Origin of the sequence: Streptomyces sp. NPDC006430 (assembly GCF_040612395.1) — a bacterium.
GTDB lineage: Bacteria > Actinomycetota > Actinomycetes > Streptomycetales > Streptomycetaceae > Streptomyces.
The window spans coordinates 278,128-335,798 of the sequence record NZ_JBEXQA010000002.1; the positions used below are offsets into that span (position 1 = coordinate 278,128).

49 protein-coding genes (2 of these 49 only partly in view) are annotated in these 57,671 nt (G+C 71.1%); 35 read left to right on the top strand and 14 right to left on the bottom strand.

The window, feature by feature from the left end; all coding sequences use genetic code 11:
- Nucleotides 1-1,950, top strand: the 3' portion of a protein-coding gene (locus ABZZ20_RS04435; RefSeq protein WP_356866607.1) for a DEAD/DEAH box helicase. Its footprint begins 225 nt before the window's first position; only the last 1,950 of its 2,175 coding nucleotides appear in the window; its start codon lies off the left edge, out of view; its stop codon occupies nt 1,948-1,950.
- Between the two features lie 106 nt (nt 1,951-2,056).
- Here ABZZ20_RS04435 and ABZZ20_RS04440 read toward each other — a convergent pair whose 3' ends face one another.
- A complete protein-coding gene (locus tag ABZZ20_RS04440; protein WP_356866609.1) occupies nt 2,057-3,043 on the bottom strand; it encodes an SMP-30/gluconolactonase/LRE family protein in 987 nt (328 codons plus the stop codon).
- A gap of 79 nt (nt 3,044-3,122) precedes the next feature.
- Between ABZZ20_RS04440 and ABZZ20_RS04445 the strand changes: the two genes are divergently transcribed.
- The 4 genes from ABZZ20_RS04445 (at nt 3,123) to ABZZ20_RS04460 (ending at nt 6,955) form a co-directional block, all read left to right on the top strand.
- Nucleotides 3,123-3,560 carry a MarR family transcriptional regulator gene (locus ABZZ20_RS04445; RefSeq protein ID WP_356866611.1) on the top strand — a complete coding sequence of 146 codons (438 nt, stop codon included), beginning with the start codon at nt 3,123-3,125 and terminating at the stop codon, nt 3,558-3,560.
- Nucleotides 3,561-3,709: 149 nt separating this feature from the next.
- Nucleotides 3,710-4,894, top strand: a complete 1,185-nt coding sequence (locus ABZZ20_RS04450) for an alpha/beta hydrolase-fold protein (RefSeq protein ID WP_356866613.1) — start codon at nt 3,710-3,712, stop codon at nt 4,892-4,894.
- A 199-nt stretch (nt 4,895-5,093) separates the two neighbouring features.
- The gene (locus ABZZ20_RS04455; RefSeq protein ID WP_356866615.1) at nt 5,094-6,161 is read left to right on the top strand and encodes an alpha/beta hydrolase-fold protein; all 1,068 of its coding nucleotides are present in this window, start codon (nt 5,094-5,096) and stop codon (nt 6,159-6,161) included.
- A complete protein-coding gene (locus ABZZ20_RS04460; RefSeq protein ID WP_356866617.1) occupies nt 6,158-6,955 on the top strand; it encodes a serine protease in 798 nt (265 codons plus the stop codon). The genes ABZZ20_RS04455 and ABZZ20_RS04460 overlap by 4 nt, the downstream gene beginning before the upstream one ends.
- Nucleotides 6,956-7,068: 113 nt before the next feature.
- Here ABZZ20_RS04460 and ABZZ20_RS04465 read toward each other — a convergent pair whose 3' ends face one another.
- Together ABZZ20_RS04465 and ABZZ20_RS04470 are read right to left on the bottom strand one after the other, a co-directional pair.
- Nucleotides 7,069-7,878, bottom strand: a complete 810-nt coding sequence (locus tag ABZZ20_RS04465) for an isocitrate lyase/phosphoenolpyruvate mutase family protein (protein ID WP_356866619.1) — start codon at nt 7,876-7,878, stop codon at nt 7,069-7,071.
- Between the two features lie 80 nt (nt 7,879-7,958).
- Nucleotides 7,959-9,071 carry a threonine synthase gene (locus ABZZ20_RS04470; RefSeq protein ID WP_356866621.1) on the bottom strand — a complete coding sequence of 371 codons (1,113 nt, stop codon included), beginning with the start codon at nt 9,069-9,071 and terminating at the stop codon, nt 7,959-7,961.
- Between the two features lie 194 nt (nt 9,072-9,265).
- Here ABZZ20_RS04470 and ABZZ20_RS04475 point away from each other — a divergent pair, with 194 nt between their 5' ends.
- The 8 genes from ABZZ20_RS04475 (at nt 9,266) to ABZZ20_RS04510 (ending at nt 18,081) form a co-directional block, all read left to right on the top strand.
- Nucleotides 9,266-10,849 carry a S8 family peptidase gene (locus tag ABZZ20_RS04475; protein ID WP_356866623.1) on the top strand — a complete coding sequence of 528 codons (1,584 nt, stop codon included), beginning with the start codon at nt 9,266-9,268 and terminating at the stop codon, nt 10,847-10,849.
- Nucleotides 10,850-10,994: 145 nt separating this feature from the next.
- Entirely contained in the window at nt 10,995-12,104 is a 1,110-nt protein-coding gene (locus ABZZ20_RS04480; protein ID WP_356866625.1) for a DUF4190 domain-containing protein, read from the top strand.
- A gap of 151 nt (nt 12,105-12,255) precedes the next feature.
- Nucleotides 12,256-13,008, top strand: a complete 753-nt coding sequence (locus tag ABZZ20_RS04485) for a GntR family transcriptional regulator (protein WP_356866627.1) — start codon at nt 12,256-12,258, stop codon at nt 13,006-13,008.
- Nucleotides 13,009-13,086: 78 nt separating this feature from the next.
- Nucleotides 13,087-13,431 carry a hypothetical protein gene (locus ABZZ20_RS04490; protein ID WP_356866629.1) on the top strand — a complete coding sequence of 115 codons (345 nt, stop codon included), beginning with the start codon at nt 13,087-13,089 and terminating at the stop codon, nt 13,429-13,431.
- Nucleotides 13,432-14,063: 632 nt separating this feature from the next.
- Nucleotides 14,064-14,249 carry an SPOR domain-containing protein gene (locus ABZZ20_RS04495; protein WP_356866631.1) on the top strand — a complete coding sequence of 62 codons (186 nt, stop codon included), beginning with the start codon at nt 14,064-14,066 and terminating at the stop codon, nt 14,247-14,249.
- Between the two features lie 30 nt (nt 14,250-14,279).
- Nucleotides 14,280-14,711 carry a (deoxy)nucleoside triphosphate pyrophosphohydrolase gene (locus ABZZ20_RS04500; RefSeq protein WP_356866633.1) on the top strand — a complete coding sequence of 144 codons (432 nt, stop codon included), beginning with the start codon at nt 14,280-14,282 and terminating at the stop codon, nt 14,709-14,711.
- 173 nt (nt 14,712-14,884) lie between these two features.
- Nucleotides 14,885-15,313 (top strand): ATP-binding protein, encoded by a 429-nt coding sequence (locus ABZZ20_RS04505; protein ID WP_356867215.1) that lies wholly within the window; start codon nt 14,885-14,887, stop codon nt 15,311-15,313.
- A gap of 185 nt (nt 15,314-15,498) precedes the next feature.
- The gene (locus ABZZ20_RS04510) at nt 15,499-18,081 is read left to right on the top strand and encodes a SpoIIE family protein phosphatase (protein WP_356867217.1); all 2,583 of its coding nucleotides are present in this window, start codon (nt 15,499-15,501) and stop codon (nt 18,079-18,081) included.
- A gap of 95 nt (nt 18,082-18,176) precedes the next feature.
- Here ABZZ20_RS04510 and ABZZ20_RS04515 read toward each other — a convergent pair whose 3' ends face one another.
- The 7 genes from ABZZ20_RS04515 to ABZZ20_RS04545 all read right to left on the bottom strand — a co-directional run bounded on the left by ABZZ20_RS04515 (nt 18,177) and on the right by ABZZ20_RS04545 (nt 28,520).
- A complete protein-coding gene (locus tag ABZZ20_RS04515; protein WP_356866635.1) occupies nt 18,177-18,887 on the bottom strand; it encodes a PspA/IM30 family protein in 711 nt (236 codons plus the stop codon).
- Between the two features lie 45 nt (nt 18,888-18,932).
- Nucleotides 18,933-21,053, bottom strand: coding sequence for a TPM domain-containing protein (locus ABZZ20_RS04520; protein WP_356866637.1), 2,121 nt, complete (start codon nt 21,051-21,053; stop codon nt 18,933-18,935).
- 63 nt (nt 21,054-21,116) lie between these two features.
- Nucleotides 21,117-24,605 (bottom strand): protein kinase, encoded by a 3,489-nt coding sequence (locus ABZZ20_RS04525; RefSeq protein WP_356866638.1) that lies wholly within the window; start codon nt 24,603-24,605, stop codon nt 21,117-21,119.
- Between the two features lie 78 nt (nt 24,606-24,683).
- Nucleotides 24,684-25,457: a succinate dehydrogenase/fumarate reductase iron-sulfur subunit gene (locus ABZZ20_RS04530; RefSeq protein ID WP_356866640.1), complete on the bottom strand. Its 774-nt coding sequence runs from the start codon at nt 25,455-25,457 to the stop codon at nt 24,684-24,686.
- On the bottom strand, nt 25,454-27,373 hold the full coding sequence (locus ABZZ20_RS04535) for a fumarate reductase/succinate dehydrogenase flavoprotein subunit (RefSeq protein WP_356866642.1): 1,920 nt from the start codon (nt 27,371-27,373) through the stop codon (nt 25,454-25,456). The genes ABZZ20_RS04530 and ABZZ20_RS04535 overlap by 4 nt, the downstream gene beginning before the upstream one ends.
- Before the next feature lies 1 nt (nt 27,374).
- The gene (locus tag ABZZ20_RS04540; protein WP_356866644.1) at nt 27,375-28,196 is read right to left on the bottom strand and encodes a hypothetical protein; all 822 of its coding nucleotides are present in this window, start codon (nt 28,194-28,196) and stop codon (nt 27,375-27,377) included.
- A gap of 102 nt (nt 28,197-28,298) precedes the next feature.
- Nucleotides 28,299-28,520, bottom strand: coding sequence for a hypothetical protein (locus ABZZ20_RS04545; protein ID WP_356866646.1), 222 nt, complete (start codon nt 28,518-28,520; stop codon nt 28,299-28,301).
- Nucleotides 28,521-28,869: 349 nt separating this feature from the next.
- Between ABZZ20_RS04545 and ABZZ20_RS04550 the strand changes: the two genes are divergently transcribed.
- The 20 genes from ABZZ20_RS04550 to ABZZ20_RS04645 all read left to right on the top strand — a co-directional run bounded on the left by ABZZ20_RS04550 (nt 28,870) and on the right by ABZZ20_RS04645 (nt 53,286).
- A complete protein-coding gene (locus tag ABZZ20_RS04550) occupies nt 28,870-31,224 on the top strand; it encodes an ABC transporter family substrate-binding protein (RefSeq protein WP_356866648.1) in 2,355 nt (784 codons plus the stop codon).
- 316 nt (nt 31,225-31,540) lie between these two features.
- A complete protein-coding gene (gene typA, locus ABZZ20_RS04555) occupies nt 31,541-33,445 on the top strand; it encodes a translational GTPase TypA (RefSeq protein WP_356866649.1) in 1,905 nt (634 codons plus the stop codon).
- A gap of 418 nt (nt 33,446-33,863) precedes the next feature.
- Complete coding sequence (locus tag ABZZ20_RS04560) at nt 33,864-35,501, top strand: ABC transporter substrate-binding protein (protein WP_356866651.1); 1,638 nt, start codon at nt 33,864-33,866, stop codon at nt 35,499-35,501.
- 173 nt (nt 35,502-35,674) lie between these two features.
- Entirely contained in the window at nt 35,675-36,607 is a 933-nt protein-coding gene (locus tag ABZZ20_RS04565; RefSeq protein ID WP_356866653.1) for an ABC transporter permease, read from the top strand.
- Nucleotides 36,600-37,547, top strand: coding sequence for an ABC transporter permease (locus tag ABZZ20_RS04570; protein WP_356866655.1), 948 nt, complete (start codon nt 36,600-36,602; stop codon nt 37,545-37,547). The genes ABZZ20_RS04565 and ABZZ20_RS04570 overlap by 8 nt, the downstream gene beginning before the upstream one ends.
- 11 nt (nt 37,548-37,558) lie before the next feature.
- On the top strand, nt 37,559-38,614 hold the full coding sequence (locus ABZZ20_RS04575) for an ABC transporter ATP-binding protein (protein ID WP_356866657.1): 1,056 nt from the start codon (nt 37,559-37,561) through the stop codon (nt 38,612-38,614).
- Nucleotides 38,607-39,659 (top strand): dipeptide ABC transporter ATP-binding protein, encoded by a 1,053-nt coding sequence (locus ABZZ20_RS04580; protein WP_356866659.1) that lies wholly within the window; start codon nt 38,607-38,609, stop codon nt 39,657-39,659. Before ABZZ20_RS04575 ends, ABZZ20_RS04580 begins: the two co-directional genes overlap by 8 nt.
- Before the next feature lie 229 nt (nt 39,660-39,888).
- Nucleotides 39,889-41,517, top strand: a complete 1,629-nt coding sequence (locus tag ABZZ20_RS04585; protein WP_356866661.1) for an ABC transporter substrate-binding protein — start codon at nt 39,889-39,891, stop codon at nt 41,515-41,517.
- Between the two features lie 30 nt (nt 41,518-41,547).
- On the top strand, nt 41,548-42,471 hold the full coding sequence (locus ABZZ20_RS04590) for an ABC transporter permease (protein WP_356866663.1): 924 nt from the start codon (nt 41,548-41,550) through the stop codon (nt 42,469-42,471).
- Nucleotides 42,472-42,565: 94 nt separating this feature from the next.
- Nucleotides 42,566-43,489: an ABC transporter permease gene (locus ABZZ20_RS04595; RefSeq protein WP_356867219.1), complete on the top strand. Its 924-nt coding sequence runs from the start codon at nt 42,566-42,568 to the stop codon at nt 43,487-43,489.
- A gap of 12 nt (nt 43,490-43,501) precedes the next feature.
- A complete protein-coding gene (locus tag ABZZ20_RS04600; RefSeq protein ID WP_356866665.1) occupies nt 43,502-44,476 on the top strand; it encodes an ABC transporter ATP-binding protein in 975 nt (324 codons plus the stop codon).
- Entirely contained in the window at nt 44,469-45,533 is a 1,065-nt protein-coding gene (locus tag ABZZ20_RS04605; RefSeq protein ID WP_356866667.1) for a dipeptide ABC transporter ATP-binding protein, read from the top strand. Before ABZZ20_RS04600 ends, ABZZ20_RS04605 begins: the two co-directional genes overlap by 8 nt.
- A gap of 324 nt (nt 45,534-45,857) precedes the next feature.
- Nucleotides 45,858-46,052 carry a hypothetical protein gene (locus tag ABZZ20_RS04610; protein ID WP_030153401.1) on the top strand — a complete coding sequence of 65 codons (195 nt, stop codon included), beginning with the start codon at nt 45,858-45,860 and terminating at the stop codon, nt 46,050-46,052.
- A 24-nt stretch (nt 46,053-46,076) separates the two neighbouring features.
- Complete coding sequence (gene mshB, locus ABZZ20_RS04615; protein WP_356866669.1) at nt 46,077-46,973, top strand: N-acetyl-1-D-myo-inositol-2-amino-2-deoxy-alpha-D-glucopyranoside deacetylase; 897 nt, start codon at nt 46,077-46,079, stop codon at nt 46,971-46,973.
- Nucleotides 46,970-47,353, top strand: coding sequence for a DUF6113 family protein (locus ABZZ20_RS04620; RefSeq protein WP_356866671.1), 384 nt, complete (start codon nt 46,970-46,972; stop codon nt 47,351-47,353). The genes mshB and ABZZ20_RS04620 overlap by 4 nt, the downstream gene beginning before the upstream one ends.
- Nucleotides 47,354-47,697: 344 nt before the next feature.
- Nucleotides 47,698-49,584 (top strand): hypothetical protein, encoded by a 1,887-nt coding sequence (locus ABZZ20_RS04625; RefSeq protein WP_356866673.1) that lies wholly within the window; start codon nt 47,698-47,700, stop codon nt 49,582-49,584.
- A gap of 165 nt (nt 49,585-49,749) precedes the next feature.
- Entirely contained in the window at nt 49,750-50,721 is a 972-nt protein-coding gene (locus ABZZ20_RS04630) for an ABC transporter ATP-binding protein (RefSeq protein ID WP_356866675.1), read from the top strand.
- Nucleotides 50,715-51,470, top strand: coding sequence for an ABC transporter permease (locus tag ABZZ20_RS04635; protein ID WP_356866677.1), 756 nt, complete (start codon nt 50,715-50,717; stop codon nt 51,468-51,470). Before ABZZ20_RS04630 ends, ABZZ20_RS04635 begins: the two co-directional genes overlap by 7 nt.
- A 50-nt stretch (nt 51,471-51,520) precedes the next feature.
- Nucleotides 51,521-52,672, top strand: a complete 1,152-nt coding sequence (locus ABZZ20_RS04640) for a sensor histidine kinase (protein WP_356867221.1) — start codon at nt 51,521-51,523, stop codon at nt 52,670-52,672.
- The gene (locus ABZZ20_RS04645; RefSeq protein ID WP_356866679.1) at nt 52,669-53,286 is read left to right on the top strand and encodes a response regulator transcription factor; all 618 of its coding nucleotides are present in this window, start codon (nt 52,669-52,671) and stop codon (nt 53,284-53,286) included. Before ABZZ20_RS04640 ends, ABZZ20_RS04645 begins: the two co-directional genes overlap by 4 nt.
- A 110-nt stretch (nt 53,287-53,396) precedes the next feature.
- Here the strand turns inward: ABZZ20_RS04645 and ABZZ20_RS04650 are convergent, their stop codons facing one another.
- Nucleotides 53,397-54,188, bottom strand: a complete 792-nt coding sequence (locus ABZZ20_RS04650; protein WP_356866681.1) for a transglutaminase-like domain-containing protein — start codon at nt 54,186-54,188, stop codon at nt 53,397-53,399.
- The gene (locus ABZZ20_RS04655; protein ID WP_356866682.1) at nt 54,185-55,168 is read right to left on the bottom strand and encodes a GNAT family N-acetyltransferase; all 984 of its coding nucleotides are present in this window, start codon (nt 55,166-55,168) and stop codon (nt 54,185-54,187) included. The genes ABZZ20_RS04650 and ABZZ20_RS04655 overlap by 4 nt, the downstream gene beginning before the upstream one ends.
- A 117-nt stretch (nt 55,169-55,285) precedes the next feature.
- Between ABZZ20_RS04655 and fdxA the strand changes: the two genes are divergently transcribed.
- Together fdxA and dapC are read left to right on the top strand one after the other, a co-directional pair.
- On the top strand, nt 55,286-55,612 hold the full coding sequence (gene fdxA, locus ABZZ20_RS04660; RefSeq protein ID WP_030291119.1) for a ferredoxin: 327 nt from the start codon (nt 55,286-55,288) through the stop codon (nt 55,610-55,612).
- Nucleotides 55,613-55,767: 155 nt separating this feature from the next.
- On the top strand, nt 55,768-56,886 hold the full coding sequence (dapC, locus tag ABZZ20_RS04665) for a succinyldiaminopimelate transaminase (RefSeq protein WP_356866684.1): 1,119 nt from the start codon (nt 55,768-55,770) through the stop codon (nt 56,884-56,886).
- A gap of 92 nt (nt 56,887-56,978) precedes the next feature.
- Here dapC and ABZZ20_RS04670 read toward each other — a convergent pair whose 3' ends face one another.
- Together ABZZ20_RS04670 and ABZZ20_RS04675 are read right to left on the bottom strand one after the other, a co-directional pair.
- Nucleotides 56,979-57,317: an ATP-binding protein gene (locus ABZZ20_RS04670; protein WP_356866686.1), complete on the bottom strand. Its 339-nt coding sequence runs from the start codon at nt 57,315-57,317 to the stop codon at nt 56,979-56,981.
- 239 nt (nt 57,318-57,556) lie between these two features.
- Nucleotides 57,557-57,671, bottom strand: the 3' portion of a protein-coding gene (locus tag ABZZ20_RS04675) for a hypothetical protein (RefSeq protein ID WP_356866688.1). The gene runs 854 nt beyond the window's last position; 115 of the gene's 969 nt are visible here — the last part of the coding sequence; its start codon lies off the right edge, out of view; its stop codon occupies nt 57,557-57,559.

Here is a 57,671-nt window from a genome sequence, read left to right on the forward strand (position 1 = left end):
GACACCGTGCAGAAGGTGTTGGACGCGGGCAGCTACCGCCTTCGGCAGATCCCCGGCGTCGGGCAGCAAACCGCCGACCAGGCGGTCGGCGCCGCGCGGCAGCTCGCCGAGGCCGTCGGGGAGACCGTCGCCGTGCACCTCGACGTGGACCGCCCGGAGCCCGCGACCACCGCGCTGGTGATCGCGCTGCACCTGCTCGTCGAGGCCGGGCCCGAAGCGCGCCGGGCCGCCGAGGCGGCCCAGCAGTTGGACACCGGTCTCGGACCGCTGCTGGCGGACGCCCGGCCGGCCCGCCGCCGGCTACGGATGTGGTTCTCGGGCCGGGAGCGGCGGGCACGGGCGCTCGCCGCCGTCGCGGAGATCGACCGGTTGACCGGGGAGGCCGCCGGGAAAGACGTCGCGCTGCTGCTCGGGCAGGCCTCGGTTGACCTGCTGCGGGGCCCGGCCGACGAGGCGGCGGCCTGGGTGGACTTCGAGCTGCGCTCCGCCGCGTACTACGGCCTGCTCGCGGAGACCGCCGAGCTCGCCGGCCGCGGCCCCGATCCGGCCGCGGCCGAGGGGTTCCTGCCCGACGCCCTGGCCGAACGGGTCCGCGCCCAGGCCCTCGACGGCACGCACCGTCGGGTCTCGTTGCGCGGCTACCAGTCCTTCGGTGCCCGTTTCGCCCTCGCCCAACGGCGGGTGATCCTCGGCGACGAGATGGGTCTGGGCAAGACGATCCAGGCGCTCGCCGCCCTCGCGCACCGCGCCGCGCAGGGGGAGAGCCACTTCCTGGTGGTCTGCCCGGCCAGCGTCCTGATCAACTGGACCCGCGAGATCGAGGCGCGCAGCACTCTGCGCGCGGTCGCCCTCCACGGCCCCGACCGGCACGACGCGTTCGCGGACTGGCGGGGGCAGGGCGGGGTGGCCGTGACGACCTTCCAGGCGCTGACCGGGTTCCCCGAACTCGCCGCCGAAGAACTGGGGATGCTCGTCGTGGACGAGGCGCACTACGTCAAGAACCCGCGGGCGCAGCGGTCCCTGGCGGTGGCTGCCTGGGCGGGCCGGTGCGCGTACGTGCTCTTCCTGACCGGCACCCCGATGGAGAACCGGGTGTCGGAGTTCCGCAGTCTCGTACGGGTGCTCCAGCCCGAGGCGGCCTCCGGCATCGGGGACGTCGACGGGGTCGCCGGGTCCAAGGCGTTCCGCAAGGCGGTTGCACCGGCGTACCTGCGGCGCAACCAGCGCGACGTACTCGCCGAACTGCCCGAGCTCCAGTGGACGGACGAGTGGGAGGAGCTGAGCGCGGGCGACCGGGACGCCTACCGGGCGGCGGTGCGGGCCGGCAACTTCATGGCCATGCGCAGGGCCGCGTACGCGAAGCCGGAGAAGTCGGCGAAGCTGCAGCGGCTGCGCGAACTGGTGGCGGAGGCCGCCGCCAACGGGCTGAAGGTGGTGGTGTTCTCCTCCTTCCGGGAGGTGCTGGGGGTGGTCGAGGACGCGCTCGGGCGGCAAACGCCCGGAGGGGACGGAGGGCGGCTCTTCGGGCCGATCTGCGGGGCCGTACCGGCCGCACGCAGACAGCGGCTCGTCGACGGTTTCGGCGCGGCGGCCGGGCACGCGGTGCTGCTCGCGCAGATCGAGGCGGGCGGCATCGGGCTCAATCTTCAGGCGGCGTCCGTGGTGATCCTGTGCGAGCCGCAGGTCAAGCCGACCATGGAGCAGCAGGCGGTGGCCCGCGCCCACCGGATGGGGCAGGTGCGGGCCGTGCGGGTGCACCGGTTGCTCGCCACCGACGGGGTGGACCAGCGGATGCTGGAGGTGCTGGGGCGCAAGGCGCGGCTGTTCGACGCGTACGCCCGGCGCAGCGTCCTGGCGGAGTCGACGCCCGAGGCGGTGGACGTGTCGGACACCTCGCTGGCCCGGCGCATCGTCGAACAGGAGCAGGCGCGGCTCGGCGCTGCCCCCTGACCGGGCGCGGGCCGGGTGAGCCCGTTCTGTGCCCGCCCGGTCCGTCCGTCCGCCCGCCCGGTCAGCACGCCCGCTCGCTCGCTCGGTGGCCGTGGTCCGCCGGCCGTCAGAACCCGCGGACCGAGGCGATCGTGAAGGTCGTCGGAGTGCCCGGGCTCATGGGGCCGCCCTTGTCGAACTGCGAGCGGACCACCAGCGTCCGGCCCGGGGCGTGGTTCAGCGTGGTGGGGATCTGAAGCGCCGGGTCCGTGAAGGTCCGGGTCAGCCGGGCTCGGGTGCCGTCCGGGCTGAGGTGCCACCGGGTCAGGGTGTTGGTGGTGTTGTGGGCCACCCTCAGGGTGCCGTCGGGGGCGAGGTCGAGGCCGTCGGCGTGGGTGAGGTCGCCGCCCTGGAGGGCGACGCGGGATACCGCGCCGGTGCGCAGGTCTATGCGGTGGAGGTCGCCCGCCGTCATATCCACGGTGAGGAGGAAGCGTCCCGCCGGGTCCGAGACGATGCCGTTGAGCGTGAAGCTGCCGGCCGGGGACGGGGTGAGGTGCTCGCGCAGGTCGTACGCCGGGAGCAGCGGGCCCGAGCCCGCGGCCAGCTGGGCCGGCGTGACGCGGTAGACGACCGCCCGGACACTGTCCGTCAGGTAGGCGGTGCCGTCCGGCGTGATGGTCAGGTCGTTGACGAAGTGCCCGCCGGTCCCGGCCACCTCGAAGTGGGCCAGGCGCGTGCCGGAGGCGGTGTCGTAGACGGAGACCCCGGACGTGGAGTCGGTCACCCAAAGGCGGCCACGGGCATCCACGCGCAGGCCGTTCGCCGTGTGGCGGCCGTCGGTTCCTGCGGGCAGGAAGACCTCGGCGGTGCGGTGGCCGGGGCGGGCCCGGTAGACGCTGCCGTCCGCGTACGAGCCGACGTAGACGGTGTGGTTCCGGGGGTCGGTGGCTATGCCTTCGGGATAGACCTTCTCGCCGGGGAGGGTGAAGGCCGTGGAGACGCGGCCCTCGACGGCCGGGGCGGCGGGGTCGGCCTGCGCGGCCGGGGCGGCACCGAGGGTGAGTGCCGTGGTCAGGGTCAGGAAGGTGGCGGGCAGGAGCTTCTTCAGCACAACGGACGTCCTCTTCTATGTAGGTGACCACGAAGATAGATTAGAGCTCTAATGTTCGCAACGGTCTTATGATGCGGGGATGACCTCCATGCCGCCCGAGGAGCGCATCGGCTCGCACGTCAAGCGCGCCGAACAGGCGCTTCTCGCGGCCAAGAACGCAGCCTGCAAGCCGGCCGCAGTGACGGTTCCGCAGTACGCCGCGCTGCTCTGGCTCGCCGAGAAGCCGGGCATCTCCGCGGCTGCGCTCGCCCGTCTGTGCGGGGTGACGCCGCCGACCATGAACACCGTGCTGAAGAACCTCCAGGAGCGCGGGCTCGTCGAACGCACCCCGCACGAATTGCACCGCAACGTGCTCGAAACCCGACTCACGGACGAGGGGCGCGCCGTGATGGAGCTGGCCGACGCCGGTGCCGTACGGGTTGAGCGGGCGCTCGCCGCCGCGTTCTCCGCGGAGGAACGGGAGCTGCTGATCAGCCTGCTGGGGCGGTGCGCGGAGGCCCTCGACGCCCAGAGGTGAGCTCTGCCGGCAGGGACGCGGGGTTCTGAGATCCAGGTCATGTCGTGCCGGAACGTGGAACTGACCAGAGGGATTCGCACATCAGAACCAGGGGATGTCCAGCCGTTCTGTTCCGCCAGGGGCAGTCATGACCGTTCGGAGCGAAGTTCGTGCACCAGTACCCGCAGCAGTTGCGGCCTGACGACCAGCCGCTCGTTTCCGAGTCGCTCGCCTCCGAGTCGCTCGCCCCGCAGCCGCAGCCGCAGCCGCAGCCGCAGCGCTCCCGTCGGACGCTGTGGATCAGCGCCGTCGTGGCCTTCGCGGTCCTGCTCGGTGGCGGCGGCTTCGCCGCGTGGAAGCTCGAATGGTTCTCCGGCAACGGCGACTCCGTGAGCTTCGGCAAGGGCCCGGCTCCTGCCCCGGCTTCCGCCGCCCCGGGCGCGGGCAGCTCGTCCCCAGCCGCAGTGCCGACCCCCGTCAAGCCCACCGGGGACCCGGACGTGCTCCTGCCCTCCGGCCCGAGGTCCGACTTCAAGCAGACCGCCAAGCTCGACGACGGCACGATCATCGCGAAGACCCGCCTCGCGGGCGCGAAGTCCGGCTTCGAGGGCGACGTCTGGGTCTGGACGCCGAAGGAGTACAACGAGGCGAAGTACGAGAAGAGCGCCTTCCCGGTGCTCATCGCCCTGCCCGGTGGCAACGGCTTCCCGAGCAACTACTGGGCCGACCGCAGCCTGGGGCTGCAGAAGGCCATCAGCGAGGGCGTCCAGGCCGGCACCAGCCTGCCGTTCATCGTGATCATGCCGGTGCTGAACCCGGACAACAAGTACTACTACGACGGCGCCGACATACCCGGCCAGCCCAAGATGGGCACCTGGATCGCCGAGGACGTGCCCGACTTCACCCGGGCCAACTTCCGCACGTACAAGTCCCGCGACGGCTGGGCCTTCATGGGCTCCTCCTCCGGCGCCTTCGTCGGCATGAAGACCGTCCTGCAGTACCCGGACCGTTTCAAGGCCGTGATCGCCAGCGGCGGCGAGATCGTTCCGGACTCCCCGCTCTGGAAGGGCCACCAGGCGGAGATGGACGCGAACAACCCCGAGAAGCTCGCGAAGAAGCTGATCGACGGCAACGGCCCCGAGGTCTACATCAACTTCCAGATAGGCACCAAGGAGAGCGGGAAGGAGCGGATGACCACCTTCCAGCAGCAGTTCGGCAAGGGGCCGATCACGATGACCATCCGCGACATCCACAACGGCGAGCACAACGGTTGGCACTACGTCCGGGGCATGAAGGAAGGCTCCCTGGAGTGGATCAGCAAGGTGCTCAAGGCGCCCCGGCCCGAAGCCGGCTGACCAGGCGGCACGCACGGAGCCCGCGACCGTGGTGGTGCAGAACGCGAAGCCCCGGTCCCAGGCAACCCATCCGATCGTTGACACCTCTGTAAGGGGTGTAAGGGGGACCGATCGGTCCGACCCGCGCTCTTCGGGAGCGCCGGAGAAGGAACGGGACAATTCCGTGCAGCATGACCAGCTTCAGGGCGACGGCAGCCTCATGACAGAGGAAGGCCCCCTGACCACGGGCCGCCGTCGTCCTCAGCGCCTGCGCAGGCTCTTGATCAGCGGTGGGCTCGCGTTCGCGCTCGCCGCCGGGGCCGGTGCGGCGGCGTACAAGTACGGGCTCTTCTCGGACATAGGGGATCCGGTCTCCTTCGAGAAGGTCCAGGAATCGGCCGCGGCCGAGGACATCCGGCCGGGCGTCAGCATGCCCACCGGGCCGAAGTCCGAGTTCGTCCGTACCCACCGGATGCCCGACGGCACCCAGATCGCGCGGACGACGTTGACCGGCGCGAAGTCCGGGTTCACCGGTGACGTGTGGGTGTGGGTCCCGAAGGAGTACAACGAGGCGAGGTACGCGAAGAGCGCGTTTCCGGTCCTGATCTCGCTGCCCGGAGGCCGCGGCTACCCCAAGAACTACTGGGGTACCGGGCCGGCTCTCGGCTTGCAGCAAGCCGTGATCGACGGGGCGAAGGCGGGTACGAGCCTGCCCTTCATCCTCGTCATGCCGGTGATCAACGCCGACACCAAGCACCACTTCGACGGCTCGGACATCCCCGGGGAGCCCAAGATGGGCACCTGGATGGCCGATGACGTTCCGGATTTCACGAGGGCCAATTTCCGCACCTTCACCTCCCGGGACGGGTGGGCCTTCATGGGCTCCTCCTCCGGCGGCTTCGGCGCGTTCAAGCACGTCCTGAAGTTCCCCGAGCGCTTCAAGGCGGCCATCGCGAGCGGGGTCGACATCGTCCCCGATTCCCCGCTGTGGAAGGGGAACAGGCAGGCCATGGACGAGAACAACCCGGAGAAGCTGGCCGCGCAGCTGATCACGGCCGGCGGCCCGGACGTCTACATCAACTTCCAGATCGGCACCGCGGAGGGCGGACGCGACCAGATCGAGAAGTTCATGAAGGAGTACGGGAGGGGCCCTGTGCACACCCGACTGCAGGTGATCCAGGATGGTGAGCACAACGGAAAGTCGTACGTACGCGGCATGAGGGAGGGCTCCCTGGAGTGGATCAGCAAGGTGATGTCGGCGCCGACCCCCGATCCCGGCGTGCGATGAACGCAGTGGTGAAGGGTGTGTCCGCGGCGGCTGCCGCCGGGGTCGCGGCGGTGTTGACCGTCGCCTTCCTCAAGGCGACGGACGAGGATGCGAACGCGGTGCACCCCTTCCCCGGAGTCGGCGTGCTCATGGCGAATGGGGAGCACTGGTGCACGGCGAGCGTCGTCGACAGCCCGAAGGGCACGGTCGTCGCGACCGCCGCGCACTGCGTGGCCCCGGCCGGAGAGAACGGCCGGCCCGGCGAGGTCGCGCCCGACGGCCGGGAGATCGGTGAGCTCTCCTTCGCCCCCGCCTTCTCCGGGGAGGGCGCAGGCCGCCAACCCCTCGGGCTCTGGAAGGTGCGCGCGGTCCACGTGGACGAGCGCTGGACGAAGTGGGGCGAGGACACCGCCGACTTCGCCTTCCTCAGCATCGAGCCGGACGGGGACGGCCGTACCGTCCAGCAGGCGGTCGGCGGGGCCGGGGAGGCCCCGAAGCCCGACTGGACCTCCGGGTACGAGCGCGAGGTGACGGTGGTGGGCTATCCGGAGTCCGACCGCAACCCGCAGAACAAGCCCGTCTCCTGCACCACCCAGACCGGCCACGACCAGGAGGACCCCGCGATGCTGTACATCAGCTGCGCGGGATTCTGGACGGGCACCAGCGGAAGCCCCTGGATCGCCGACCGGGGCGGGCCGGGGAACCCGGGGCGGCTGATCGGCGTGCTGAGCGGCGGGGACACGGACGTGGACTCCACGGCCGCGCTGTTCGACGAGCGGGCCAAGGCGCTGTACGAGCGGGCCGCGCAGGACTGAGCCCCGGGCCCGCCCCCGGCGCCCGACCCCGGACTCCGGCGCCCGACTCCGGCGCCGGCTCCCGCTCCGGTCCGGGCCCGTTCCTCCGCCCCGCGCGAGGACCGCGTCGAGGATCAGCCCTTGAACAGGGCGTTCACCGCACCGTACGGGAGGGAGCCGTCGAGCGCGGTGTACGTGCCGCCCGCGATCAGTTCCTCGGCGGCGCGGCGGACCACGTCGTACGCGGCCTCCGCGACCGAGGAGCCGAGGCTGACGCGGGCCACGCCGAGGGCGCCGAGCTCGGTGACGGAGGGGGCGCCGGGGCCGGCGAGGATGTTGAGGGGGGCGTCGATGCCCTTGACGAGCTCGGTGACCGTGGCCGGGTCGGTGACGCCGGGGACGAAGATGCCGGTGGCGCCGGCCCGCAGGTAGGAGGCGGCGCGGGCCAGGGTCTCGTCGAGGCGGTCCTCCGGCTCCCCGAGGCCGAACAGGTACGTGTCGATGCGGGCGTTGATGTACAGCGGGAGCCCGGCGGCATCGGCGGCGGCACGGGCCGCGGCCACGCGCTCCGCGTGGTCGGCGGGGGCCCGGGTGCCGTCCTCGATGTTGATGCCGACCGCGCCGGCGGCAATGACTCCGGTGACGGTTTCGCCGACCGCAGCGGCGTCGGCGCCGAAGCCGCCCTCGATGTCGGCCGTTACGGGGACGGAGACGGCTGCGGCCACGCGGGCCACGAGGTCGAGCGCGCGGTCGCGGGACAGGGCGTCCCCATCGGGTGCGCCGAGGGACCAGGCGACGCCGGCGCTGGTGGTGGCGACGGCGGGCGCGCCGGCGGCCTCGACGAGGCGGGCGCTGACGACGTCCCAGGCGTTGGCCAAGGCCAGCGGGGCGGCGGGGTCGTGGAGTGCGGTGAAGCGGCGAGCGAGATCAACGGTCTTGGTCATGGGGCCAGTTCACCAGACCGGCCCGGCCCGGGCTGGCGATTTTCCGACACGTAGGTGCTCGGCCGCGGCGGCGCCCGCGGTCAGCCGGCCGAGCCCGCCTTGAGGCCCGCACCACACAGGGGGAGGACCGCGGTGCGGCCGTGGAGGGGGTCCGCGGGGGAGAGCGGGCCCACCGCCGCCCAGCAGGCCGCAGCCGTCGGTTCCACGAACAGGCCCCGCTGCGCCAGGTCCCGCTGGGCCGCGCGCAGGGCCGGTTCGGAGACCGTCAGGAAGGTGCCGCCGGACGCGCGGACCGCCGCCAGGATCTGGCGGGCCCGTGGCGGGGCCGGGATCGCGATCCCCTCGGCCAGGGTGGGGCGCTCTTCCACCCGGTCCGCTTCCTCGGAGCCCGCGGCGAAGGCCGTCGCCAGCGGAGACACCGCCTCCGCCTGTACCGCGATCAGCGCCGGTGGCCGCACCCCGCGCCGGGCCAGTTCCTGCACCGCCAGGGCCGCCCCCAGCAGCAGCGTGCCATTGCCCACCGGGACGACGAGGGTCTCGGGGAGCCGGCCGCCGAGTTCCTCCCACACCTCGTACACGTACGTCTTCGTGCCGTGCAGGAAGTACGGGTTGAAGACGTGGCTCGCGTAGAAGACGCCCGGGAGGTCGGCGGCCTCCCGGGCCGCCTCGGCCGTGGCCTCCCGGCCGCCCGGCACGAAGCGGACCGATGCCCCGTGCGCCCGCATCTGCTCCGTCTTCTTCTCCGAAGTGCCCTCGGGCACGAAAACTTCACAAGGCAGCCCGGCCCTCGCGCAGTACGCGGCCACGGCGGTTCCGGCGTTCCCGCTGCTGTCCGCCACCACCCGCTGCGGGGCCAGTCTCCGGGCCAGCTCCGCGAGCATCACCGCACCGCGGTCCTTGAACGACAACGTCGGCATCAGGAAGTCGAGTTTGGCGTGAATCCGCTCCGCGAGCGGGACCAGCGGGGTGTTGCCCTCCGACATGGTCACGGAGAACGCCCCCGGCAGCGGAAGCGCGGCGCCGTACCGCCACAGGGAGTTGGGTCCGGCGTTCGGGGCGAGCGCACTGGCCGGATCCGGTGTGAAGTCGAGGTCCCACGGGCCGCCGCACACCGGGCAGCACCAGGGCGCCGTTCTGACGTCCGCTCGGGTGCGGTCGTCGGGACAGACGTAGCCGGGGAGTGCGTGCGTCATGTGCAGAGCGCCTTTGCTCATTCATGGCCGTTGTATGGCACCGATGTTACGCGTTCGCCTTCCCCTTGTGGGATGACGAACGCGTGGGTCAACCTTTCGGAGGCGGCAGCCCGGCGGACCGCGCAGGGTTTGTCATGGGCATGCTCATGCCGCCCACCCCCCGCAGCGCACCACCTATGAGGAGGACCCCTCACATGTCCGTGATGCGTCACACCCGCCGGAAGGTCGCCGCCACCACCGCGACCGCCGTCGTGGCCCTCGCGCTCGGCGCGGCCGCCGCATTGCCCGCCTCGGCGGCCGACGGAGCCCCCCGGGGCGTCATCGAGAACGCCGGAGCACCCGGCGCGGTCGCCGGCAGCTACATCGTGACCTTGAAGGACTCGGCCGCCCGCTCCACCGCCGACAGCGGCAGGGCCGTCGCCGAGCGCTACGGCGCGAAGATCGACCGGACCTACAGCGCCGCCCTCAACGGCTACTCCGTCGCCGTGTCGGAGGCGCAGGCCAAGAAGCTCGCCGCGGACCCGGCGGTCAGGTCCGTCGTGCAGAACCGGACGTTCACCATCGACGACGCCCAGGGAACCCAGCCGAGTCCGCCGTCCTGGGGCCTGGACCGCATCGACCAGCGGGCGCTGCCGCTCGACAGCAGCTACACCTACCCGGACACGGCCGGCGAGGGCGTCACCGCCTACATCATCGACACCGGTGTCCGCATCACCCACACCGAGTTCGGGGGCCGCGCCTCCTACGGCTACGACGCCATCGACAACGACAACACCGCGCAGGACGGCCACGGCCACGGCACGCACGTCGCCGGCACCGTCGCGGGCACCTCGTACGGCGTGGCCAAGAAGGCCAAGATCGTCGGTGTCCGCGTCCTCGACAACAACGGCTCCGGTACGACCGCCCAGGTCGTGGCCGGCATCGACTGGGTGACCCAGCACGCCGTCAAGCCGGCCGTGGCGAACATGTCGCTCGGCGGCGGAGCCGACTCCGCGCTCGACACCGCCGTACGCAACTCCATAGCCTCCGGCATCACGTACGGCGTCGCCGCGGGCAACGAGTCCACGGACGCGAGCACCAAGTCCCCGGCGCGCGTCGCCGAGGCCATCACGGTCGGCGCCACCACGAGCACGGACGCCAAGGCGAGCTACTCCAACTACGGTTCCCTGCTGGACGTCTTCGCCCCGGGCTCCTCCATCACCTCCTCGTGGGGCACCGGCGACAGCGCCACCAACACCATCTCGGGCACGTCGATGGCCACGCCGCACGTCGTCGGAGCGGCGGCCCTGTACCTCGCGCAGAACCCGTCGAGCACCCCGTCCCAGGTCGCCTCGGCCCTGGTGGCCGCGGCCACCCCGAACGTGGTGACCAGCCCCGGCTCCGGTTCCCCCAACCGCCTGCTGTACGTGGGCGGCGGCACCACCCCGCCGAACCCGGGCACCCGCTTCGAGAACACCGGCGACTACGCGATCAACGACAACGCGACCGTCGAGTCCCCGCTCACCGTCAGCGGCGTCTCCGGCAACGCCCCGGCGTCGCTGAGCGTTTCGGTCGACATCAAGCACACCTACATCGGTGACCTCAAGGTCGACCTGGTCGCCCCCGACGGGTCCGTCTACAACCTGCACAACCGCAGCGGCGGCAGCGCGGACAACCTGATCAAGACGTACACCGTCAACGCCTCTTCGGAGGTGGCCAACGGGGTGTGGAAGCTGCGCGTGAACGACAACGCCTACCTCGACACCGGCAAGATCGACGCATGGGCGCTCCAGTTCTGACCCGGCCCGACCTGCTCTGACCCGGCCGGACCGAGCGTGCCGCACGGGTCGGGTGAACTGCGGGGGCGACCGTCACGACGGTCGCCCCCGCTGCGTACTATTTCGCGCATTCGTTCGCGCCCCCTGTGATGGAGCCCCTCGCCCCGTGAGCAGCACCCCGCCGTACCCCTACTGGCCCGCTCCGCCCCCGCAGCAGACGGACCGGGAGCCCGCACTCAACGGTTTCGCGCTGGCGTCCCTGATGGTCGGCCTGTTGTGCGTGCCGCCGCTCGGCGTCGTCTTCGGGATCGTGGCGCTCGTCCAGATCGCGCGGAAGGGGGAGCGCGGCAGGGCGCTCGCGATCACGGGCCTGGCGGTGTCGCTCGCGATGACCGTCGCCCTCGTCCTCGTCACGGACCGGTTCGCCGGGCGGTTCTTCGACCGGCTGGACACGTTGCAGCAGTACGAGCGCGTCGAGGGCGAGTTGACCCACATCGATGACATGCGGGCGGGTGACTGCTTCAACGTCCCCGGCGGGGACCTGCTCGACGAGAGCCCGCTCATTTACCGGATCGCGTGTACCGAGGTGCACGAGGGGGAGGTCACCTCCTCGACCCGGTTGGACAACACCGCCTTCCCCGGGGTGATCGAACTGAAGAAGACCGCCACGGAGGCGTGTTGGAGGGCGCAGGACGCCTACGCGATGGACACGTGGGCGCTGCCCTCGTATGCGGAGATGTTCTACTTCGCGCCCTCGCGCGAGTCGTGGGGCGACGGCGACCGGCGGCTGCTCTGCGTCATCGGGACGACGGAGCAGGAGCACCGGGGCAGCCTGCGCAAGGACGCCGGGACGCTGAAGCCGGAACAGGTCTCCTTCCTGCGCGTGATGAACGAGGCCGATCTCGCGTTGGGCAGCGAGCCGGACGAGGACATCGACGAGGCACTGCCGGTCTACCGGGCGTGGGCGGGCGAGGTGGACCGGGCGCTGGGCGCGGAGGCGGAGCTGCTGACGCAGGTGCAGGAGCGGCCGGCGCTGGCCGGGCCCGCGCAGGCGCAGCTCAAGGAGATCGGGGCGGCGCGCGCCCAGTGGCAGCGGGCAGCGCGGGCGACGAGGCCGGCGGATTTCCAGGACGCCTGGGACCTGGCGTCGGACGCGCTGTCCGTGGACACGGAGAAGGTCCTGCGCGGCGCGTACGGCCTGTCGACGACGGTCCCGGAGTGGCTCGCGCGACAGTCGGACGGCGATGCGGACGGGTCCTCTTCGGCGCCGGTGTGAGCCGGCCGTCGAAGATAGTGCGTGGTAACGCGCGGTAACGGGTTTCGATGACCAGGCTTCATCACTTCGGGTGAAACTCTGGCCCTTGCTTGCGGCGTACAACCGTGGGTTGCCAGGGTGTTGCTGTCTGTCAACCTGATGGGAGTGGCTAGTGACTTTCGGTGAGCAGCCGGCCTATCTGCGCGTCGCCGGGGATCTGCGACGGAAGATCGTCGATGGGTCCCTGCCCCCGCACGCCAGGCTCCCCTCGCAGGCCCGGATCCGCGAGGAGTACGGGGTCTCCGACACCGTGGCGCTGGAGGCGCGCAAGGTCCTCATGGCGGAGGGGTTGGTCGAGGGCAGGTCCGGGTCGGGCACGTACGTACGGGAGCAGCCCGTACCCAGACGGGTCGCCCGCTCGGGATACCGCACGGGCGGGCCCTCGACGCCGTTCCGGCAGGAGCAGGCCGAGGCGGGGGCGCGGGGCACGTGGGAGTCCAGCAGCGAGCAGACGGCCGCTCCGGTGGAGATCGCCAAGCGGCTCGGCATCGACCCGGGCGAGCGGGTGATGCGGACGCGGTACGTGTTCCGCGACGCGGGGGAGACGATGATGCTGTCGACCTCCTGGGAGCCGCTCGCGGTCACCGGCCGGACCCCGATCATGCTGCCGGAGGAGGGGCCGCTCGGGGGTTCCGGAGTCGTCGACCGGATGGCCGCGATCGACGTGGTCGTGGACAACGTGGTGGAGGAGGTCGGGGCGAGGCCGGGACTGGCGGAGGAGCTGATGCTGCTCGGTGGTGTCCCGGGACACGTGGTCCTGGTCGTCGGGCGCACGTACTACGCCTCCGGACGGGCCGTCGAGACGGCCGACGTGGTGGTCCCGGCCGACCGCTACCGCCTGTCGTACCACCTGCCGGTCCGGTGAGCGGACCGGGCGGTTCCGGGGGGTTGGCCGGGCGCTGACGTGAAGGTGCGGGGCCCAACAACCGGGCGCTGCCCACGGGTGACGGGGGGCCACATCCCGGTCCTACCGTCCGACGGTAGGACCGCCACCACCACCGCCGCCACCGCCACGGCCGCCACCGCCACGGCCGCCACCGCCACGGCCGCCACGGCCGCCCGCGCGCACGCGCCCCGCCGGTGCTACGCCACACTCGCTGCCGACGAGAGCCGAGAGGGCCACTGGGCCACGCGCTCATCCGGGTGTTGGGAGGGCAGTCGTGAGCAATGCCCAACGCGTCGAGCCCGTGGGATCGCGTGGATCGTCGCCGTCGCCGCCCACCTCGTGCTCAACGAGCGGCACGGACTCGGCCCGCCCCACATCGAGTTCAAGCACGCGGACCCGTAGGCCGTGAACCCGGCAGGTTTCGGCGCGATGGTGATCGCCTCTACGGTCTCGATCCTCCGCCGTGTTCGGGGCTGCTCGGGGCCTCCCCGGAGCCGTGCTCCACCTTCATCACGGCCGGACTCGCCCTCGTCCTGTGCCCGTTGATCGCCCGGGTCACCCCGGGGAAGTCCTCCCTGGCCAGGCCGAGCACGGTGGCGGGCCCATCGGGCCGAAGGCGCTACCGCGGGCGCCGCAGCCGCGGGCGCGGCCGGCGGAGAGGGGCGCGGGCGGCGCCGAGAGGGCGTCATTGCCACCCGCACCCGCGCCGTCTGTGAGACGGCGTACGAACTCCCCGACATCGCGGACCGCCAGTCCGGGCGAGGCCGAGCCGCCCCTGGGCCGTTCCCTCGACCCCACCTGCGGGGACGTCTGCCGCAAGGCATCCGGAGGGGGCGCGGAGGTGCTGCCCGTGACCGCGATGCGCCGGGTCTGAACCGGCGTACACGGCCCACTCGTACGCGTGGCCGGATGCATACGCCCGTGAGGTGCCTCTTCGTGAAAAACCGTATCCGCTCTGTAAAGGTCGGGCGTAAGCTCGGGCATATGCGCAATGCGGTTTCCCGGGCAGGTACATCGGCGGAGGGTGAAACGCGATGAACGACAGCGGTGCCCTGCTCCCGTGGCTGGTCATACGGCAGGACGACAACGGCAACCGCTACCGGGTGGGCCGGTACCCCACCCGGTCCGAGGCCCAGAAGGTCGTCGACAGCCTCGAAGCCGGAGGGCACAAGCAGCTGTACTGGGTCGAGCGGGTCGGTCAGACCGCCACGACGAACTGAGCATCCCGGCATTGACATAGGCTCCGCCCCATGACGGTACGAGTGGTCGTGGGCGGAGCCCTTTGTCATGAGGGCCGCCTGCTGGCCGCCCGCCGCAGCGCACCCCCGGAGCTGGCCGGACGTTGGGAGTTGCCGGGCGGGAAGGTCGAGCCGGGGGAGTCCGTCCCCGAGGCGCTCGTACGCGAACTGCGCGAGGAGCTCGGCGTGGAGGCCGCGCCGCTGGAGCGGATCCCGGGGGAATGGCCGCTCAGGCCCGGGCTCGTCCTGCACGTGTGGAGCGCGCGGCTGCTGTCCGGCGAGCCCGCGCCGCTGGAGGACCACGACGAGCTGCGCTGGCTCGGCCCCGAAGAGCTGGACTCGGTGGACTGGCTCGACCAGGACCGCCCGGCGGTCGCCGAGGTCGGGCGCCGGCTGCGCACCCGGCGCGGTGAGCAGCACGCGAGGTCGCACGGGGGCGCGTGAAGTGCCTCTACTAGGCCGTCTGCGCCACAGTGCGCCGGTGCATGAGGATCGGGTGGTACGACGCCTCGAATATCGGGTATGTCGGTATTAGTCCTTATCGTGAACTGCGCGTGCACCGCCCCTCGTGGCTCTGTCCCTGCTGAATCGGACTGGGGTCGTTGCCGGCCCGGGAAGTGATCGGCGTGATCGACACAGACGGTGAATGCGCCGAGTGGGTCTTCCCCGCCGAGCCCGGCGCCGTCCGTACCGCCCGCCACGCCGTGCGCAGCAAACTGAGCTCCTGGGGCCTGGACTCCTACGGTGACGTGACCGTTCTGCTGGTCAGCGAGCTGGTCACCAATTCCCTGCGGTACGCCTCCGGTCCGATCGGGGTCCGGCTGGAACGGCGCGATTCGGCCAGTGGTAGTGGGACGGGGGGCGCCGCACTGCTCGTGGAGGTTTCCGATCCGCTTCCGGATCCGCCCCGTGAGAGGGCGGCGCAGCCGGATGACGAGGGGGGCCGTGGACTCCAACTGGTCGCCGTCTCCGCGCAGCGGTGGGGGACGCGGCACGGGAAGTCGGGCAAAACCGTGTGGTTCGAGTTGGCGCTTCCTGGTGAGTAACAAGGTGACGGATGGCCGACGATCACAGGGCATGGCTCGAAATAGTCGGGACCTTTTTGTGATCGTGAACGCCGTGCCGTGCGGGGCCGTGGTGCTGAATACTTCGGTCATGGCCGGTCCGGTTGCGGTGAGCTGGAGGGGACGGTCGCGTGAGCGAGATACCTGCGCAGGCACATCAGGCCCGTGTGCCCGGGGAGACATGGCACGACTCCCTGTGGCACAGCAGCCCGCCTGGCTCGATATATGACTACATAAAGGTCGCGTCGTTCTCCATCGGACCCGACGGGCTCATCGACCAGTGGAGCCTGCGCGCCGAGGACCTGTTCGGGCTGACCGCCGCACAGGCCGTGGGTCGCGATCCGGTGGACGCCTTCATGCCGTCGGAGCTGCGCGCCGACGGGCACCGCAGGGTGGCCGAGATCCTCGACGGCAAGGAATGGACCGGCCTCGTCCCCTTCCGCATCCCGGGCGGGGACGGCACCCACGGCGTGGCCGAGATCTATGTGATGCCCACCCAGACCGAAACCGCCGAGCGGGCCGCGCTGTGCGTCGTGGTCGACGTGCGCGCACTGCGCCGGATCGAGTCCGATCTCGCGGCCTCGCAGGCCATATTCGGTCAATCTCCTTTCGGTTTCCTGCTCTTCGGCACGGACCTCACCGTGCAGCGCGCCAACCGCCGTTTCGCCACCGTCTTCGGGGGCGCCGTCGAGGAACACCGAGGCCGCACCGTCCACGACTACCTCCCGCCCGAGGAGGCCGACCGGATGGCTGAGGCCCTGCGGCGGGTCCTGGAGACCGGAGACTCCGTCACCGACCTCCAGATCACCGGCGCCGCCCCCGGGAGCCGGGAGCGCCGCCACTGGTCCATCAACCTCTACCGCGTCCACGGCGGCACCGGCCGCCCCGTCGGTGTCGCGGGCATCGGCACCGACGTCACCCGCCGCCACCTCGCCGCCCGCGAGGCGGCCGGGGTCCGACGCAACCTCGCCCTGCTCAACGAAGCCGGGCACCGCATCGGGAACTCCCTCGACCTGGAGACCACGGCCCGCGAACTGCTGGACGTGACCGTTCCGGGTTTCTGCGACCTCGCCGCCGTCGACCTCTACCAAGGCCTGCTGCTCGGTGACGACGACCGCCCGGCTCGACCACAGGGCCCGGGGATGCCGACCCTGCCCGGGCAGGGGCCCGGACGGGCGCCCTCTGCACCGCTGCGGCGGGTCGCCTTCGCCTCGGCCGTGTCGGACGCCCCACTGTCCGGTCCGGGCTCGCTGGTCGCCGTAGGGGAGATCCACCGCTACCCGGCGGCGTCACCCGGAGCACTGGCCCTGCGGACGGCGCGGCCACGGCTGATCGAATCCGGCGGGCCGGAAGACCTCGTGCAGTCGACGCTGGTCGTGCCGATGGTCGCGCACGACACGGTGGTCGGGCTCGCCCAGTTCTCCCGTACGAAGGGCAGCGAGCCCTTCGGGGAACGGGACCGGGCCGTGGCCGTCGAGCTCGCCGCCCGGGCCGCCGTCTGCATCGACAACGCCCGGCTGTACCGCCGCGAGCACGAGCGGGCGCTGATACTCCAGCGCAGCCTGCTGCCGCCCGGGGACCCCGAGGCAGCCGGCCTGGACATCGCCTGCCGGTACCTGCCGGGGAACGCGGCCACCGAGGTCGGCGGGGACTGGTTCGACGTCATCGAGCTCCCCGGACACCGCACGGCGCTGGTCGTCGGCGACGTGATGGGCCGGGGCCTGCGGGCGGCCGTCGCGATGGGTGAACTACGGACCGCCGTACGGACCCTGGCGCTGCTGGACCTGGAACCCGCCGAGGTGCTGACCGCACTGGACGAGATCGCCCGGGGGCTGGGGGCGCCCGGCGGATCGCAGCAGGCGTCCCGGGCGGCCCTGCACTCGCGGGACGCGGACCGCTCGGAGGTGTACCTCGCGACGTGCGTGTACGCCGTCTACGACCCGGTGACGCGGCGGTGCACCATCGCCAACGCGGGGCACATGCCGCCGGTGCTGGTGGAACCCGCGGAACCGGGCGCCCCCCCGCGGCCCGGCCTGCTGCTGGAAGTGCCGCCGGGAATGCCGCTGGGAGTGGGCGGCGAGCCGTTCGAGGAGGTCGAGGTGGACCTCCCCGAGGGGGCACTGCTCGCCCTGTACACGGACGGGCTGGTGGAATCGCGCGACCACCCGCTGGAGGAAGGACTGCGCGGACTGCGGGACGCCCTGGCCGACCCGGTGCGACCGCTGGAGGACGTCTGCGACCACGTGCTGAACACGCTGGACACGCGGCACGGCGAGGACGACATCGCCCTGCTGATGGCCCGCGTGCAGGGGCTGCCCGTGGACGCGGTGGGCGACTGGCAGCTGCCGCGCGAGGCGCGCTCGGTGGGCCGGGCGCGGGAGCTGGCGCGGGCGAAGCTGCCCGCGTGGGGTCTGGAGGGGCTCCTGGACACCACGGAACTGCTGGTCAGCGAGCTGGTTACGAACGCCCTGCGGTACGGGGAGGGCGAGATCCGGCTGCGGCTGCTGCTGGACCGCACCCTGGTCTGCGAGGTCTGGGACGGGAACCTGGTGCAGCCGCGACGGCGGCGGGCGCGGGACACGGACGAGGGCGGGCGAGGCCTGCAACTGGTCGGCATGCTGTCGGCGGGCTGGGGCACGCGCCGCACCCACCGGGGCAAGACGGTGTGGTTCGAGCTCCCGCTCCCGGGTGCGGCATCGGAAGCGGTCTCGGAACTCTCGGCGGAACAGCTACTGAACATGTACGGCTGAGGCGGCCGTCCCGCCGGGGACGGCGGGACCGCCCTTGGCATGCTGCCGGCGCCCGGCGCCCGGCGCCCGGCGCCCGGCGGCGCCGCAGACGGAGCTCAGCCGTGCTTCAGGGCCGCGAGGCGCGCCTCGATCTCCGCGGACCTGCCGAGGTCGTCCAGGGCCTCGAACTGCGCGTCCAGGGAGGACGCCGCCAGCTCCTGCTTGCCCAGGGCCCTGGCTTCCTCCCGCCGGACCTTGTCCTCGAAGCGGGCGAGTTCGCTGGTGGGGTCCATGACGTCGATGTTCTTCACCGCGTCCATCATCGTGTTCTGCGCCTGTGCGGTCTTGGCCCGCGCCACCAACTCGTCGCGTTTCGCCTTCAGCGCCGTCAACTTGTCCTTCATCGCGTCGAGCCCGGCCTTGAGCCGGTCGACGACCTCCGTCTGAGCGGCGATCGTCGGCTCCGCCGCCGTCGCTTCCTTCTCCGACTGGAGCTGGCGGCCGAGCGCGACCTTGGCCAGGTGGTCGAACGTGTCCGCGTCCGCCGTCGCCCCGGCGGTGCGCAGCTCGTCCGCCTTCCTGCTCGCCGCGAGCGCCTTGCCGCCCCACTCCGCAGCCGCCTCCACGTCCTCCCGGTGGTCCGCCTCCAGCATCCGCAGGTTGCCGATCGTCGTCACCACCGCCTGCTCCGCCTCCGAAATGTTGTTCGTGTAGTCGCGGATCAGCTGGTCCAACATCTTCTGCGGATCCTCCGCCTGGTCCAGCAAGGCGTTGACATTGGCCTTCGCGAGCTGGGTGACGCGGCCGAGGATGGTCTGCTTGCTCATCGGTGCCCTCTCGTCGGTGCCCTCTCATCGGGCGAAGGAAAGCGCTCAGAAGCGACCGCCGCCGCCCATGCGGCCGCGGGTGCCTCCGCCGCCGAAGGAGCCCGGGCCCGGCCCGCCGCCCCCACCTGAACCACCGCCGCCGAACCCGCTGCCGCCCCCTCCCCGGCCGCCGCCGAGGAACTCGCCGAGGATGATGCCGCCCAGCACCGCACCGGCCATGCCGCCGCCCCCTTGCCCCGCCGCGCCACCGGCGTACGGGTCCCGGTACGCCCGTACGTCCTGCTCGGCCAGCTGTTGGGCCCGGCGCGCGAGTGCGTCCGCCTGCTGGGCCTCGGCCAGGGCTGCCGCCGGGTCCTGTTCCCCCAGCGCCGTCGAGCGCTCCAGGCGCCGCTGCGCCTCCGCCAGCCGGGTGCGGGCCTCGCTGCCGACCGCGCCCCGGCTGGTGGTGACGTAGTCGGTCGCCGCGCCGATCGCGCTGCGCGCCGACAGCAGCGCCTGGTCCAGTAGGGCGGCTGCCCGCCGGCGGCCACCCTCGCGTTCCCGCGCCCCGGCCAGCGCCTCGTCCAGGGCCGCGTCGGCCTCTTCGACCCGGCGCAGTGCGTCGATCGGGTCGTACCGGCCGGCCGCCTCCTCCTGTCGTACGCCGGCCAGGACCGCCTCGGCCCGGCCGATCCGGCCGCGCAGGTCCGCAGTCGAGGTCCCCTGTGCGGTGCCGGTCAGCAGGCCGTGCGCGTCGGCGAGGTCGGTCTCCGTCTCCGTGAGCGCCCCGGGCAGCTTCCCGGCCGCTTCCGCCAGCTCCTGCGCCCGCCGCTCCACCGCGTCCACCAGGGTCGCCGCCTGGTCCACCGCACCCTCCGCCGCCCGCACGTGCACGGCCGCCTTCCCGTTCTCCCCGCCGTCGAGCGCCGCCCGGGCCTCGTCCAGGCTGCTGGTCGCGAACAACAGCCGGTCCTCGGCCTGTTCGGCGTGGGAGGCCACCGGCGCCGACGCCGAATCGGCGTACCGGCCGGCCAGTGCGGTCAAGGTGGCGCGCGCCGTCACCGTACGGCCCGTCAGGGTACGGACGTGCGCCTCCACCGTCGCCAGTGCCTGCGGGGCGTTCTTCTCCAGGTCCCGCAGCCGGTCGAAGTCCGCCGACTCGGCGTCGAGCCGCCGGTTCGCCTCGGTGCAGCGGGCCACGATCTCGTCCAACATCCGCCGCTGGGTGGCATCGTCCTCGGGGTACGCGTCGTCGAGCTGCTGGCGCAGCCGGAACGCGGCCGTCAGCTCGCTCTGCGCGAGGGCCACGGCCTCGGTGAAGGTGCCCACCGCGGCGTCGCCGAACTGTGCGGTGGCGAAGCCGAGTTCCTCGGTGCTGGTGCGCACCGCGTCGTCGGTCTCCACCAGCAGGCCCCTGGCCTTGGCATCCAGTTCGGGCAACGGGAGGGCGGTGGTGGTCGCGGGCTGTTCGCCCCAGCCCGTCGTGCTCCGCGTACCGGCGCCCCTGCGCTTGCGGCGGCTGTACGCGTACACCCCGACCACACCGGCCGCGCCCACGAGAGCCACCGGAAGCACGAAGTCGCCCGCCCCGCTCATGCCGCCCGCGCCACCGCCGGGGTTCGCCTCGCCGGGGGTGATGGCGGGCACCGGTACGGGCTGCCCGCCGAGTACGGCGTCGTAGCCGCGCGCGGCGCCGATCGCGGCGCCCGCCCAGTCGTTCTGCTTCAGCGCCGGCTCGATCGCGGTCCTCGCCACCGAGGCCAGCTGCTCCTGGGTGAATCCCGAGTCGACGTCGGCCGAATAGGCGTACTGCCGGGCCCCCGTGGCCACGGCCAGCAGCACGTCGTCCCGGCCGAGGCCGTTCTTCTGCGCGGTGGCGTCCGCCCAGCTCTGCGCGGAGCGCCCGGAGAAATCGTGCACGTACGTCACGAAGAGCTGGATCCTGCGGTCGGCGTACAGCCGCTCCAGCGCGGCGGTGACGTCGGCCCGCCGGTCACCGAGGGCGCCCACCCGGTCGGTGACCTGGCCCTGCCCGGACAGCGTGACGGGATCCTCCGCCCGTGCGGCCGGCGCCCCGACCACCCCCCACCCGCCGAGCGTCAGCAGCGCGGTGGCGAGGACGAGCCCGATCCGCACGGATATCCCGGCGGCGGTGCGTCCCTTCGCCCTGCTCCTCGGCGGCGTCATATTTGGGAGGGTATGGGCGCTTTCGGGCCCCCGCACTCGGAGCGCCGCACGGGCCCGGGCCCGTCACGGGAGGGCGTACGCCGACAGCTCGGGGCGGGAGAGGACGAGCTGGTCGCCGATCAGCAGGGTGCCCCCCTCGGCGAGCCCCGGCTGCGCCCACTGGCGGCGCGGTTTGCCCGTTCCCCGGTCCAGGACGGCGACGGACGGGCCAGTCGGCCGGTTCAACATCCCGCGGCGACCACCGCGGGAGGCGTTCACGTAGAGGCCCCACGGTCGGAGGCCCAGCAGCTCGACCGTGCACACCGTGCCCTCGTGCCGGGTCAGTGGCCGCTGCCAGTACGGCTCCCCGTTCTCCGCGCCGAACGCGAACACCACGTCCCCGCCCTGCTCCGGACGGTACGCCGCCGCGTACACGGTGAACTGTTCGACCAACAGCCGCTCCGCCGGCGTGCCCAGCCTGAACCGCCACATCTCCCGGCCCGTGCCGCGGTCCAGCGCGAGGAGGTGGTCCCCGTCCAGGATGTGGACGGGCTGCCCGTGGACCGTGCGGTCGGCGGGCCGGTCGCGGCGCCGTGACCACATCTGCCGCCCGCTCGACAGGTCCAGCGCCTGGTACTGCCGGTCGTCTGAGAGGACCATGCGATCGCCCGCCTCCGCCGAGGACCGGGTGGTGGTGTCTGGCAACGCGCGCTGCCACAAGATCTCGCCCGTCGCCGCCCGCAGCGCGGTCAGGTCGCCCGGCGCCCCGTGCACCAGCACCGGCCCCGCGCTCCACAGAGGCCGCTCCTGCGGCAGGTCCCGCCACCACCGCACCCGCCCGTCGCGCGGCTCGCGCGCCAGCAGCCGCACGCCCGGCTCGCCCTCCCGCCGTACCTCCACGTACACCGTGGCCGCGTCCGCCACGCAGGACACCAGCACCCGCCCGGACCCGGGCAGCGGAGCCGCAGCCGCGCCCTCGTCGGCGTAGGCAGTCCAGCCGGTCACACCCGAGTCGGCTCGTACGCAGCCCACCTCGGGCCCCGACCGCCACACGACGTACGCACCGGCCGTGTACAGGGCGTCCGGCCGCGTGCTGGTGCGCCAGAGCTGGGACCCGGGGGCTGCTTGCTGGAGCAACGGGGGTGCCTCGGGCCACCCGCCCCGGAGACGGGCGTACGTCGCAGGGGCCGCCGCGGGCCCCGTGAACGGGCCGCCCTGGGCCGTCGTGCCGGGTGGCGGCGGGCTCCCCGCGTCGGCGGCGGCCTCGGCCAGCCATGGCGTCCGGCCCGCCGCCACGCACTTCTGCGCGGTACGGGCCAGTGCGCGGGCCCGTTCCGCCGGATCCGGCAGACCGCGGGCGGCGTCCGCGCACTCCCGTGCCTCCGCCGGGTCCAGCGGCGGCAGGGCCGCCCGCCGGACGAGGGCCCGGGCCTCGGCCAGCGAGGACAGGGCGTGGCCGGCCTTCTCGTCGCGCGCCTCTTCCGGGTCGAGGTCGCCACGCAGCAGCGCGGCCGCCTGGGTACGCAGCCGCTCGGCCTGTACGAGCCGGCCCTGCTCGGCCTGGTGCGCCGCCTCCTCACGCAGCCAGGCCGCCCGCTCCTCCAGGAACCGGGGGAGCTCCTCCTCGGCCTGCTCCAGCGCCCGTGCCCCGCCCGCCGCGTCCCCGGCCTCGGCGCGGTCGCGCGCCACCTGGCACAGCGCCAGCAGCCGGGCCCCGGCAGAACCGATTCGCTCGCTCATGCGCAGGGCGGTGTCCAGGTCCCGCGGCGCGACGGCCAGCACCATGTCGTACGTGGCGGTCGCGCGCTGGCCCGGGTCCTGGATCACGGTCAGCCGGCGCTCGGCCTCCTCGGGCCGGGCCGCGGCGACGGCCGCCGCGATCCGGGCCCGGAGCCCGCTGCGGGCCGGGCGCCCGCCGAAGTGGTACCCGGCGATCTCGAAGGCCTGCTCGGGGGCCACCTTGATCAGTTCCTCGGCCAGCGCGCGCAGCGGACCTTCCCGCTGGGGGTCGGACACCGTGAACAGCGCCTGCTGTGCGTCGGTCAGCAGCCGCCGGGCCCGCGCCGGGGCGTGCGCGGCGGTGTCCCGGGCCAGCGCCGTCAGCAGCCGGGCCACCCGGGCCCCGTCGCCCTCGCCGTCGGCCCAGGCCGCGTGCTCGGCGTCGGCCAGCAGCCGGACTGCGAGGTCGGCGTCGAAGCGGGCCGCGGCGTCGGCGGCGACGGCCAGCACCTCGACGCGGGCGTCGTCGCCAACGGGTAGCTCCCGCAGCGCGTCCTCCACCTCGAAGAGCAGGCCCCGTACGAACTCCCGAACGCCGGAAGCCATACTCCCGGCGGCCTGCCCGTCCCCTGCGTCGGCGGCCTGTGCGGTGCCTGCTTCGGCGGCCCGCCCGGCCCCCGCTTCGCCCGCCCGCCCGGCGCCGGACTCGGACGCAGGCTCCGGAGCCCACTCGGCCCCCGACCCGGGCGCCGGCGCCTCCTCGGCCCCGGATCCGGGCGCCTTTTCGACCCCGGCCTCCGGCCGCGAACCCGGCGCCTGGCCGGTTCTGCCCTCCGGGCCTGATCCCGGCGCATGGTCGGTCTCGGCTTCGGGCCGCGGTGCCGGCGTTCGGTCGGCTCCGGACTCCGGCTGCGATGCCGGCGTCCGGTCGACCCCGGCTTCGGGCCTCGTTCCCGGTTCTCGGCCGGATTCCGGCTCCGGGTCGGGCGGGGTGTACCCCGGGCCCGGGCCGTCCCCGATTCCGCCCCCGCGAAGGCTGGGCAACCCCCGCAGGGTCTTGCCCACCCCCTCCGCCGACTCCGGCCGGTCCGCCGGGTCCTTCGCCAGCAGGGCCAGGACCAGCCGGTCCAGCTCCGGGGGCACCGGGGCGCCGACCTCGCGCAGCGGGAGCGGCGCCTCTTCGATGTGCCGACGCATCAGGACGTACGGCCCCTCGCCCTGGCCGAACGGCGGGGCTCCGCTCAACAGGGCGTACAGGACGCATCCCAGGGCGTACAGATCGCACCGGGCGCCCACCCGCTCGCCCCGCCACTGCTCCGGCGCCATGTACGCGGGGGTACCGAACATCCGGCCCGTGACCGTCCAGCCCGCCGTCGCGTCCGCGGAGTGGGCGATGCCGAAGTCGCAGATCTTGAGCCGCCGGCCGGACAGCAGGAAGAGGTTGGCGGGCTTTAGATCCCGGTGGACCACGGCCTGTTCGTGGGCGGCGGCCAGGGCCTCGGCGGTCTGGGCGGCCAGGTCGAGCGCGAGGTCCACCGCGAGCCCGCCGTCCCGCGCCAGCATCGTGGCCAGGTCCTCGCCGGCGAGCAGTTCCATCACGATGAAGAGCCGCCCGTCCTGCTGCCCCACGTCGTGCACCACCGTGATGCCCGGATGCTGGAGCCGCGCCCCGATGGTGGCCTCGCGCCGGAAGCGGGCGACCACCTCGTCGTTCGTGGCCGCCTCCAGCAGTACCTTGACCGCCACGGCCCGGTCCAGATTCAGGTCGTGCCCGCGCCACACCTCGCCCATGCCGCCCTGGCCGAGCCGCCGGTCCAGCCGGTACCGGCCGGCCAGTTGATCCCCCACGCGCACCGCAAAGCCCCCTGACAACCCGTCATCCGACGTCTTCTCAGAGGGCATTGTGTCCTGCAAAGTGAACGGCCGGAGGTGCTACAGGTCGGCACGCCTGCGGATCTTGTTCCCCAGCCACACCAGCGGGTCGTACTTGCGGTCCACCGCCCGCTCCTTGAGCGGGATCAGCGCGTTGTCGGTGATCTTGATGCCCTCGGGGCAGACCTCCGTGCAGCACTTGGTGATGTTGCAGTAGCCGAGCCCGTGTTCCTCCTGGGCCGTGCGCTTGCGGTCCAGGCCCACCTGCGCCGCCGCGTCCAGGGGGTGCATGTCCAGCTCAGCGACCCGCATCAGGAAGCGCGGACCGGCGAAGGCGTCCTTGTTCTCCTCGTGGTCACGCACCACGTGGCAGGTGTCCTGGCACAAGAAGCACTCGATGCACTTGCGGAACTCCTGCGAACGGTCCACGTCCACCTGCTGCATCCGGTACGCCCCCGGCGCCACGCCCTGCGGCGGTACGAAGGCCGGGACCTCGCGCGCCTTCTGGTAGTTGAAGGACACGTTTGTGACCAGGTCCCGGACGATCGGAAAGGCGCGCAGCGGGGTGACCGTGATCGTCTCGGCCCGGTCGAAGGTGGACATGCGCGTCATGCACATCAGCCGTGGCCTGCCGTTCACCTCGGCGCTGCACGAGCCGCACTTGCCCGCCTTGCAGTTCCACCGCACCGCGAGGTCCGGAGCCTGGGTCGCCTGGAGCCGGTGGACGATGTCCAGGACGACCTCGCCGTCGTGCACCTCGACGGTGAAGTCCCGCAGCCCGCCGTCCTCCGCGTCGCCCCGCCAGATCCGGAAGCGTGCGTCGTAGCTAGTCACTCGTAGAGCTCCTCTTCGGCGAGGTACTTGACCAGCTCTTCCTTCTCGAAGAGCGCGAGCAGGTCGGGGCGGACGGGTTCGGTACGGGTCCGGACCAGGCTGATCCGGTCGGCGGCCGGGTCCTCGGGGATCGGGTCCACCGGACGGCACAGCAGGTTCACCGGGCGCCAACTGCGCTCCATCGACGGGCAGTCCTCCCGGGTGTGCCCGCCGCGGCTCTCGGTGCGCTCCAGGGCCGCGCGGGCCACGCACTCGCTGACCAGCAGCATGTTCCGCAGGTCCAGGGCGAGGTGCCAGCCCGGGTTGAACTGCCGGTGCCCCTCGACACCGGCCCGGGCGGCCCGTACGCGCAGGGCCGCCAGCTTCTCCAGGGCCTCGACCATCTCGCCCTCGCGGCGGATGATGCCGACGAGGTCGTTCATGGTCGTCTGGAGTTCCTGGTGGAGCGTGTACGGGTTCTCCGCACCCTCGGCGGCGTGGAACGGGGCCAGTGCCTCCGTGGCCGCCGCATCGACCTGTGCCTGTGCCACGACCGGCAGCGCACCGCCGAGGCCGGCGGCGTACTGCGCGGCGTGCAGACCGGCCCGCCGGCCGAACACCAGCAGGTCAGAGAGGGAGTTCCCGCCGAGCCGGTTGGAACCGTGCATGCCGCCCGCGACCTCGCCCGCCGCGAAGAGGCCCGGCACCCCGACCGTCGCCGCGGTGTCCGAGTCCACCGCGATCCCGCCCATCACGTAGTGGCAGGTCGGGCCGACCTCCATCGGCTCGGCCGTGATGTCCACGTCCGCCAGCTCCTTGAACTGGTGGTACATCGACGGCAGCCGCCGCTTGATCCGCTCGGCCGGCATCCGGGTGGAGACGTCCAGGAAGACCCCGCCGTGCGGGGAGCCGCGGCCGGCCTTGACCTCGGAGTTGATGGCCCGGGCCACCTCGTCGCGGGGGAGCAGCTCGGGCGGCCGCCGGTTGTGGTCCGGGTCCTCGTACCAGCGGTCGCCCTCCTCCTCGGACTCGGCGTACTTCTCCTTGAAGACGTCCGGGACGTAGTCGAACATGAACCGCTTGCCCTCGCTGTTGCGCAGCACCCCGCCGTCGCCGCGCACCGACTCGGTGACGAGGATGCCCTTCACGGAGGGCGGCCAGACCATGCCGGTCGGGTGGAACTGCACGAACTCCATGTTCAGCAGCGGGGCACCCGCGAGGAGGGCCAGGGCGTGGCCGTCGCCCGTGTACTCCCAGGAGTTGGAGGTGGTCTTGAAGGACTTGCCGATCCCGCCCGTGGCCAGAACCACCGCCGGGGCCTCCAGGACGAAGAAGCGGCCGGACTCGCGCTCGTAGCAGAAGACCCCCGAGACCCGAGCGCCGTCCTGCGGGCCGTGGTCCTTCAGGACCCTGGTGACCGTGCACTCCTGGAAGACCTTGAGGCGCGCCTCGTAGTCCCCGAACTGCGCGAAGTCCTCCTGCTGGAGCTGGACGATCTTCTGCTGGAGGGTGCGGATGAGTTCGAGGCCGGTCCGGTCGCCCACGTGCGCGAGGCGCGGGTACTCGTGCCCGCCGAAGTTGCGCTGGGAGATCCTCCCGTCGGGCGTGCGGTCGAAGAGCGCACCCCAGGTCTCCAGTTCCCAGACCCGGTCCGGCGCCTCCTTCGCGTGGAGTTCCGCCATCCGCCACTGGTTCAGGAACTTCCCGCCGCGCATGGTGTCGCGGAAGTGCACCTGCCAGTTGTCGCCCTCGTTGACGTTGCCCATGGAGGCGGCGATGCCGCCCTCCGCCATCACCGTGTGGGCCTTGCCGAACAGGGATTTGCAGATCACGGCCGTACGGGCGCCCCGCTCGCGGGCCTCGATCGCGGCCCGCAGCCCGGCGCCGCCCGCGCCGACCACGACCACGTCCCACTGCTGCCGGTCGACTTGAGCCATGTCAGAAGATCCTCGGGTCGGTGATGGTGCCGCTGGCCACCAGGTACACGTAGAAGTCGCACAGGGCCACGCTGATCAGTGAGGCCCACGCGAGCTGCATGTGGCGGGTGTTGAGCCGGCTCACCCACCCCCACATCCGGTAGCGCACCGGGTGCGCGGAGAAGTGCTTGAGCCGGCCGCCCATGATGTGCCGACAGGAGTGGCAGGACAGTGTGTAGGCCCAGATCAACACGATGTTGACGACGAACAGCAGCGTTCCGAGGCCCATGTGGCCCCACTCGTACCGGTCGTTGCGGAAGGTCAGCACCGTGTCGTAGGTGAGGATGCCGGCGACGGGCAGCGCCGTGTAGAAGAAGTAGCGGTGCGCGTTCTGGAGGATCAGCGGGAAGCGCGTCTCACCGGTGTACTTCGCGTGCGGCTCGGCGACGGCGCAGGCGGGCGGCGAGGACCAGAAGCTGCGGTAGTACGCCTTGCGGTAGTAGTAGCAGGTCAGCCGGAAGCCGAGCGGGAAGACCAGGATCAGCAGGGCGGGGGACGGGCCCCACCAACTGCCGAAGAGGTCCAGGTTGGGGCCGCCGCGCATCTCCTGGCAGTTCTCCGCCAGACAGGGGGAGTAGAACGGGGAGACGTACGGGGCGGCGTAGTAGTGGGCGTTGGCGAAGGCCCGCCACGTCGAGTAGACGATGAAGGCGAGCAGCCCGGCCGCGGTGCCGGCGGGGGCCAGCCACCACCGGTCGGTCCGCAGGTGCCGGGCGGCGATCGCGGCCCGGGAGGCGTCGTGGACGCCGGTCAGCTGCCGGGGTGGTTCCGTGCCTGTGGCCAAAGGGGACTCCGGGTGGAGTGATGAGGGGTGACCGAGGAGGCCCAGCCGCGGACGGCTGGGCCGGATGGGAATGAGGTGCCGGGGCCGGGGCCGGGGCGGGGGTCAGGGCGCCCGGCGGTCGCGGGCACCGAGGCCCTCGTCGTCGACGTCCTTCCACAGCGAGCTGTCGTACGGGGTGTCCGGGACGGGCACCATGCCCTCCTGGCGCGGAGGTCGCGGGGCGGCCGGGGCCTGCCGGGCGATGTCCTGCTCCAGCCGTTCCACCGAGCGGACCAGCTCGTTCAGATTGCGTCGTACGGCGGTCAAATCATCTTGCAGGGACATGACTTGCCCTCACTTCCGCAGGTTGCGGTGGCAACGCTCATGTGCGCCTGCGAGTGTCGCGCCTCCCGTCCCCGGTTGTGAAGGGACGTGCAGGGATTGCGGGCGCGCAGGCGCAATCTGTGCGCCCCTCCCTGACCCCATTTTGATCCCTCTTACGCGGGAACGCCCCCTCGTGACGCAAGCCGGATTGGTCCGCACGGGTGGGGTTCGCGGCGTGGCGAGGGCCGGCTGCGGGGGGTGCGGCGGGCTGTCGATTTCAGTGTGTTGCGGCACCCAGTGTGATCAGCTCCATATACCGCCAAACGTGATCAAGCTGCCCCTTTCACGCCCCGTCCCGGAGGTACCACCCATGTCCCAGAGAAGGCGCAGGTCCTTGGTGCTCCTGACCTCGGGAGTCCTCGCACTGCCGCTGCTCGCGGGCTGCGGTGCCGGTGACGACGAGGGCGGCCCGGTGGCCGCCGGTCAGGACATCGCGGCGACGACCCGTGACAAGGTCGCCGACGGTGGCGTGCTGCGCTGGGCCGTGGACAACCTCCCCAACACCCTGAACACCTTCCAGGCCGACGCCGATGCCACCACCACCCGGATCGCGGGGGCGGTGCTACCCCAGCTGTTCACGCTGGACGACAAGGGGCGGCCGGTGGCCAACCGGGACTACCTGGAGAAGGCCCAGGTCGTCGAGCGTGAGCCCAAGCAGGTCGTGCTGTACAAGCTGAACCAGCAGGCCGTCTGGAGCGACGGCCGCGAGATCGGCGCCGCCGACTTCGTGGCGCAGTGGCGGGCGCTGAACGGCAAGGACTCGGCGTACTGGACGGCCCGCAACGCCGGCTACGACCGGATCGAGAAGATCGAGCGCGGCAAGACCGACCTGGAGGTCAAGGTCACCTTCGCCAAGCCGTACACCGACTGGCGCTCCCTGTTCTCGCCGCTCTACCCCAAGCAGGTCACCGGCACCCCGGACGCCTTCAACGAGGGGGCCCGAGGCGCCCTCAAAGTCACCGCCGGCCCCTTCAACCTCGGAGCCATCGACAAGAAGACCGGCACGGCGGCGCTGACCCGCAACGCCCGCTGGTGGGGACGGCCGGCCAAGCTGGACACGCTGGTCCTGACGGCCGTCCCCCGGGCCCAACGCCCGGCCGCACTGGCTGCCGGCAAGATCGACATGGCGGACATCGACCGTGCCGGCGCCGACCGGATCGCGCAGGCCCACCGGGACGCGGCGGGCGCCCGGGGCCGGGGCGGTGCCCCGGCCGCCCACGGGCCGGGCTCCTCGGTGACCGCGGACCAGGCCACGCTGTCCTGGGCGATCGCGAACGGCGCGGACGAGGGGAAGGCGAAGGAGGAGCAGGAGAGCCGCGCGAAGAACGTCGATGCGGCCAGGAAGTACGCCGACGAGCAGACGGCCCTGCGCAACTTCACCGTCCGCAAGTCCCTGGAGCCGGCCTACACGCAGCTCGCCATGAACGGGTCCTCCGGCCCGCTGACCGACGAGCGGGTCCGGCGGGCGGTGGCCCGGGCCCTGGACCGCAAGGAATTGGCCGAGATCGTACTGAAGCCCCTGGGCCTGCCGGCGAAGCCGGTCGGCAGCCACGTGGCGCTGGCCGGGCAGCGGGCGTACGCCGACAACAGCGACGCGCTCGGCGGCAAGGACGTCAAGGCGGCCCAGGCGCTGCTCGCGGACGCCGGCTGGCGCCGGAACGGCAAGCTCACCGACCCGGGCGCGAAGGCGGGCCCCGAGAACGCGGAGCGGGACGCCAGGCAGGACGACGGGAAGACCCCGTCGGGCCCGGGCACCGGCAACGACGGCCTCTACATCGTCGGCCAGGACGACGAGCGCAACGGCGACAGCCCCGCCCGGGAGCTCCCGGAGGCCGGGTCCGCGATCCGTTCGGGCCCGGACGGGGAGACCACGGACGCCGACGGGTCCGCCCCGGGCGGGCAGCAGGCCTCGCCGGTGCTGGCCCGGGCTCCGCTCGCGGCGGAGCAGCAGGCCGCGCTGCTGGCGCAGGCCCGCGCCTTCGACGCCGTCGGCGACGCCAAGCGCGCCCCGGGCCGCGACGGCGAGGCGCCCGCACCCTCCGGCAAGCCCTCCCCGGCGCCGGCCCCGGCCCAGCACGTCCGTACCTCCGGAAACATCCTGGCCAAGGACGGCAAGGCGCTCTCCCTGCGGTTCGTCCTCCCGGCCGGCCCCGGCTCGGAGGCCCTGCGCACGGTCGGCGAGCGGATCGCCCAGATGCTGAAGAAGGTCGGCGTGGGCACCGAGCTGACCAGGGTGGCCGACGAAGGCTTCTTCAAGGACCACGTCGCCTCGGGCCATTACGACCTGGCGCTCTACTCGTGGCCGGCGACCGCCTACCCGGCCACCGACGCCCGCCCGATCTTCGCCAAGCCGGAGCCGGCCGCCGACGGCTCGCTCCTCGTCGAACAGAACTACACCCGGGTCGGTACCGACCACATCGACCAGCTGTTCGACGAGGCCGTCGGTGAGCTGGACGAGGAGGCTTCGCGCGAGCTGATGCGCAAGGCGGACGCCCGGATCTGGGCCGCGGCCGGCTCGATTCCGCTCTACCAGCGCCCCCAGCTGGTGGCGGTCAAGCCGAGCCTGGTCAATGCCGGCGCCTTCGGCCTCGGCACCCCCCGGTTCCAGGACATCGGCTGGTTGAAGGGGTCGGGCGCGAAGGAAAACCAGGAGAAGAAGAGGTGACAAACCGGGGCCCGACGGATTGAGTCCCGGTTCACAAGCTCAGATGTGACTCAAGTCCCTTGCCCGCCGGAACCCCCGGCGGGCAAGGTCGTGCATACCCGTTGACCCGCGGCAATACGCGCTCCACCGAAGGCCGGGACCCCCCACTCCAGACCCGGCCCTCCTCAGTCGTCCGGCCTCTTGACAGACCCCCCGGCGGGCACTTCCCGCCACGCGACGTACGATGGGGTAAGGCCGTGGCAGGTTTTCCGCCCGGTCGAGGCGCGCGTGCCGGACCGTACGCGACGCCATCCACGATCCCGGGAGAAGCGCCGAAGTGCCCACGCGCCACGACATCCGTAACGTCGCCATCGTCGCCCACGTCGACCATGGCAAGACGACCATCGTCGATGCCATGCTCAAGCAGGCCGGTGCCTTCGCCGCCCACCAGCACCTCGACGACCGCATGATGGACTCGAACGACCTGGAGCGTGAGAAGGGCATCACGATCCTCGCCAAGAACACGGCGGTGAAGTACCACCCCAAGGACGGCGGGGCCCCGATCACGATCAACATCATCGACACCCCCGGCCACGCCGACTTCGGTGGTGAGGTCGAGCGCGGTCTGTCGATGGTGGACGCCGTCGTTCTGCTGGTGGACGCCTCGGAGGGTCCGCTGCCCCAGACCCGCTTCGTCCTGCGCAAGGCCCTGCAGGCGAAGATGCCGGTCATCCTCTGCATCAACAAGACCGACCGCCCGGACTCCCGGATCGACGACGTCGTCAACGAGACGTACGACCTCTTCCTGGACCTGGACGCGACCGAGGAGCAGATCGAGTTCCCGATCGTCTACGCCTGCGGCCGTGACGGCATCGCCTCGCTGACCAAGCCGGAGGACGGCACCGTCCCCGCGGACAGCGACAGCCTGGAGCCGTTCTTCTCCACCATCCTGGAGCACGTCCCCGCCCCGGTGTACGACGAGGAGGCGCCGCTCCAGGCGCACGTCACCAACCTGGACGCCGACAACTTCCTCGGCCGCATCGCGCTGCTGCGCGTCGAGCAGGGCGAGCTGCGCAAGGGCCAGACCGTTGCGTGGATCAAGCGCGACGGCACCATGTCGAACGTCCGCATCACCGAGCTGATGATGACCGAGGCGCTCACCCGCAAGCCGGCCGAGGTGGCGGGCCCGGGTGACATCTGTGCGGTCGCCGGTATCCCCGACATCATGATCGGTGAGACCCTGGCCGACCCGGAGAACCCGATCGCGCTGCCGCTGATCTCGGTCGACGAGCCGGCGATCTCCATGACCATCGGTACGAACACCTCGCCGCTGGTCGGCCGCGGTGGCACGGGCAAGGGCGCGGACGCCAAGTCCGCGGTCAAGGACCGCAAGGTCACCGCCCGCCAGGTCAAGGACCGTCTGGACCGCGAGCTGGTCGGTAACGTCTCGCTCCGCGTCCTCGACACCGAGCGCCCGGACGCCTGGGAGGTCCAGGGCCGCGGTGAGCTCGCGCTCGCCATCCTGGTCGAGCAGATGCGCCGTGAGGGCTTCGAGCTGACCATCGGCAAGCCGCAGGTGGTCACCCAGGAGATCGACGGCAAGGTCCACGAGCCGGTCGAGCGCATGACGATCGACGTGCCCGAGGAGCACATGGGCGCGGTCACGCAGCTCATGGGCATCCGCAAGGGCCGCATGGACAACATGTCGAACCACGGCTCCGGCTGGGTGCGCATGGAGTTCGTCGTTCCGTCCCGCGGTCTGATCGGTTTCCGTACGGAGTTCCTGACGAACACCCGCGGTACCGGTATCGCCCACTCCATCCACGAGGGCCACGAGCCGTGGTTCGGCCCGCTGGTCACCCGTAACAACGGTTCGCTGGTCGCGGACCGCGCGGGTGCGGTCACGCCGTTCGCGATGATCAACCTGCAGGAGCGCGGCGTCCTGTTCACCGACCCCGGCACCGAGGTGTACGAGGGCATGATCGTCGGCGAGAACTCGCGGTCCGACGACATGGACGTGAACATCACCAAGGAGAAGAAGCTCACCAACATGCGTGCGGCTTCCGCGGACAACACGGAGAACGTGGTGCCGCCGCGCAAGCTCTCCCTGGAGCAGTCCCTGGAGTTCTGCCGCGACGACGAGTGCGTCGAGGTGACCCCGGAGGCCGTCCGCATCCGCAAGGTCGTCCTCGACCAGAAGGAGCGCTCGCGCACCGCGTCGCGCGCCAAGTCCGGCAAGTAGCAAGCCGGGACAAAGCCCTCCGTTTCAACGAGCAGCCCCTGCCCCGCGATCAGTCGCGGGGGAGGGGCTGTACTCGTTTGTCAAGCGGATTGGCGTGTTCGGGTGTCCGCATACCGACCGTGACGCACCGGAAGATGAGCTAACCGTCCGTTTCGCACGTGTCTGTCTCCTATCCGTTTGTCCGGATTTCGTGTTTTCGCCATGCGGTGATGTTGTGAAAACGAGACCACTTAAGTGTGGTTTACGGTCTGGGCGTCCCTGAGGATGGCTGCATTGAGCTCGGGTCAATGGGTCACACGCTGTGGGGAGCGTCGACTCACGAGCACACTCGGGGCACTGTTCCTATCGCCGTCAGGGGTGTCGGCGAAACGCACCTGTGCCCTTCACATTGGACAGTGGACTCATGAGGAGGAAACCCATGCGCGGTGCCAAGAGCGCCAAGTGGGTAGCGGGCGCGATTGTCGTCGCCCTGGCTGCGACCGCCTGCGGTGGCAACGACAAGGGCGACGCCGCCGGCAAGGGTGAGGTTGACCCGAACGGCATCTACTCGGTCGAGGTGGGCGAGCCCGAGAAGCTCCTCCAGCCGGCCGACACGATGGAGTCCAACGGCTCCATCGTCATGTCCGGGCTGTTCTCGCAGCTCGTCGACTACGACGCCGACGGCAAGCTGACCATGGTCAACGCCGAGTCGGTCGAGTCCAAGGACAGCAAGCTCTGGACCGTCAAGCTCAAGTCGGGCTGGACCTTCCACGACGGCACCAAGGTGACCGCCGAGTCCTACGTCAAGGCCTGGAACTGGGCCGCGAACATCAACAACAAGCAGGGCAACGCCTCTTGGTTCGCGGACATCAAGGGCTTCGAGGCTCTGCACCCCGAGGCCGAGGGCGCCAAGCCCACCGCCGAGGCGCTGGAGGGTCTGAAGGTCGTCGACGAGAACACCTTCACCATCGAGCTCGCCAACGCCGTTCCGTACTTCGCGTACAAGCTCGGCTACGAGGTCTTCTCCCCGCTGCCCGAGTCCTTCTACAAGGACCCGAAGGCCGCCGGTGAGAAGCCGGTCGGCAACGGCCCCTACAAGTTCAAGTCGTGGGAGCACAAGAAGCAGATCGAGCTCACCCGCTTCGACGGCTACAAGGGCGAGAACAAGGCGAAGAACGGTGGTGTGATCCTCAAGAACTACTCCACCCTCGAAACCGCCTACGAGGACCTGAAGTCGGGCAACGTCGACGTCCTGCGTCAGATCGGCCCGAAGGACCTCCCGGTCTACCGCAACGACCTCGGCGCCCGCGCCGTGGACCAGGCGTACTCGGCCGTCCAGACCCTGGCCATCGCGTTCTACGCCGACCAGTGGAAGACCCCGAAGCCGGTCGACCCGAAGGTCATCCAGGGTCTGTCGATGGCGATCGACCGCGACACCATCACCAAGACCGTGCTCCAGGGCACCCGCGAGCCCGCCACGGGCTGGGTCGCCAAGGGTGTCCTCGGCTACACGCCGAACGCGACCGGTGACGTCACCAAGTTCGACCCGGCCAAGGCCAAGGCGCTCATCACCGAGGGCGGCGGCGTCCCGAACAACGAGATCACCATCCAGTTCAACTCGGACGGCGGTCACAAGGAATGGGTCGAGGCTGTCTGCAACAGCATCACCCAGGCCACCGGCGTCAAGTGCACCGGTGACGCCAAGCCGGACTTCCAGGCCGACCTCCAGGCCCGCAAGTCCAAGCAGGTCAAGTCGATCTACCGGTCCGGCTGGGTCCTCGACTACCCGGTCAACGCCAACTTCATCAGCGACCTGTTCCGCACGGGCGCCGGTGGTAACCAGGGTGGCTTCTCCAACCCCGAGCTCGACGCCAAGATCGCCGCGGCCGACACCGCTGCGTCCCTGGACGAGTCCGTGAAGGCCTACCAGGCCATCGAGAAGGACCTGGTCAACTACATGCCGTCGATCCCGCTCTGGTACTACAAGGTCAACGCGGGCTTCTCGGAGAAGGTCCAGAACGTGAAGTACGCCCAGGACGGCGACCCGATCCTCGAAGGTGTCGAGGTCAAGAAGTAAGTCCTACAACGTAATTCCGCTCGACGGATGTGGGCCGGCGGGGAGCCGGCCCGCATCCGGGCCTATCGCAGCGCCCGGGGGGCCCTTTCGCGACGCAGTGACGTCTCCGTCACGCGCGTGCGTGGCGAAAGGGCCCGTCCGGCTGCGCCTGCCGCATCTTCTACGGAGGCACGATGGGGCGCTATGTCGCACGACGACTGCTCCAGATGATCCCGGTCTTCTTCGGGACGACCGCGCTCATCTTCTTGATGGTCTACAGCCTGCCCGGCGACCCCGTGGCCGGTCTTTTCGGTGACAAGGGAACAGACCCCGCCACGCTGGCCGCACTCCGGCACGAGCACGGGCTGGACCTGCCGGTGTGGCACCAGTACTACAACTACATCACCGGCATCCTCTTCCACTTCGACTTCGGACAGCAGATCCGCAGTGGACGTGAGATCACGGATGTCATCGGTTCCGCTTTCCCGGTCACGCTGCGACTGGCATTCCTGGCCTTCGCGATCGAGATCGTCCTGGGTCTGGCCCTCGGGATCGTCGCCGGCCTCAAGGCCGGCAAGCTGGTCGACAACCTGGTCCTGATCCTCACGCTGCTGATCATCTCGATGCCGGTCTTCGTGCTCGGCTTCATCGTCAAGTCGGTGTTCGCCTTCCAGCTCGGCTGGATCGACCCCAACGTCAGCAACAAGGAGACGTGGGGCGAACTCATCGCGCCGGCCATCGTGCTCGGCTCGCTGTCGCTGGCCTACGTGGCCCGGCTGACCCGCACCTCGATGGCAGAGAACCTGCGCTCGGACTACATGCGCACGGCCGTCGCCAAGGGCCTGCCCAAGCGGCGTGTCATCGGCGTCCACCTGATGCGCAACTCGATGATCCCCGTCGTGACCTTCCTGGGTACCGACATCGGTGCGCTCATGGGCGGCGCCGTCGTCACCGAGGGCATCTTCAACGTCAAGGGCGTCGGCGGTCTGATCTACGACTCGGTCATCCGCCGCGAGGGGCTGACCGTGGTCGGTGTGGTCACCGTCCTGGTCGTCGTCTACCTCATAGCCAGCCTGCTCGTCGACCTCCTCTACGCGGTCATGGACCCGAGGATCCGGTATGCCTGACATGACCAAGACCGAAGCCATCTCGACCGAGGGCGCCGTCGCTCCCGTCGACGCGATCGCGCCCGTCACCAAGGAGAAGGCGCGCAGCCTGTGGGGCGACGCGTGGGCCGACCTGCGCCGCAACCCGTACTTCGTCGTCTCCGCGGCGCTGATCCTCGTACTCCTGGTGATAGCGGCCTTCCCGGGCTGGTTCACCAGCGCCGACCCCACCAAGGGCGACCTGGTCCACCACTTCCTCGGCAAGCCGGAACTCGCCAAGGTCGGTTCCCCCGACTGGCTCGGGTACGACGGTCAGGGTCGCAGTGTTTACGCCCGCCTGATCTACGGCACCCGGGCCTCGATCATCGTCGCCACCTGCGTGACCGCGATCGTCACCGTCGTCGGTGGAATCACCGGCATGATCGCCGGTTACTTCGGCGGCCTGACGGACACGCTCATCTCCGGGATCACCAACATCTTCTTCGGTATCCCCTTCCTCCTCGGCTCGATGGTCGTCCTCCAGGCCTTCACCAAGCGCACGGTGTGGACGGTCGTCTTCGCCCTGGCCTTCCTGGGCTGGACGCAGATCACCCGCGTCATGCGCGGTTCGGTCATCACTGTGAAGCAGGCCGACTACGTGCACGCCGCGAAGGCGCTGGGCGCCGGTACCTCCCGGATCCTGATGCGCCACATCCTGCCGAACGCGATGGCACCCGTGATCGTGGTGTCCACGATCGCGCTCGGCGGCTACATCGCGGCCGAGGCGACCCTGTCCTACCTGGGTCTGGGTCTCGCGGCCCCGACCATCTCGTGGGGTGTGGACATCTCCGCCGGCGCCGCGCAGATCCGAGTGGCGCAGCACATCCTGCTGTACCCCTCGATCATGCTCAGCATCACCGTTCTCGCGTTCATCATGCTCGGCGAAGCGGTCCGCAACGCCCTCGACCCCAAGCTGCGCTGAGGAGGGCGTACGTGATCACCATGGACAACACCAGTACTGTTCCCTCCCCGCGTGACGGGGACCCGCAGAGCCCGCTCCTCGAAGTGCGCGACCTGCACGTGGAGTTCCACACCCGAGACGGTGTGGCCAAGGCTGTCAACGGCGTCAACTACAGCGTGAGCGCCGGCGAGACCCTCGCCGTGCTCGGCGAGTCCGGCTCCGGCAAGTCCGTCACCGCCCAGGCCATCATGGGCATCCTCGACATGCCCCCCGGCAAGATCCCGCGGGGCGAGATCTTCTTCCGCGGCCAGGACATGCTCAAGATGAGCTTCGAGGAGCGCCGCAAGCTCCGCGGCCGGAAGATCGCCATGATCTTCCAGGACGCGCTGTCCTCGCTGAACCCGGTGCTCTCCGTCGGCTACCAGCTGGGCGAGATGTTCCGCGTCCACCAGGGGCTGTCGAAGAAGGAAGCCCGACTCAAGGCCATCGAGCTGATGGACAAGGTCAAGATCCCGGCTGCGAAGCAGCGTGTGGACGACTACCCGCACCACTTCTCGGGTGGTATGCGCCAGCGCATCATGATCGCCATGGCGATCGCGCTGGAGCCGGACCTGATCATCGCGGACGAGCCGACCACGGCGCTCGACGTGACCGTCCAGGCCCAGGTGATGGACCTCCTCGCGGAGCTCCAGCGCGAGTTGAACATGGGTCTGATCCTGATCACGCACGACCTCGGTGTCGTCGCGGACGTCGCGGACAAGATCGCCGTCATGTACGCCGGCCGGATCGTCGAGACCGCTCCGGTCCACGAGATCTACAAGCGCCCGGCGCACCCGTACACCCGAGGGCTGCTGGACTCGATCCCGCGCCTGGACCAGAAGGGCCAGGAGCTCTTCGCGATCAAGGGCCTGCCGCCCAACCTGCTGCGGCTCCCCTCGGGCTGCTCGTTCAACCCGCGCTGCACCGTTGCGCAGGACATCTGCCGGTCGGACGTCCCCGCGCTCCAGCCCGTGAGCGAGCAGGACGGCACCGAGCTGGCCGGTCGCCACAGCGCGTGCCACTTCTGGAAGGAGCAGATCCATGGCTGAGCTCACCAAGAACGCCTCCGAGCGAGAGCCGATCCTCCAGGTCCGCAACCTGGTCAAGCACTTCCCGCTGACCCAGGGCATCCTGTTCAAGAAGCAGGTCGGCGCGGTCAAGGCGGTCGACGGGATCTCCTTCGACCTCTACCAGGGCGAGACCCTCGGCATCGTCGGCGAGTCCGGCTGTGGCAAGTCCACCGTCGCCAAGCTGCTGATGAGCCTGGAGCGCGCCACCGCCGGCGAGGTCTTCTACAAGGGCCAGGACATCACCAAGCTGTCCGGCAGGGCCCTCAAGGCCGTCCGGCGCAACATCCAGATGGTGTTCCAGGACCCGTACACCTCGCTGAACCCGCGCATGACGGTCGGCGACATCATCGGGGAGACCTACGAGATCCACCCCGAGGTGGCTCCCAAGGGCGACCGGCGCCGCAAGGTCCAGGACCTCCTGGACGTCGTGGGCCTGAACCCGGAGTACATCAACCGGTACCCGCACCAGTTCTCCGGCGGTCAGCGCCAGCGCATCGGCATCGCCCGCGGCCTCGCGCTCAACCCGGAGATCATCATCTGCGACGAGCCGGTCTCCGCGCTCGACGTGTCGGTGCAGGCGCAGGTCATCAACCTGATGGAGAAGCTGCAGGACGAGTTCAACCTCTCCTACATCTTCATCGCGCACGACCTCTCGATCGTCCGGCACATTTCGGACCGCGTGGGCGTCATGTACCTCGGCAAGATGGCCGAGATCGGCACCGACGAGCAGATCTACGAGCACCCGACGCACCCGTACACCCAGGCGCTGCTGTCGGCGGTTCCGGTGCCGGACCCCGAGGCCCGCGCGCACCGCGAGCGGATCATCCTCACCGGTGACGTCCCGTCCCCGGCCAACCCGCCGTCGGGCTGCCGCTTCCGGACCCGCTGCTGGAAGGCCGAGGACCGGTGTGCCACGGAGGAGCCGCTGCTGGCGATCCCGACGCGCTTCCAGGGCGTGAACACCCAGGCCGCGCACGAGTCCGCATGCCACTTCGCGGAGGAGAAGGCCGTCCTGGCCGTCTGATCCCGCAGGGCCGTACGTAGTACGGGGCGCCCGGACCGGATTCATCCGGTCCGGGCGCTTTTGTGCCCCCGATGTCCTGCCCGGCCGCGGCTAACGCGGCCCGCTTTGCACTCGCAGGAGTGACGCGCGGGAGGCGTGAGGGTGCAATCGGTCCAACGAGAAGTGCGCCGGCCCCCACAAGGGGTGACATTGGCCCCTAAGTGAGTCTTGGGAGCCAAGGAGGCACTCCATGCGCGGAGCCACCCACGCCAAGTGGGCCGCATGTGCGGTGGCCGTCGCCCTCGCGGCGTCGGCCTGCGGCGGCGGAAGCGACAGCGGCGGGGGCGGCGGCGCGGGCATCGTCAGCTCCTCGTGGGGTGACCCGCAGAACCCGCTGGAGCCGGCCAACACCAACGAGGTGCAGGGCGGCAAGGTCCTCGACATGATCTTCCGGGGCCTCAAGCGCTACGACCCGAAGACCGGCGAGGCCGTGAACATGCTCGCCGAGAAGATCGAGACGACCGACAGCCAGAACTTCACCATCACCGTGAAGGACGGCTGGAAGTTCAGCAACGACGAGCCGGTCACCGCGCAGTCCTTCGTGGACGCCTGGAACTACGGCGCGGACGTGCGCAACAAGCAGAACAACTCGCCCTTCTTCTCCGACATCGTCGGCTACGCGGACGTGCACCCCACCTCCGGGGAGCCCACGGCCAAGACGATGTCCGGACTGGTCGTCAAGGACTCCAAGACCTTCACGGTCGCCCTCAAGGCGAAGTTCTCCACCTGGCCCGAGACCCTCGGCTACCAGGCCTTCTCCCCGCTGCCCAAGTCCTTCTTCACCGACCACGCCGCCTGGCTGAACAAGCCGATCGGCAACGGCCCGTACACGGTGGACTCGTACACCAAGGGCACCGGAATGAAGCTGCGTGCGTGGGACGGCTACCCGGGCACGGACAAGGCGCAGAACGGCGGCGTGGACCTCAAGGTCTACACCGACAACAACACCGCCTACACGGACCTGATCTCCGGCAACCTCGACCTCGTCGACGACGTTCCCGCGCAGCAGTTGAAGAACGTCAAGAACGACCTCGGCGACCGGTACATCAACCAGCCGGCGCTCATCATCCAGACCCTCACCTTCCCCCTGTACGACCCGCAGTGGAGCAAGGAGGGCATGCAGAACGTCCGCCGCGGGATCTCGATGGCGATCAACCGCGACGAGATCACGAAGCAGATCTTCCGGGAGACCCGCACCTCCGCGAAGGACTGGACCTCTCCGGCGCTCGGCGAGAAGGGCGGCTTCAACGCCACGCTCTGCGGCGACGCCTGTACGTTCAACCCGACCGAGGCCAAGAAGCTCATCCAGGAGGCCGGCGGCCTACCCGGCGGCAAGGTCACGCTGACCTCCAACGTGGACACCGGCTCGCACCGCGAGTGGATGGACGCCGTCTGCAACAGCATCAACAACGCCCTCGGCGAGGGCCCGGTCTGCACGGTCAACCCGGTCGGCACCTTCGCGGACTTCCGCAACCAGCAGAGCTCCTACAAGCTGACCGGCCCCTTCCGCTCCGGTTGGCAGGCCGACTACCCACTGATCCAGAACTTCCTCCAGCCGCTCTACTACACCGGCGCCTCCTCCAACTACGGGAAGTTCAGCAACCCGGACTTCGACAAGCTCGTCGACCAGGCCAACCAGGAGAGCGATCCGGCGAAGGCCATCGCCACGTTCCAGGACGCCGAGAAGATCCTCGCCGCACAGATGCCCGCCATCCCGCTCTGGTACCAGAACGGCAGCGCGGGCTACGCCGAGCGGCTCTCGGACGTATCGCTCAACCAGTTCAGCGTCCCGGTCTACAACGAGATCAAGGTCAGCTGACCCGCCTTCGGATCGATCCTGGAGCAGTCCATGGGACGTTATGTGATCCGGCGGCTGCTCCAGATGATCCCGGTGTTCATCGGCAGCACGTTCCTGATCTTCTTCATGGTGTACGCGCTGGGCGACCCGGTCGCGGCCCTGTTCGGTGACAAGGCTCCCGACCCCGCCACCGCCGCGCGCATCCGCAAAGACCTCTTCCTCGACCAGCCCTTGTGGAAGCAGTACCTCCACTACATGGGGCAGATCTTCCAGGGCGACTTCGGCACGGCCTTCAACGGCCAGCCGGTCACCGAACTGATGGCCTCCGCCTTCCCGGTCACCATGCGCCTGACCGCCGTCGCGATCGTCATCGAGATCATCGTCGGCATCACCCTCGGCGTGATCAGCGGGCTGCGCCGGGGCAGGGCCATCGACACCTCCCTGCTCGTCCTCACCCTGGTCGTCATCTCGGTGCCGACCTTCGTGACCGGCTACCTGCTCCAGTACCTCTTCGGCGTGAAGTGGGGCTGGGTGCGGCCCACCGTCTCACCGGACGCCCCCCTCAACGAGCTGATCCTGCCCGGCATCGTGCTCGCCCTCGTCTCCCTGGCGTACGTCACCCGGCTCTCGCGCACCTCCATCGCCGAGAACGCCAAGGCCGACTACGTGCGCACCGCGACCGCGAAGGGCCTGCCGCGCCGCCGGGTCGTCACCCGCCACCTACTGCGCAATTCGCTCATCCCGGTGGTCACCTTCATCGGTACGGACATCGGCGCCCTGATGGGCGGCGCGATCGTCACCGAGCGGATCTTCAACATCCACGGCGTCGGCTACCAGCTCTACCAGGGCATCCTGCGCAACAACTCCCCGACCGTGGTCGGTTTCGTGACCATCCTCGTCATCGTCTTCCTGCTGGCGAACCTGCTCGTCGACCTGCTCTACGCGGTCCTGGATCCGAGGATCCGTTATGCCTGAGCCCCGCGAGCCCCGCGAGCCCGGGGAGCCCGTTTACGACCCGCTCGAACCCGGGGACGACGAAGCGATCGCACCCACCGGACAGGGGGGACCCATGGATCTGGCCCTGGACGAGGCGGAAAGCCTGGAGAAGCCCCTCGGTCCCGCACCGGGCACCACCGGCCCCAGCCAGAAGGCCCGCTCCCTGTGGTCCGACGCCTGGCACCAGCTGCGCCGCAACCCCGTCTTCATCGTCTCCTCGCTGCTCATCCTCTTCCTCGTCGTGATCGCGATCTGGCCGCAGCTCATCGCGAGCGGCGACCCGTTGCAGTGCGACCTCTCCAAGTCCCAGCAGGGCTCCGCCCCCGGCCACCCCTTCGGTTACGACACCCAGGGCTGCGACGTGTACACCCGCACCGTGTACGGGGCCCGCGCCTCCATCACCGTCGGGGTCTGCGCCACCCTCGGCGCGGCCCTGCTCGGCTCGGTGCTCGGCGGGCTGGCCGGCTTCTTCGGCGGCTGGGGCGACGCACTGCTCTCCCGGGTCGCCGACATCTTCTTCGGCATTCCCGTCGTCCTCGGCGGCCTGGTCTTCCTGTCCGTGGTGACCAGCAGCACCGTCTGGCCGGTGGTCGGCTTCATCGTGCTCCTCGGCTGGCCGCAGATCGCCCGCATCGGCCGCGGCTCCGTCATCACCGCCAAACAGAACGACTACGTCCAGGCCGCCCGGGCCCTCGGCGCCGGCAACGGTCGGATGATGCTGCGGCACGTCGCGCCCAACGCCGTCGCCCCGGTCATCGTCGTCGCCACCATCGCGCTGGGCACGTACATCGCCCTGGAGGCCACCCTGTCCTTCCTGGGCGTGGGTCTGCGCCCGCCCACCGTCTCCTGGGGCATCGACATCTCCAACGCGGCCTCACAGATCCGCAACGCCCCGCACATGCTGCTCTACCCGGCGGGCGCGCTGAGCCTGACCGTTCTCGCGTTCATCATGCTCGGCGACGCGGTGCGCGACGCCCTCGACCCCAAGCTGCGCTGAGGAGTGGGCACCATGCTGCTCGAAGTCCGGGACCTCCACGTGGAGTTCCGTACCCGGGACGGAGTCGCCAAGGCCGTCAACGGCGTCAACTACTCGGTGGACGAGGGGGAAACCCTCGCCGTGCTCGGTGAGTCCGGCTCGGGCAAGTCAGTGACGGCCCAGGCCGTGATGGGCATCCTGGACGTTCCGCCGGGCCGGATCGCCGGCGGCGAGATCCTGTTCAAGGGCACGGACCTGCTGAAGATCAAGGAGGAGGACCGGCGGAGGATCCGCGGCGCCGACATGGCGATGATCTTCCAGGACGCCCTGTCCTCCCTCAACCCGGTGCTCAGCGTGGGCGCCCAGCTCGGCGAGATGTACGAGGTCCACCGCGGGACGTCCCGCAAGGACGCCAGGGCCAAGGCCGTCGAGCTGATGGACCGGGTGAAGATCCCGGCGGCGAAGCAGCGCGTGGGCGACTACCCGCACCAGTTCTCCGGCGGCATGCGCCAACGCATCATGATCGCGATGGCGCTGGCCCTGGAACCCTCCCTGATCATTGCGGACGAGCCGACCACCGCCCTGGACGTGACCGTCCAGGCCCAGGTGATGGACCTGCTCGCCGAGCTCCAGCGCGAGTTGAACATGGGTCTGATCCTGATCACGCACGACCTGGGCGTGGTCGCGGACGTCGCGGACAAGATCGCCGTCATGTACGCCGGCCGGATCGTCGAGACCGCTCCGGTCCACGAGATCTACAAGCGCCCGGCGCACCCGTACACCCGAGGGCTGCTGGACTCGATCCCGCGCCTGGACCAGAAGGGCCAGGAGCTCTACGCGATCAAGGGGCTGCCGCCGAACCTGCTGGCCATCCCGCCCGGCTGCGCCTTCAACCCGCGCTGTCCGATGGCGCAGGCGGTCTGTCGCACCGACGTTCCGCCACTGGCGGAGGTCGCCCCCGACCGTGCGAGCGCGTGCTTCTTCTGGAAGGAGTGCCTCGGTGCCTGAGACCATCCTGGAGGTCAGGAACCTCGTCAAGCACTACCCGCTGACCCAGGGCGTCCTCATCAAGAAGCAGATCGGCGCGGTCAAAGCGGTCGACGGGGTCTCCTTCGACCTCGCCCGGGGCGAAACGCTCGGCATCGTCGGTGAGTCCGGCTGCGGCAAGTCCACGGTCGCGAAGATGCTGGTCAACCTGGAACGCCCGACGGCCGGCGCGATCTCGTACAAGGGCGAGGACGTCACCAAGCTGTCCGGCAGGGCCCTCAAGGCCGTCCGGCGCAACATCCAGATGGTGTTCCAGGACCCGTACACCTCGCTGAACCCGCGGATGACGGTCGGCGACATCATCGGGGAGCCGTACGAGATCCACCCGGAGGTGGCCCCCAAGGGCGACCGGCGCCGCAAGGTCCAGGAGCTGCTGGACGTGGTCGGGCTCAACCCCGAGTACATCAACCGCTACCCGCACCAGTTCTCCGGCGGCCAGCGCCAGCGCATCGGCATCGCCCGCGGCCTCGCCCTGCGGCCGGAGATCATCGTGGCGGACGAGCCGGTCTCCGCGCTGGACGTCTCGGTCCAGGCCCAGGTGGTCAACCTGTTGGAACGCCTCCAGAACGAGTTCGACCTCTCCTACGTGTTCATCGCGCACGACCTCTCGATCGTGCGGCACATCTCCGACCGGGTCGGCGTGATGTACCTGGGGCGCGTCGTCGAGATCGGCACCGACACGCAGATCTACGACCACCCCACCCACCCGTACACCCAGGCCCTGCTCTCGGCCGTGCCGGTCCCGGACCCCGCGGCCCGCGCCCACCGCGAGCGGATCATCCTCACCGGCGACGTCCCCTCCCCGGCCAACCCGCCCTCGGGCTGCCCCTTCCGCACCCGCTGCTGGAAGGCCCAGCCCCGCTGCACCGCCGAGGTCCCGCTGCTCGCCATCCCGGAGGCCTTCCCCTCCGGTCCGGCGGCCCACCCCTCGGCCTGCCATTTCGCGGCGGAGAGGCAGGTCGTCCCACCCCCTGGCGAATTGCCGCCGTCGACCGCTCATTTCTCGCCACCCCCGTGAGAACAGGCCGTTGCGATCGCCTACCCGTCAACACGGTTTACGAGCAAGCAACTTGACCGTTTCTGTCCCGAGATATGGGCCGTGCAGCCTGGGTCCCGTGCGGCCGTGCGGGTGCCGACAGCCGGCCGGGGAGGCGTACAGGCTCCCCGGCCGGCCTCCCCCGTGACCCTGCGCATGCGCGGCGTGCGCCCCTCGTGCTGCCGGAATTCGATCGATGCGCTGGTACGGATAGTTATGATCCGTAGCGCACGGTGGGTATGACTCCGCCGAGCACTGAGTACGAGTACGCGTACCGATGTCCGCTCGACGTGGAGGTGAAACGCCGTGGCACTCTCGATCTCGGCCGTGGTGCTGCTGGCGATCGTCGTCTTCCTGCTGGTCCGCCGGTCGGGCCTGAAGGCGGGACACGCCGCTGTCTGTGTGCTCCTAGGGTTCTATCTGGCGAGTTCGACCATCGCCCCGACCCTCAGCCAGCTGACCACGAACGTGGCCAGCATGATCAGTGGCCTCAAGTTGTAGGCCGCGCCTCGTAGTCTTGGCTCCATGAACGGTCTTCCCGCCCGTCGGCTGCTCCTCGTGCACGCGCACCCGGACGACGAGTCGATCACCAATGGCGCCACCATGGCCAAGTACGCGGCCGAGGGTGTCCACGTCGCGCTCGTGACCTGCACCCTCGGCGAGGAGGGCGAGGTCATCCCGCCCGCCCTCGCCCACCTCGCGGCCGATCGGAACGACACCCTCGGCACCCACCGCATCGGTGAGCTCGCCGCCGCCATGGCGGAACTGGGCGTCACCGACCACCGGTTCCTCGGCGGCCCCGGCCGCTTCCGGGACTCCGGGATGATGGGTGCCGAACAGAACCGCCGGCCCGGGTCCTTCTGGTCCGCCGACGTGGACGAGGCCGCCGCCCACCTCGTCGAGGTCATCCGCGAGCTGCGCCCCCAAGTCCTCGTCACCTACGACCCGGACGGCGGCTACGGCCACCCCGACCACATCCAGGCCCACCGCGTCGCCATGCGCGGTGCGGAGCTGGCCGCGGAGACCACCTACCGTCGGGACCTCGGCGATCCGTGGGAGATCGAGAAGGTCTACTGGAACCGGGTGCCGCGTTCGGTGGTCGAGGAGGGCTTCGCCCGACTGGAGGCGGCCGGGTCCAAGACGCCCTTCCCGGGGACCGCTTCACCGGACGACGTGCCCGGTGTCGTCGCCGACGAGCAGATCAGCGCCGAGATCGTGGCCGAGGAGGAGTTCGTGGCGGCCAAGGCGGCTGCGATGCGCGCCCACGCCACCCAGATCGCCGTGGACGGAGCCTTCTTCGCGCTCTCCAACGACCTCGCACAGCCGCTGTTCTCCCGCGAGTTCTACGAGCTGGCCGTGGGTCGGTCCGGCGCACCGGCGGGCGAGCGTGAACACGACCTCTTCGCGGGGGTGCGCGCGTGACCGGGGCCCTGACCCCCGCACGGATCGCCACCCTGCTCGGCCTGTTGGTGACGGGCCTGCTGACGGGGGCGGCCGGCTGGCTCGTCGTGGACCTGTGGTTCCCGGCCGGGCTGCTGCTGGGACTGCTGGCCCTCTTCGGGCTGTTCCTCGGCGGCCGGATCGCCGTCGGGACCGGGCTCGGAGTGGGGGCCGGAGCGATCGGTTGGTTCCTCGCGTACGTGCTCCTCGGCAGCCCGCGCCCCGAGGGGGACTTCCTGCTCGGTTCGTCCGGAATCGGCGTGTACGTCTACCTTTTGGGTGGAACCGTGCTGGCTGTGATGTGTGCCACGCTGCGAAGCCCGTTCGACCGGCCGGTTTCGGCCGCGCAGTCCGGCAAGTGACGTGCCGTTGAACTCGGTCGCGGTGCGCGTTCAAGGGGGTTGGGGGCGGGTTCGAGAGGTGTTCGAACAAAGGGTGAGTGGGGCAAAGTGGAACCCCTGACTCCACTAGGACAGTTGTGTGCGGGCGACGGCCAGTATGGTGGTCGGGCCGCCGAGCTGCCCGCGCACGGTATGACGGGCGGCGGAGCCAACCGGGAGAACCTGCCTTGAGTCGTGAAACCGACAGTTCGTCCTCCGGGCCCAAGGGGCGCGGTGGAGCCGCTTACCCCTCGGGTATGACGCCGTACGGAACCGGCCAGTATCCGACCACGGACGCCGCGGCGACTGCCTCGGAGGAGAACCCTGTGACCTCGAACCCGTCCACGCCCGACATCGACGGGCCGAAGACCGAGACCACCCTGACGACCCGGATCCGGATCAACATCCCGGGTTCGCGGCCGATCCCGCCGGTGGTCGTACGCAAGCCGATGGCAGCTGCCGCCAACGAGCCGGAGACCGCGCCCGAGCAGGCCGAGCCCGCGCCCGAGGCGGCGCCCGAGCCGGCGCCCGCGCCCGCCGCCGAGCCGGAGGTGTCGGCCAACAACTGGTTCGCCCCCCGCAAGCCGGCCGCCGCGGCGCCTGCCGCGTCCGCCGCGCCTGTCGCGTCCGCCGCGCCGGCCCCGGCGCTGCCGACCCGCACCCCGGCCGGCGCGGGCCCCGCGCCCGCGCTGCCCACCCGTACGCCGTCGGCGCCCGCACCGGGGCTGCCGACCCGTACCCCGGCCCCGTCCGCCCCCGCCGCCCCGTCGGCCGGCTTCGCCCCGGCCGCCCCCGGCTCGGCGGGCCCGCACACAGGCGCCCCCGGCGCACCGGCCGGCCCCGCCTTCGACACGCCCGCCCACGGCTTCGCCCGACCCCCGGCGCCGGCACCGGCCGGCCCGGGCTTCCCGGGCGTTCCCGGCCCCGACGCGCCCCTGGCCCCCCGGCGGCCCGGCGGCCCCGGTGTCGGCACGACCCCGGGGCTCCCCGGGTACGGCGACGGCGGACCCTCCACCGAGGCCTTCCCCGTGTACGGCGGCCCGGGCGGCCCCGCTGCGCCCGGCGGCCCCGCGGGCCCCACGGGCGGCCCCGCACTGGGCACCGCTGCCATGGACGCCCCCCGCGCCGACGAGGCGCCCCGCTGGCCCGGACCCGATCTGGACGACCCGTTCCCGACCCCGGTCCCCGCTCCGGCCCCGGGTGCGGGCGCCACCGCGCGCGCCCCGAAGGCGGCCAAGGCGACGCCGGCCAAGGCGACGCCGACCAAGATCAAGAAGGGTCGTTCCCGGCTGGTCCTCGTCGGCGGCGGACTCATCGCCCTGTTCGGCGTGGCCTACGGCGCCGGGCTGCTCCTCAACCACTCCGACGTCCCCAAGGGCACCACCGTCCTCGGCGTTGACATCAGCGGCAGCCGCGACGAGGCCGTCGCCAAGCTGCAGACGGCCTTCGGTAACCGCGCCGCCTCCCCGCTCCAGCTCACGGTCGGCGGCAAGCAGATCGAACTCAAGCCCGAGAAGGCCGGGCTGAGCCTGGACGCCCAGACCACCGTCCGCAATGCGGCGGGCAGCGACTACAACCCCGTCACGGTCATCGGCTCGCTGCTCGGCAACGAGCGCATCGCCGATCCCGTGCTGCCGGTCGACGAGGAGAAGCTCCAGGTCGCCCTCCAGGAGCTGGCCGGCTCCGCGGGCACCGCCACCGAGGGCACCATCAAGTTCGACACCGGCAAGGCCGTCGCCGTCCCCGGCAAGGCCGGCTCCACCCTGGACGCGGGCGCCTCCGTCGACCTGGTCACCAAGGCCTTCCGCGACATGGTCGCCACCGGCAAGGCGGACCCGGTCGAACTCCCGGTCACCACCAAGGGTCCGGCCGTCGACCAGGCCGAACTGGACCGGGCCATGAAGGAGTTCGCCGAGCCCGCGATGTCCGGCATCGCCACCGTCAAGGCGGGCAGCAAGTCCCTCGCCTTCGGCGCCAAGTCGCTCCCCAAGATCCTCAGCATGCAGGTCGTGGACGGGCACCTGGTCGAGAAGTACGACCTCGAAGCGCTCAAGGCCACGTACGGGAACTCCTTCGACGGCGTCCTGATCACACGCGGAACCGGTGAGAAGACCCCGGTCACCCCGCAGGACGTCGCCGGCGCCCTCGGCAAGGCCCTGCGCGGCAAGACCCCGGCAGAGCGCATCGGCACCATCGACACCAACCCCTCCTGAGGCCCGAGCCCCCGTCCACCCGGCGGGGGCTCCGCCGTACCTACCGCCGGGCCGTGCGCCGTACCCACCGCTGGGCCTGTCACGTCGACCGCATGACATCCGTCATGCGGCAGTCACGACCGTAGACACTGCCGCGGGCACCCCCGGCCGGGCGAATCTTCCGTCATGACGACGACGACCCCGGCGCACACCACCGCCGCCCAGGACCAGGACACCGGACCCGGTGCCGGCCCCGTGGTGGCCTTCCAGAACGTGACCAAGAGCTACGGCGCGGTCCGCGCGGTCGACGGCCTCTCCCTCGAACTCCACCCGGGCGAGACGGTCGCGCTGCTCGGCCCCAACGGCGCCGGCAAGTCCTCCACGCTCGACCTGCTGCTGGGCCTGCGGCCCGCCGACTCCGGCACCGTGCGGCTCTTCGGCGCCACCCCGCGCGAGGCCGTCGCGGCCGGCCGGGTCGGTGCGATGCTCCAGAGCGGCGGCCTGATGGAGGACGTGACCGTACGCGAGATCGTCTCGCTCGGCTGCGCCCTGCACCCCCGCCGCTACCCGGTGGACGAGGTCCTCAGCCGCGCCGGAATCACCGAGATCGCAGACCGCGTGGTCAACAAGCTCTCCGGCGGCCAGGAGCAGCGCGTCCGCTTCGCCCTCGCCACCGCAGGCCGGAGCGACCTGATCGTCCTCGACGAGCCCACCACCGGCATGGACGTCACCTCCCGCCAGGCCTTCTGGGCCACCATGCGCGAACAGGCCGCGCAGGGCTGCACCGTCCTGTTCGCCACCCACTACCTGGAAGAGGCGGACGCGATCGCCGACCGGGTCCTGGTGCTGAACAAGGGACGGCTCCTCGCCGACGGCACCGCCGCCGAGATCAAGGCGAAGGCCGGAGCCCGCCGGATCGCCTTCGACCTGGCCGGGGACGCACCGGTGGAGGAGGCGGCGCTGCGCGCCCTCCCGCACCTCACCGCGTACGAGCGGCACGGCGACACGGTGAGGCTCCAGTCGAGGGACGCCGATGCCACCGTCCACGCCCTGTACGCCCTGGGGCTCTACCCCCGGAACCTGGAAGTCGCCGGGCTGGGCCTGGAACAGGCCTTCATCGCCCTCACCGAGGCCGAGGAGGCCCACGCACCGTGCTGACCACCGGAACGACGGAGCTCGTGAAGCTCGAAATCAGGCGCGCCCTGCGTAACAAGAAGTACCTGTTCTTCACCGTGCTCTACCCGGCCGCGCTGTTCCTGATGCTCGGCGGAACCCTGGACGGCACGACGAAGGTCATGGGCACCGAACTGACCATGCCCGCCTTCTACATGGTCGCCATGGCCTCCTTCGGCGCCCTGACCGCCGTCCTGATGGGCAACAGCGAACGCATCGCCAAGGAACGCGAGAAGGGCTGGGTCCGCCAGCTCCGGCTGACCGCTCTGCCCGGCCGCGGCTACGTCCTGGGCAAGACCGCCAGCGCCGGCGTGCTGTCCCTGCCCGCCATCCTCGTCGTGTTCGCGGTCGCCGCGGGCGTGAAGGGCGTACGGTTCGACGCCTGGCAGTGGCTCGCCCTGACCGGCTCCATCTGGGCCGGCAGCCTGGTCTTCGCCGCCCTCGGCGTGGCGATCGGCTACCTCGCGACCGGGGACAACGTCCGCCCGATCACGATGCTCTTCTACTTCGGTCTGTCGATCCTCGGCGGCCTGTGGATGCCCACCGCCAACTTCCCGCAGTGGCTCCAGAACATCTGCGAGTGGCTGCCGACCCGTGCGTACGCGGGCCTGGGCCAGGCCATCGAGCTCGGGAGCGCGCCCCACCTGAAGGACGTGGCGATCCTCGCGGTGTACTTCGTACTGTTCACCGGTGCCGCCGCCTGGTTGTACCGCAAGGACTCGCTGAAGGCATGACGGGTGTGACGAGCGTGAGCGGGGTGGGGGGACCGGTGGTCGAGACCGGTATGACGGGGGTGAAGGGCGGGCCCCGGATCGGGGTCCGCCCCGAGAACCGCCGGCAGAAGATCGTGAAGTCGCTGTGGATCGGTCTCTGGCTGTTCTACCTCAGCGCCCCCGTCACCGACCTGATCCGCGGCGGACACGGCCTCGGGGTCAGGCTGCTCGGCGGCCTGGGCCTCGCGGCCTTCGTCGCCTGGTACCTGGTCCTGGTCTTCCGCACGGCCCGACAGACCGAGGTGCGGCGCGTGCTGTTCTCGGTGGCGGTCCTCTCCGCCCAGGCCACGCTCCTGTCCCTGACCCTGGGCCGCGAATGGCTCGTCCTCTTCGTGTACGTGTCCATCTCCTCCGGCGCCGCGCTGCCGGGGGAGATCTCCCGCTTCACGGTGCCCGGCGCGACCGCCCTGCTGGCCGTGACGGCCCTCGCGGTTCCGGGCGGCGACGCCTACCTCGCCGGGCTGCTCATCCCGGCCCTGATGGGCGGGTTCGCGATGGTCGGCATACGCGCGATGATCCGCACGACGATAGAGCTGCGCGAGGCGCGCGCCACGGTCGCGCAGCTCGCGGCGAACGAGGAACGCCTGCGGATGGCCCGGGACCTGCACGACCTACTGGGCCACTCGCTGTCGCTGATCACGCTCAAGAGCGAGCTGGCGGGACGGATGCTGCCGGACCGCCCCGAGCAGGCGGCCCAGCAGGTGGCCGACATCGAGCAGGTCAGCCGGCAGGCCCTGGTCGACGTACGGGAAGCCGTGAGCGGCTACCGGCGGCCGACACTGCCGGGCGAACTGGCGGGCGCACGGACCGCGCTGACCGCGGCGGGCGTGGCGGCGGACCTGCCGGCGGAGCCGGTGGACGACCTCCCGGAGGAGGTGGAATCGGCGCTGGCCTGGTCATTGCGGGAAGCGGTGACGAACGTGGTCCGGCACAGCGGTGCCAAGCGGTGCACGGTCCGCGTGGAGCGGCGCCAGACCCTGGCGGGAGCGGTGGTGGAGCTGTCGGTCGCGGACGACGGCGCAGGTGGTTCCCCGGTGGCGGGCAACGGCCTGACAGGCCTGGGGGAGCGCCTGGAGGCCGTGGGCGGCACGTTGTCTGCCGGCCCGACCGGCAAACGGGGCTTCCGTCTGCTGGCCCGCATCCCCCTAGGATCTGGATCATGAGCTCACGTCCCATCCGGGTCCTCCTCGCGGAGGACCAGTCCATGGTCCGGGAGGCCCTCGCGGCCCTGCTCGGACTGGAGCCGGACATCGAGGTGCTGGCCCAGGTCGCCCGCGGCGACGAGGTGGTGAGGGCCGCCCGGGAGCACGACGTGAACGTCGCGCTCCTGGACATCGAGATGCCGGGCATGACGGGCATCGAGGCGGCGGCGGCCCTGCGGGCGGAGGTTCCCGACCTCAAGATCGTCGTGCTGACGACCTTCGGCCGCCCCGGCTACCTGCGCGGCGCGATGGAGGCGGGTGCCTCGGCCTTCCTGGTCAAGGACGCCCCGGCCGCGCAGTTGGCGGACGCGGTGCGCAAGGTCCTGGCGGGCGAGCGCGTCATCGATCCCACCCTGGCCGCAGCGGCCCTGGCGGAGGGCGCGAACCCGCTGACCGATCGGGAACGGGAGGTCCTGCGGGCCGCGGAGGACGGGGCGACGAACGCGGAACTCGCGGCCAGGCTCCACCTGTCCCAGGGCACGGTCCGCAACTACCTCTCGACGGCCATCCAGAAACTGGCCTCGCGCAACCGCGCGGAAGCGGTGCGCGTGGCCCGCGAGAAGGGCTGGCTGTAGGGGCCCCTGTGGTGGTCGGGTGAGGGGAGCACGGTCGGTCGGGCGGACCCTGGTGCCGTGCCGTGCCGTGCCGGGCGGCGTGGGGGCGTGCCTCACTTCCCCGAGCCCGCTTAGTTCAGCAGGGCACGGGCCGACAGGGCCTCGCCCCGGATGCGGGCCGCCGTCTGCTCGTCCACCGCTTCCACCACCTCCGCGTACGCCTCCAGCTCCGCCGCCCCGGTGGTGAACTCGCCCCGCTCCACCAGCAGGCGGGCCCGCTCGTAGCGCAGCGACGCCGGGTGCGAGGGCAGGAGCAGGGACAGGTCCAACGCCCACAGCGCCACCCCCGACTGCTCGGGTCGGGTGGACGCCCAGGTCCTGATGTTGTTCAGGATCCGCAGGACGATGTCCAGCGTCCGAGCAGGCGTGCGCGGCTGCGAGGCCAGCTCCGCCGGGCCGGCGCCCAGCGACGCACCGCCGGCGAACGGGTCGACCACCAGCCCCTCTTCCGGATCTCCGAAACCCACCACGAAGTGCCCCGGCAGACCGAGCCCGTACACCGGCGCACCCGCCCGCCGTGCGACCTCCAGCCAGACCACGGACAGCAGGATCGGCAGGCCCCGGCGCCGCCGGAGCACCTCGTGCAGCAGCGAGGACGACAACCGGTCGTAGTCCGCGGGCGTGCCGTGGAAGCCCATCCGGCCGCCCAGCAGCTCGGTCACCGCCGAGGCCCACGCCTTTCCGCCGCGCAGCCCGTACGGCAGCATGCCCGCCAGCCGGTCCAGCTCGATCTGGGCCCGGTCCATGGCGCCCTCGTCCACCTCCGGATCGGCCTCCGCTGCCAGGAGCAGGCACAGCAGTGCCAGGTCGGGCCGCTCCGAGCGGGCCTCCCGTGCGAAGAGCTCCCGGGACTGCGCACTCATCGCGCCGCCCGGAAGTGGTGGTAGGCGTGGTGCGTCGCGAAGCCCAGGCCGTCGTACAGGGACCGTGCCGCCGCGTTGTCCGCCTCCACCTGCAGCCACGCCGCCGACGCGCCCTCCTCCAGCGCCCGCCGGGCCAGCGCCGCCATCACCGCCGTGCCCAGGCCCGCGCGCTGGTGACCGGGGTCCACCTCGACCGCCGCGAACCCGGCCCACCGGCCGTCCACCACGAGTCGCCCGATCGCCCGTCCGGGCAGCGTCGCGAACCACACCGACGGCCCCGCGACCAGCACCTGTCGGGCCACTTCAGGGTCGCTGACCCGCCCGTACCGCCCGAGCCATTCCTCGTCCGGGGTGCGGGTCAGCCGTATCTCGGGGGCGGCAGCGGCGTCCACGTCAGCGATCGGGGCCAGCGCTGCGATCCGGACCTCCGCCGACACCTCGTTCACCCAGCCGCGCTGCTCCAGTTCCGCGCACAGCAGTTCCTGGGTGCCGGCTGCGCCGGTCGCGGCCTGCACATAGGCCGGGAGCTTGCGTTCCGCGTACCAGGACGTCACCCGCGCGAGTGCTTCGTCCAGCGGCGCCCCGGGGTCGCCGAGCGGCAGCACGGAGTTGGCCCGCCGGGTGAATCCACCGGCCGCCCGCAGCGTCCACTCGCCCAGCGGCTCGCTCTCCAGCGGCTGCCAGGCGCGGGCCCCGACCCGCGCCAGCTCGTCGAAGGAGGCGGCGGGACCCCGCCGACGCGCCGGTGCCGGGGGCACGACCTTGCCCGCCACCAGCGTCGATTCCGCGATGCGGACGGACTCGCCGCTCTTTCGTGTGATCGTCAGCACACCCTGGTCCCAGGATGTGAGAACCCCTACCGTGTCAGTGAGTGCGGGCGACCCGCTCGTCCCGTTCTCCACCCGTCGTACAGAGACACGTTTACCCACGTCAGCCGGGGTAATACGGATCTCCAGCAGCCCACCGGCAGTGATTTCCACAGCTCTGTCCGCCCCTCCTGTTCGGATCGTGCCCGGGAACGGAGATACTAGGCGTGGGCATCGACGACGCCGCGCTCCCGCGCGATATGGAAAGCCCTACCGAGGAGGAACGAGAGCGTGACCTACGTCATCGCGGAGCCTTGTGTCGACGTCAAGGACAAGGCATGCATCGAAGAGTGCCCCGTCGACTGCATCTACGAGGGCCAGCGGTCCTTGTACATCCACCCGGACGAGTGCGTCGACTGTGGTGCGTGTGAGCCGGTCTGCCCGGTCGAGGCCATCTTCTACGAGGACGACACTCCGGAAGAGTGGAAGGACTACTACAAGGCGAACGTCGAGTTCTTCGACGAGCTCGGTTCGCCCGGTGGTGCCTCCAAGCTGGGCCTGATCGAGCGCGATCACCCCTTCATCGCCGCGCTGCCGCCCATGGGCGAAGGCCACTGACGGCCACCACCCCTGGGGTTCCCCCCGGACGGAGTCCGGGGGAGCAGCGCCTGCCTCGGTCCCGTCCGGCCCCCGTGCCGCGCGGGACCGAGGCATTTGCCCGCAGGTCCGAGCAGGTCCCGTACGTCCAGTACCAGTAGAGAGCAGAGAACACCGTGGCCGCAGTCTCCGCACGTCTTCCCGCCTTCCCCTGGGACAAGCTGGAGCCGTACAAGAAGACGGCGGCGGCCCACCCGGACGGCATCGTCGACCTGTCCGTCGGCACGCCCGTGGACCCCGTGCCGCAGCTGATCCAGGACGCTCTGGTGGCGGCGGCCGACTCCCCGGGCTACCCCACGGTGTGGGGCACGGTCGCCCTGCGCGACGCGATCACCGGCTGGGTGCGGGGCCGCCTCGGCGCGAGCGCCGCCGGACACCGCAACGTCCTGCCGGTCGTCGGCTCCAAGGAACTGGTGGCCTGGCTGCCGACCCAGCTGGGCCTGGGCGCCGGCGACAAGGTCGCGTACCCCCGGCTCGCCTACCCGACGTACGAGGTTGGCGCGCGGCTGTGCGGCGCCGAGCCGGTGGTCTACGACACCGAGGCATTTGCGGCTGACCCCGCGGGCACCGACCTCGACCCGGCCGGCGTGAAGCTGCTGTGGCTCAACTCCCCCTCCAACCCGACCGGGAAGGTCCTCCCGAAGGAGGACCTGGTCCGGATCGTGGCCTGGGCGCGCGAGCACGGGATCCTGCTCTTCAGCGACGAGTGCTACCTGGAACTGGGCTGGGAGGCCGAGCCCGTCTCCGTCCTGCACGACGACGTGTGCGGCGGCTCGTACGAGGGCATCGTCGCCGTCCACTCGCTCTCCAAGCGCTCCAACCTGGCGGGCTACCGCGCCGCGTTCGTCGCCGGCGACGCGGACGTGCTCGGCGAACTGCTGGAGATCCGCAAGCACGGCGGCATGATGACCCCCGCCCCGGTGCAGGCCGCCACGGTCGCGGCGCTCGGCGACGACGCGCACGTCGAGGAGCAGCGCGGGCGCTACGCCGCACGGCGCGAGGCGCTGCGGGCGGCCCTGGAGGCGCACGGCTTCCGCGTCGAGCACAGCGAGGCGAGCCTCTACCTCTGGGTGACCCGGGACGAGCCCTGCTGGGAGACGGTCGCCCACCTCGCGGAGCGGGGCATCCTGGTCGCGCCGGGCGACTTCTACGGCGAGGCGGGCGCACAGTTCGTCCGTGTCGCCTTCACGGCCACGGACGAGCGCGTCGAGGCAGCGGTCAAGCGACTCGCCTGACCCCGCGCCCGGGTCCGTTCGGGACCCGCAGACGGGGCCGAGGGGCCGGGAGTTCGTGCTCCCGGCCCCTCGGCGTTCTTCCCTCGGGTGGCTCAGCCGCCCACGGGCAGGCCACCCAGCGGCAGTCCCTGGGCGGGAACCGCACCGGTCAGGTCGGTCGGTACGGCGCCGGTCGGCAGGCCCTTGGCCGGCAGCCCGCCGAGCAGGGCGCCCGCGGTGTCGGCGACCTCGGCGGGAGCGGCCGGTACGGCCTTGGCGGCGGCGTCCGTGGCGGTGTGCATGGCGGCGTCCGGGCTGGTGAGGGCGCCCAGCTGCGGCACGGACTCCAGGTCCGCGGCGCTGGCCGCGCCGGCCGCACCGACCACGGGAGCTGCCCCGGCTGCGAGCAGCAGCGCGGTACGGGCGATCCGGCGGGTCAGGGGGAGGGACATGATGCTCCTAAGCGGTAGCGGCTGAGTACGCCGTGTACAACCGCTCGGGGGGCGGGTGGAGTTGCGGAGGTGACGGGTAAAGGATCGGTAACGCATCGTTTAATCGGCTTCCGCGACAAGCTCATTGAATGGGCGCCGACCAGGGCTTTCCGTCCTCACGGAGGTGGATCGGGCCGCCGGCGGGTCGCCCCGGACGGGGGACGCCTCGTACGGCTGACCGCCCCGTGCAACGCGTCGGCTCAGCGGGCCACGAAGATCCGTACGTCGTCGGGCCCGCTGTTGCGCGGATCCCCGTCCCCCGACTTGCCCGGCGCCTTGTCGACCCACTTCCCCTTGTTCTCGCCGGCGATCCAC

Coding starts and splice junctions, on each gene's coding strand:
- ABZZ20_RS04445 (WP_356866611.1), top strand. CDS start 3,123: ATGACCTCCATGCCGCCCGAGGAGCGCATCGGCTCGCACGTCAAGCGC.
- ABZZ20_RS04455 (WP_356866615.1), top strand. CDS start 5,094: ATGACAGAGGAAGGCCCCCTGACCACGGGCCGCCGTCGTCCTCAGCGC.
- ABZZ20_RS04460 (WP_356866617.1), top strand. CDS start 6,158: ATGAACGCAGTGGTGAAGGGTGTGTCCGCGGCGGCTGCCGCCGGGGTC.
- ABZZ20_RS04465 (WP_356866619.1), bottom strand. CDS start 7,878: ATGACCAAGACCGTTGATCTCGCTCGCCGCTTCACCGCACTCCACGAC.
- ABZZ20_RS04470 (WP_356866621.1), bottom strand. CDS start 9,071: ATGACGCACGCACTCCCCGGCTACGTCTGTCCCGACGACCGCACCCGA.
- ABZZ20_RS04475 (WP_356866623.1), top strand. CDS start 9,266: ATGTCCGTGATGCGTCACACCCGCCGGAAGGTCGCCGCCACCACCGCG.
- ABZZ20_RS04495 (WP_356866631.1), top strand. CDS start 14,064: ATGAACGACAGCGGTGCCCTGCTCCCGTGGCTGGTCATACGGCAGGAC.
- ABZZ20_RS04500 (WP_356866633.1), top strand. CDS start 14,280: ATGACGGTACGAGTGGTCGTGGGCGGAGCCCTTTGTCATGAGGGCCGC.
- ABZZ20_RS04515 (WP_356866635.1), bottom strand. CDS start 18,887: ATGAGCAAGCAGACCATCCTCGGCCGCGTCACCCAGCTCGCGAAGGCC.
- ABZZ20_RS04520 (WP_356866637.1), bottom strand. CDS start 21,053: ATGACGCCGCCGAGGAGCAGGGCGAAGGGACGCACCGCCGCCGGGATA.
- ABZZ20_RS04535 (WP_356866642.1), bottom strand. CDS start 27,373: ATGGCTCAAGTCGACCGGCAGCAGTGGGACGTGGTCGTGGTCGGCGCG.
- ABZZ20_RS04545 (WP_356866646.1), bottom strand. CDS start 28,520: ATGTCCCTGCAAGATGATTTGACCGCCGTACGACGCAATCTGAACGAG.
- ABZZ20_RS04550 (WP_356866648.1), top strand. CDS start 28,870: ATGTCCCAGAGAAGGCGCAGGTCCTTGGTGCTCCTGACCTCGGGAGTC.
- ABZZ20_RS04560 (WP_356866651.1), top strand. CDS start 33,864: ATGCGCGGTGCCAAGAGCGCCAAGTGGGTAGCGGGCGCGATTGTCGTC.
- ABZZ20_RS04565 (WP_356866653.1), top strand. CDS start 35,675: ATGGGGCGCTATGTCGCACGACGACTGCTCCAGATGATCCCGGTCTTC.
- ABZZ20_RS04570 (WP_356866655.1), top strand. CDS start 36,600: ATGCCTGACATGACCAAGACCGAAGCCATCTCGACCGAGGGCGCCGTC.
- ABZZ20_RS04580 (WP_356866659.1), top strand. CDS start 38,607: ATGGCTGAGCTCACCAAGAACGCCTCCGAGCGAGAGCCGATCCTCCAG.
- ABZZ20_RS04585 (WP_356866661.1), top strand. CDS start 39,889: ATGCGCGGAGCCACCCACGCCAAGTGGGCCGCATGTGCGGTGGCCGTC.
- ABZZ20_RS04590 (WP_356866663.1), top strand. CDS start 41,548: ATGGGACGTTATGTGATCCGGCGGCTGCTCCAGATGATCCCGGTGTTC.
- ABZZ20_RS04595 (WP_356867219.1), top strand. CDS start 42,566: ATGGATCTGGCCCTGGACGAGGCGGAAAGCCTGGAGAAGCCCCTCGGT.
- ABZZ20_RS04600 (WP_356866665.1), top strand. CDS start 43,502: ATGCTGCTCGAAGTCCGGGACCTCCACGTGGAGTTCCGTACCCGGGAC.
- mshB (WP_356866669.1), top strand. CDS start 46,077: ATGAACGGTCTTCCCGCCCGTCGGCTGCTCCTCGTGCACGCGCACCCG.
- ABZZ20_RS04630 (WP_356866675.1), top strand. CDS start 49,750: ATGACGACGACGACCCCGGCGCACACCACCGCCGCCCAGGACCAGGAC.
- ABZZ20_RS04640 (WP_356867221.1), top strand. CDS start 51,521: ATGACGGGGGTGAAGGGCGGGCCCCGGATCGGGGTCCGCCCCGAGAAC.
- ABZZ20_RS04645 (WP_356866679.1), top strand. CDS start 52,669: ATGAGCTCACGTCCCATCCGGGTCCTCCTCGCGGAGGACCAGTCCATG.
- ABZZ20_RS04650 (WP_356866681.1), bottom strand. CDS start 54,188: ATGAGTGCGCAGTCCCGGGAGCTCTTCGCACGGGAGGCCCGCTCGGAG.
- ABZZ20_RS04670 (WP_356866686.1), bottom strand. CDS start 57,317: ATGTCCCTCCCCCTGACCCGCCGGATCGCCCGTACCGCGCTGCTGCTC.